This is a genomic window from Pseudomonas sp. 32_A, assembly GCF_017490905.1.
Taxonomy (GTDB): Bacteria; Pseudomonadota; Gammaproteobacteria; order Pseudomonadales; family Pseudomonadaceae; genus Aquipseudomonas; species Aquipseudomonas inefficax.
Genome location: NZ_JAFGYI010000032.1, coordinates 1 through 57,033 on the forward strand (window position 1 = coordinate 1; position 57,033 = coordinate 57,033).

Sequence of the window (57,033 nt, forward strand, 5' to 3'; positions counted from 1 at the left end):
GTCAGGGGCAATGCCTGCCTTCAGGAGCGATCGGCCTCCCCGGAAGTGCTTCTTCAGCCCGACGAGAATAACCTCTCCCGCTAGGCCAGACACAACATACAAGGAGCGGCCTTGTGTCGCGAAAGGGTCGCAACGCGGCCCCGGCAATATCTGCTCCAAGCTGAAATCGAGGGGCTGCTTCGCAGCCCTTTCGCGACACAAGGCCGCTCCTACACTGCGACCGCATCAGTGGCCAAACCAGGTGTCAGGACGCCGCAGAAGCTTCTTCAGCCGCCTGCTCACGGCTGGCATAACGCTGCGCCAGCACCGCGCAGACCATCAGCTGGATCTGGTGGAACAGCATCAGCGGCAGGATCATCGCGCCAATCCCACTGCCGACAAACAGCACCTGCGCCATTGGTACCCCGGTGGCCAGGCTCTTCTTCGAACCGGCGAACAGGATGGTAATGCGATCCTCCAGGTCAAAGCCCAGCAGCTTGCCGAGCAGGCGGGTACCGTACAGCACCACCGCCAGCAAGATCCCGCACACGGCAAACAACCCGACCAGGTGTTGCGGCGATACCGTGTGCCACAGCCCGGTGACCACTGCCTCGCTGAACGCGGTGTAGACCACCAGCAGGATCGAGCCCTGGTCCACCACCTTGAGCCAACGCGCATTGCGCTTGACCCAGGCACCGATCCAGCGCCGGGCGGCCTGCCCGGCCACGAACGGCACCAGCAGCTGCAGGGTGATCTTCAGCACTGCATCCAGGCCAGAACCGGTATCACCGCTGGCCCCCAGCAACATCATCACCAGCAACGGCGTGAGGAAAATACCGAGCAGGCTGGATGCCGCCGCGCTGCAGATGGCCGCTGGCACGTTACCACGCGCCAGCGAGGTGAAGGCGATGGCCGACTGCACGGTAGCCGGCAAGGCACACAGGTAGAGCACGCCCAGGTACAGTTCGTTGCCCACCAGCGGCACGAACAGTGGCTTGAACGCCAGGCCCAGCAGCGGGAACAATACGAAGGTGCAGGAGAACACCAGCAAGTGCAGGCGCCAGTGCCCGGCACCAGCGATTATCGCCTCGCGTGACAGCTTGGCGCCGTGCAGGAAGAACAGCAGGCCGATGGCCAGGTTGGTCAACCAACCGAAGTACACCGCGCCGTCGCCCGAGCAAGGCAGCACGGTGGCAATCAGCACCACCCCGAGCAAGGCCAGGGTGAAATTGTCGAATAACATTCGCAAATACTTCATCGCAGTTTCCATCTTGTCATTGTGCAAGGGCAGACGATAAGGTTTTCGGCTTTTCGCCGCTAACGCCGGAACCCCCACCGGTGTCGCTCAACGGACACGCTCCAGCACAGGACCCGCTCATGCCCCTCTCCCGCCTGGCTGCACTTGCAGCCGCCATCACGCTCACCCTGGGCCACAGTGCCGCCCAGGCCGACGACCAGTTGCAGGCGAAGGTCGACCAGATCATCCGCCCGCTGATGCAAGAGCAAGACATCACCGGCATGGCCGTGGCTATCTATGCTCGCAACCACGCGCACTACTTCAGCTATGGCGTGGCCAGCAAGGCTGACAATGTACCGGTCAGCCGCGACACGCTGTTCGAGATCGGTTCGCTGAGCAAGACCTACACCGCCACCCTGGCCGCACTGGCCAGTGCCGAAGGCAAGCTGGACCTCGACGCCCCGGCCAAGCGCTATCACCCGGCCCTCGCCGGGGCACCCATCGGCGACGCGAGCGTGCTGGAACTGGGCGCCTACAGTGCCGACTGCCTGCCATTGCAGTTCCCGGATGCGGTGCAGACGCCGCAGCAGGTGGTCGATTTCTTCCGTCACTGGCAACCCCGCGCCAAACCTGGCACCCAGCGCTGCTACTCGAACCCCAGCCTGGGCTTGTTCGGTGACCTGGTCGCCCGCGCGCAGCATCAGCCGTTTTCCTCGCTGATGAGCGAGGGCCTGCTGAAACAGATGGGCCTGGAAAACACCTATCTGCAGGTCCCGGCCAGCGCCCAGGGGCTGTATGCCCAAGGCTACGACAATGCCGGCAAACCGGTGCGGGTGGCCCCCGGCCCTTACGCCGACGAAGCCTACGGCATCAAGACCAGTGCCAGCGACCTGCTGCGCTATGTGCGCCTGCACATGCAGCCGGAGGGGCTGCCACCAGCGCTGGCGCAAGCCACGGCCATTACCCGGCGGGGCTACTTCCAGGTCGGCGCCATGACCCAGGGGCTGGGCTGGGAGCGCTACCCCTACCCGGTCACGCTGAGCACATTGGTCGATGGCAACGGCCCGCAGCTTGTCCGTGGACCGCAGGCAACCACGCGCTTGCAACCAGCCCTGCCACCGCTGCCGGCAGCCTGGTACAACAAGACCGGTTCGACCAATGGTTTCGGCGCCTACGCCGCGTTCGTGCCCGCCGAACAGCTGGCCGTGGTGTTGCTGGCCAACCGAAATTACCCGAACGAAGCCCGGGTGCGCGCGGCCTTCGAGATTCTGTCCGGGCTGTAGTGCGGGCAGCGATTGTCGAACAAAACGACACAATGTAGTGACCAAAAATATTCACTACAAAATGGTTGACGCCGTTCATCGCCCTTGGGCATGATGAAGCCGTCTCCCTGATCGGGAGCGGTGGCAAGGGTGTTCCAGACGGCCTGCGCGGTAACGCAGGCCGTCCGTGGAGAGGGAAACTGTCCAAAAGGCAGCGTGAGAAAGCCCCTGTTGCGATGCTGCTGTAGCAGCCTTGGTAGTGCGCTACACCGTGGTAGCGCCAACTGTGAAAAATCACCTACGAATGGGTAATGGGGGCTTTATGATGAACTTGAACAACAATCCGACTATCGACCAATTGGCCCAGCTGTTCGCCGTACGCAAGGACAGCCTTGACGACCACCTGCTGTGGGTCAGCCAGACCGGTGAAGTGCGCCTCGACCGCCTGCCACCGAACACCGTCGAAGATGAATTCGAAGAGCACCTGCCCAGCATGCGGGCGCGCTTCAAGGTCTACCGCCGTGGCCAAGGCTACGTCGGCAAGAAGGCCGCCGCCGACACCGAGTTCGTTGGCCGCGTCCTGCAGACCCTGCAACAAGAATGGCCCGCTGCCCGTGAGCAGCAGGCAGTCAAGGTGATCGAACCGCTCAACTGACGGTTCCCACCCTTACCTGAGCCCGGCCTGCATAGGCCGGGCTTTTTCATGCCTGGCGCCGCTGGCTGCGGGGTTCCGGCAGCGGCAAGGCGCCGGTTGCCATCGCCCGGGCGCGGTCAACACCCCACACCAGGGCGCGGGTCATGGTCTCGCCTGGCCGTACGGGGTAATACTCCTCCAGCAATGCTCGGCCATCGGCGGCATACAGCCCCAGGAACAGTTGGGTCGCCCCCAGGCGCGACAAGCGCACCTGCACGTCCAGCGTGGTGCCGTCACTGAGCGCTTCGTCGTGGCAGCGGCTGTGCAGCTGGGCATCGGCCCATTGCCAATAGGTCTTTTCCCTGACTCGCATGAGCATTCAATCCTCCGTTGCTGGAATGCCGCGCAAGAAAACCACAGCCTTGGCTATCCCGCGAGCGCTACCCGGCAATGCCATGAGGCGGATCAAGAAATGTAATAAAAACCCCGCCATTCGGCGGGGTTGTGCTGGAGCGGGATCACTTCTTCAGTGGAACCCGCGGCATGAAGCGGCCTTTTTTGCTGCGCTGCAGGTGTGCAGGCTGGAGCTGTTCGGAATCATCCAGCGTCATGTGGGCAAAGCCCAGGCGGAAGGCCGCCTGGCCGCAACGCACCTGGCTGTTGATCGGGAACGCGTCGTTCAGGTCTTCGAAAAAGGATTCGCTCATGCCCTGTCTCCCTCCAGTGGCGGACGCGTCGGCAACCAGAACAGTTGCTCCACTAAACGCGACCTGTGAAAGTGAGACTAGCTGGTCATTTGCGGACCGCCCGGACCGAGATCCTGGACCCGACCAGCGGCAGGCGCTCTACTTCAGGCGCACCGCCGTACCGGTAGCAAATACCACGACCATGCCGCCCTGTACCGACGGCATGCTGATCTCGAAATCCACACCCACTACCGCATCGGCTTGCAACTGGCGTGCCCGCGCCTTCAATTCTTCGGTGGCCTGCTCCCGGGCTTCACGCAGTGCGCTTTCCAGCGTTTGCGAACGGCCGCCGAAGAAGTCACGAAAACGTGCGAAAAAATCGCGCACGAAGTTGATGCCCTGCACCGATTCGGAGCTGACCACGCCCAGGTATTCGGCAATCGGGCGGCCTTCGAGCTGGCTGGTGGTGGAAATGATCATGGGGTGCGCTCCATTGGCCTGGCAAAAGAGGCCGATTCTAACAGAGCGCAGCGCTGACCCGCAGACACGCCTCCATTGTGGGAGCGGGCGTGCCCGCGAAGCAGGCACCGTGTTGTTTGGCACGGGCTTCGCCCGTGTTCGCGGGCGCGCCCGCTCCCACAGGGAACGCGCAAGCTTTCAGATTTTCAGTCAGGCTGAGCGCGTGAAGGCGTCAACTACGCGCTGACCGCGCGCAGCCGTTGCCCAATGCGGGCGCCGAACACGTTGACCAGCAATCCGGCCATGACCAGCAATGCGCCCCAGCCCTGGGTCGCGGTCAAACGCTCACCCAGCAACAACGCCGACGAACTCAGGCCAATCACTGGCACCAGCAGCGAAAACGGCGCCACCTTCCCGGCCGGGTGGCGCGACAGCAGCTTGCTCCACAGGCTGTAGCCAAGCATGGTGGCGACAAACGCCAGGTAGGCCAGGGCCAACACCGAACTCCAGCTGATATTGGCAAGGGCATGGCCAATACGCTCCGGCCCCTCCAGCCACCAGGACAATGCCAGGAACGGCAGTGGCGGAATCAACCCGCCCCAGATCACCAGCGCCACCAGGTCAACCGAGCCAAAACGCCGGGTAATGATGTTGCCCATGCCCCACATCGCACCAGCACACAGGGTCAGCACCAGCGCCAGCATCGGTACATGGCCGCCGTCTTCGCTGCCGATAAGCGCCAGGCCGCTGGCGGCCACCAACAGCCCCAGCACGCTGGCCAGGCGCAGCCGCTCGCCGAGAAACAGCGCGGCGAAGCCGAGGGTGAAGAACGCCTGCGACTGCAGGATCAGCGAGGCCAACCCCGGCGGCATGCCGCTGTACATGGCCTGGAACAGGAAAGCGAACTGGCCCAGCGAAATGGTCGCACCGTAGGCGATCAGCCAGCGCCAGGGCAGCTTGGGCCGCTTGACCAGCAGGATCGCCGGGAACGCTACCAGCAAGAAGCGCAATGCCCCCAGCAACATCGGCGGCAAGCCATCGAGGCCAACCTTGATGACCACGAAGTTGACTCCCCAGGCGACAATCACCACCAGGGCGATGAGCAGGTCCTTGAGCGGCATTGCGACATCCTTCTTCAAGCTTTCTAGACATATTTCGTTACAGCATAAGGCTATTCCTTTGACAGGGACCAGCACAGTTGCGGCATAGAGCTGCGCAACAGTGACTGTTATTGAGCAAATTTTGACGCAGCGATTGCAGGGCGGCGTCAGTTCCGATAGCCGGGTGCAACCCTTTCCAGCATCCGTAGCAATGCCTGCCAAGCCAGCTGCAACGCATCCGGGTCCGCCAGCTCGCCCTGCTTCAACCCCCACCCCGGCTCATTGAACTGCCGCTCGGTATGCGCGCACACTTCGGCCGACGGCAAAATCACTTGCCCGGCACTCTGCGCCGCCAACTGGATCTCGCAGGCCTTCTCCAGGTAATACATGCGCAGGAATGCTTCGGCCACGCTGCGCCCTGTGGTCAGCAGGCCATGGTTGCGCAGGATCATCACCGGCTTGTCGCCAAGGTCCGCCACCAGCCGTCGCTGCTCATCCATGTCCAGCGCTATCCCTTCGTAGGCGTGGTACGCCACCTTGCCGTAAAACTCCATGGACATCTGGTTGAGCGGCAGCAGCCCGCATTCCAGCGCTGCCACCGCACACCCTGCCCGGGTGTGGGTGTGCAGCACGCAATGGGCATCCTCACGGGCGGCATGGATGGCGCTGTGAATGACGAAACCGGCCGGGTTGACCGGGTGCGGTGTCGGATCGACCGGCCGGCCCTGCAGGTCGATCTTCACCAGGCTGGAGGCCGTGATCTCATCGAACAGCAGGCCGTACGGGTTGATCAGGAAGTGGTGCTGCGGCCCTGGCAGGCGCAGGGAAATATGGGTGAAGATCAGGTCGCTCATGCGAAAGTGAGCGATCAGCCGATAGCAGGCGGCCAGCTCCTGGCGCAGGCTTTGTTCCGTTGCGGTCATCATCGTTGCCCCTTTGCAGCACGCTATTTGCTGGCCCACGCATTGAAGCGCTGCTCCAGCTCTTCGCCATGGTCGACCCAGAATTCCACATTCATCGCCAACGCCCCCTGCAGGTTCTGCGGCGAAGTAGGCACCCAACTGGCCAGGGACGGGTCGAGCTTCGCTGCCGCCTGGGTATTGGTCGGCCCATAGGGAATCTGCTGCACATAACGCACCTGGGTATCCGGCTGGTTGGCGTAGGCGATCAGCCGCTTGGCCTGCTCGACATGCCGCGAGCCCTTGATGATCGCCCAGTAATCCATCCCATACAGGCTGCCAGGCCAGACCACCGCCAGCGGGCTGCCCTGCTGGGCCGCCACGGCGATGCGCCCGCTGTAGGTCGAGGTCATCACCACATCACCCGCCGCCAGCCACTGCGCCGGTTGGGCGCCAGCGTCCCACCACTGGATATGCGGCTTGAGTTCGCTGAGTTTGGCAAAGGCACGCTCGACCCCGGCCGGTGTGGCCAGCACCTGGTACACATCCTCGACCTTGACTCCGTCGGCCATCAGGGCGAACTCCAGGTTGTACACCGCACGCTTGCGCAGGCCGCGCTTGCCCGGGTACTTGCTCACGTCCCAGAAATCGGCCCACGACGCAGGCGCCTGGGCCAGCTTGCTGCGGTCATAGGCAATGGCCACGCTCCATACCAGCGCCGCCGAGCCGCAGGCCTGCGCGGCATCGGCAATCAGTTCACCCGCATGGCCCATGCGCTGCCAGTCCAGCTGCTCGTAGATGCCCTCGTCGCAGCCGCGCATCAGGTCAGGCCCTTCGATCTGCACCACGTCCCAGTCGACATTGCCGGTGTCGGCCATTACCTGGATCCGGGCCATTTCGCCGTTGTACTCGCTCTGGATCAGCTTGCTGCCATCCTGGGCACTGAACGGTTTGAAGATCGCCTCGTCCTGGGCTTTCTGCCCGGCGCCGCCATAGCCGACCACGACCATTTGCGGTGCCGCTTGCGCACTGCCCAGGCCCATGGCCAGCAACGCTGCGCAAAGGCCGCTTACACGTGGGAATACCTGCATCGTAGTTGCCTCCTGCCGGTGCCCGAGGGGCCCGTTTTCTTGTTGTTGTGAGGTCACGCCCTCGCCATGAGGGTGAGAAAAACCTAGTCGTCGAGCAGTAAAAAAACAAGTTGATTTTTTACTGACGCTACACTTTCATACAAAAACAAGAACAACACCGTACCGGAGCCGCCTGTATGCAGACCGCCTTCCCTCATCTGTTCGAAGCCTTGCAGATCCGCGGCAAACGCTTGAAGAACCGCATCATGTCCACCGGCCACGACACCTGCCTGCCTACCGACAATCTGGTCAACGACAAGCTCATCGCCTACCAGCGCGCTCGCGCCGCCGGTGGCGTCGGCCTGATCGTGCTGCAGGTGGCCGGGGTGCATGACAGCGCCCGCTACACCTCGCATGTGCTGATGGCCACCGACGACGCCTGCATCGACGGCTACCGCCAGCTTGCCGAGGCCTGCCATGAGCATGGCACCGTGGTGCTTTCGCAGCTGTTCCACCCCGGGCGAGAGATCATGGAGACGGCGGACGGTTTGCTGGCGGTGGCCTACTCGGCGTCCGCGGTGCCCAATGAACGCTTCCGGGTGATGCCGCGTGCGCTGGACCAGGCAATGATCGACGAGATCGTCCAGGGCTATGCCAGCGCTGCCCGCCGCCTGCACCAGGCCGGGCTGGACGGTGTTGAAGTGGTCGCCAGCCATGGCTACCTGCCTGCGCAATTCCTCAACCCGCGGGTAAACCAGCGTACGGATGGCTACAACGGTGAGCTGGAGCAGCGCCTGCGGTTCCTGCGCGAAGTGCTGGCCGCCGTACGCGCGGCCACCGACGAGCAGTTCATCGTCGGCCTGCGCATCAGTGCCGACGAGCGCGACAGCCAGGGGCTGAGCGAGGACGAATCGCTGGCGGCAGCGGTTGCCTTGCAGGGCCAGCTCGACTACCTGCACATCGTTGCCGGCACGTCGGCATCCCTGGGCGGCGCCGTGCATATCGTGCCGCCGATGGCCATTCAACCGGCCTACCTGGCCCGGGAGGCCGGCTCCTTCAAGCAACACCTGGGCATTCCGCTGTTCGTCACCGGCCGTATCAACCAGCCTCAGGAAGCCGAACTGATCCTGGCTCGTGGCCAGGCCGATGTCTGCGGCATGACCCGCGCGCTGATCTGCGACCCGCTGATGCCGAACAAGACCGAGCATGGCCAGGTCGAGGACGTACGTGCCTGTATCGCCTGCAACCAGGCCTGCATCGGCCATTTCCATCGCGGTCTGCCCATTTCCTGCATCCAGCGGCCGGAGACCGGCCGCGAATTGCAATACGGGCAACTGACCCCCACCGCCCACCCCAAGCGCATTCTCGTGGCCGGTGGCGGGCCCGCTGGCATGAAAGCCGCCGCCGTGGCCGCTGCGCGCGGGCACCAGGTAACACTGTACGAGGCAGGCCCGCAGCTCGGCGGCCAGGTGCTGCTGGCACAGTTGCTGCCACGGCGCAGCGAGTTCGGTGGCGCCAGCACCAACCTGCAACGGGAAATGGCCCTGGCGGGTGTTGAAGTGGTACGCAATACCCGGGTCGATCGCGCACTGGTCGAGCGAGAACGCCCCGACCTGGTGATCGCCGCCACCGGTGCAACCCCCTACTGGCCGGCCTTCGAGCGCACCGGTGAGCTACAGGTAGTGGATGCCTGGCAGATACTACGCAACGAGGCAAAGCCAGGGCGTTCGGTGCTGGTGATCGACTGGCGCTGCGACTGGATCGGCCCCGGCATCGCCGAACGCCTGGTACGCGAAGGCCACCAGGTGCAGCTGGCGGTCAATGGCACCCATTGCGGCGAAAACCTGCCGCTGTACGTGCGCGATCAACTGGCCGGCGAGCTGCATCGTCTGGGTATTCCCATCACGCCGTATGCCCGCTTGTATGGCAGCGACGACAACACGGTATACCTGCAGCACACTGCCAGCGGCGAGCCGATGATCTTCGAAGGCATCGACACACTGGTGCTGTGCCTGGGCCATCAACCAGAAGACCGCCTGGCCACGGAGCTGGCCGGCCTGGTCGAGGTGCGCCGCATTGGCGACTGCCTGGCGCCGCGTACCGCCGAAGAAGCGATTCATGATGGCCTGACGGTTGCCTGGGCGCTCTGAGGCTGTACATACTGCGGCTTTTACGATGGACCGACGTGCATGAGCCAACTCCCCCAGCCCCCCGCCAGCGAAGCCGGGGGCGCCGCGCCGCAGTTTCTCGGCAGCCGCATTCGCGGCCTGCGCAAGCGCCGTGGCATGACCCTGGCGGAGCTGGCCACGCACAGTGAACTGACCGCCGGCTACATCAGCCAGCTGGAGCGCAACCTCTCCTACCCGTCGATTCCGGCGCTGTTCAACATCGCCCGCAGCCTGGGGGTGACCATCCAGTGGTTCTTCGCCAGCGAAGCCATCACTGCGCCCGAGGACCAGGGCTATGTGGTCCGGCGCAACAGCCGCCTGAGCGTGCATTACGAAGACGGCATCGTCGATCAACTGCTCACGCCCCAGCCCAACCGCCAGCTGGAGATCCTGCATTCACGCTTCCCTCCGGGTAGCTACAGCCAGCAGAGCTACAGCCATGACGGTGAAGAGGCCGGCTACATCCTGAGTGGCAGCTTCGAGCTGTGGGTGAGCGAGCGGCATTTCCAGCTGGGCGAAGGGGACAGTTTCAGCTTCTCGAGCCAGGAACCGCACCGCTACGGCAACCCCGGCGAGGTGGATGCCGTGGTGATCTGGGTGATCACGCCGCCAACATTCTGAAGCAAGCTCGCTCCCCAATATCCGGCAACAGGGTCTACCTTGTTAACCGAACTTTCGAGGAGCACAACCATGAAGCAGATCCTTCCACATCGATGAATCGGCCCGCCGCGTCGGCTACCCGGCTATCCCGGTAGCCTGAGGTTGATTGTGGGAGCGGCCTTGTGTCGCGAAAGGGCCGCATAGCGGCCCCAGGATGTCAGCGTTTACACCGAGATCTCTGGGGCCGCTTTGCGGCCCTTTCGCGACACAAGGCCACTCCCACAGATTTCGCGCAAGCCTTTGACGCTTGTGCAAGACAGCAGGATCAAGCCGCAGCGAACAGCTCGTTGGCAATCTGCGCCTGGGCAGCATCGATCGCCTGGCTACGGTGCTCAGGGCCATAGGCCAGGCCATGGGCGCGGACGATTTCCAGGTCGGTGACACCGATGAAGCCCAGGAACACCTTGAGGAAGTCCTCATGCCCGGCGCCCGTCGGCTGGCCAGCGTGCAGGCCACCGGCGGTGGACACCAGCACCACCTTCTTGTTACCGCACAGGCCTTCCGGGCCAGCTTCGGTGTAGCGGAAGGTCTTGCCGGCGACGGCAACGCGGTCAATCCAGGCCTTGAGCTGGGTCGGCACGGTGAAATTGTACATCGGCGCACCAATCACCACGGCATCGGCGGCCAGGAACTCTTCCAGGGTTTCCGCGCTCAGCTTGGCTTCAAAGGCCTGGGCTGCGTCGCGCATATCTTCCGGGGTGCCAGCCGCTACCAGGGTAGCCGCAGAGAAGTGGGCGATGGCGTCAGCGGCCAGGTCGCGGTACACCACTTCCACGCTCGGATCGGCGGCTTTCCACGCTTCGACCACTTCGCGGCTCAGTTGGCGGGAGGCGGAATTGTCGCCCAGGATGCTCGAATCGATATGCAACAGTTTCATGGGACTCTCCTGTGAATGAAGACCGCGACGTTGGGCGATCACGATGGAGAGAATCCTACCCACATCAACAATGGCTGATAAGGCGGCAAAAATGCGTTAGTTTGTCCTACACATGGAACAGTGAGACATTCCCATGCAAGACCTCAACGACCTTTTCTACTTCGCCCGCGTGGTCGAAGCCGGCGGTTTCGCCGCAGCCGGCCGCCAGCTGGGCATCCCCAAGTCGCGCCTGTCGCGGCGCATCGCCGAGCTTGAAGAACGCCTGGGCACGCGCCTGCTGCAACGCACTACACGGCAACTGAAGCTCACCGCGGTGGGCGAGCGCTACCTGCACCACTGCCAAGCCATGCTGCTGGAGGCCGAAGCCGCCGACGAAGCCGTGGCCAGCATGAGCAGCGAGCCGCGCGGGCGCTTGCGGGTGTCCTGCCCGGTGGCACTGGCCCACGCCTTCCTGCCGGATGTGATCAGCCGCTTTCTCGCGCAGTACCCGCTGGTGCAACTGGACATGGTGTTGCTCAACCGCCGGGTCGACCTGATTTCCGAAGGGATCGACGTGGCCTTGCGTGTACGGGACCTGGGCGATGAAGACCCGGCCCTGGTCACTCGCCGCCTGCGCCAGGCGCAGATGCAACTGGTTGCAGCGCCCGGTTTCGCCGACCACATTCGCGAACCGGGCCAACTGGCGTCATTGCCGGTGCTGGGCGCTGCCGAGGCGGACCGGCTGGTACACTTCCGCCTGTTCGGCCCCCATGGCAAACAACAGGAAATTGCCCTGGAGCCACGCCTCGCCATCGATGATTTCGTAGTACGTAATGCTGCTGTACGGGCAGGCCTTGGGTTTACTGCGCTGCCCAGCATGTTCTGTGAAGAGGAACTGGAGCGAGGCGAACTGGTGCGCCTGCTGCCGGACTGGTCGCTGCCGGGCGGCTACCTGCAGGCGGTGTACCCGCATCGGCGCGGCTTGCTCCCTGCGGTACGGGTGTGGATCGACCACCTGGCGGCGTCGTTCGAGGCCTGTGGAGAAAAGTATGTCTGAGCGAAACATGAGCGAAGCGCAGGTGGCAGCGTTCTGCCTGAGCCTGCCGGGTGCGCGGGAAGACTACAAATGGGGTGGCATCCGTGTGTTCTCGGTAGCAGGCAACAAGATGTTCGCGGTGCTCGACCTGGCGGGTGCGGGGTTGTCGTTCAAGGTGGCCGACGAACTGTTTCTCGGCTACTGCGATCGCCCGGGGGTGCGGCCTGCGCCGTACCTGGCACGGGCGCGGTGGATCAGCATGGCGTCGCCCTACCCCATGGGGTGTGAGGAGCTGTGTGATCTGTTGCAGCGCTCGCACCAGCTGGTGGTGCGGCGGTTGCCGAAGCGGTTGCAGGTGGGGTTGGTATTGTGAATTCGCTGTGCCGGCCCTTTCGCGGGTAAACCCGCTCCCACAGGGTTCTCCACTGGTCTCAAGACTTGTGCTGTACGTGTGGGAGCGGGTTTACCCGCGAAGAGGCCGGCACAATCAAACATCAATTGAAGGGCAGATACCGCCCCCCAAGAAACAGCCAGTCCGCCCAAAACACCTGGTGCACCAGCACAATCCCCCAGAACACCAGCTGGTACGACACCTTGCGCGTCTTGTGCCGATACAGCTGCTGCGCCAGCAGTGCCCCCGGCCAGCCGCCCAGCAGCTCACTGGCATGCAGCACCTTCTCGGGCGTGCGCCAGGCCTGGGTACGCGCCTGCTGTTTATCCTGCCAATACAGCAACAGGCTGATCAGGCTCATTGCCGGGTACAGCGCCAGCGGCCACCAGGCCTGGTCGACCCAGGCCATGCGCGCCGCGCCCAGGCCCGGCAGCAGGCACAGCAGGCCCAACAGCAGCAGCTTCAGGCGCACGTTGCGTACGCCCTCCTTCCTTTGCCCCGGCGCTGCCTCAGCCATGTGCCGTCGCCCAGTCAACCCAGCCGAACTGCCAGGTCGCCAGGATCAGCAGGCCAAAGGCAATGCGATACCAGGCGAACGCCGCGTAGCTGTGGTTGGCAATGAACTTGAGCAAGCCGCGCACGGCGATCATGGCAAAGATGAACGAAGTGACGAAGCCAATGGCAAATACCGGCAGATCGCCGGGCTGGAACAAGTCGCGGTACTTGTAGCCTGAATACACCGCCGCACCGACCATGGTCGGCATCGCCAGAAAGAACGAGAACTCGGTCGCCGCCTTGCGCGACAGACCAAACAGCAGGCCGCCGATAATGGTCGAGCCGGAGCGCGAAGTGCCCGGGATCATCGCCAGGCACTGGATGAAGCCGATCTTCAGTGCGTGGCTCCAGCGCATGTCGTCCACGTGGTCCACCTCCACACGGTGCTCGCGGCGCTCGGCCCAGAGCATGATCACCCCGCCCACTACCAGGGCAGCCGCCACGGTGATCGGGTTGAACAGGTACTCGTGAATCAGGTCGGCGAACAGCACGCCCAGCACCACTGCCGGCAGGAACGCCAACAGCAGGTTACCGGTGAACCGTCGCGCCGTGGGCTGGCTGGTCAGGCCGAACACCACGTCGAAGATCTTGCCACGAAACTCCCACACCACCGCCAGGATCGCCGCCAGCTGAATGATGATGTTGAAAGCCATGGCCCGTTCGCCACCAAACCCGATCAGGTCGGCGACGATGATCTGGTGGCCGGTACTGGAGATCGGCAGAAATTCCGTCAGCCCTTCGACCACGCCCAAGATGATTGCCTGAAAGGCAGTCCAAAAATCCATCGTTCCCCCGATGGAGCGCTGCTCGTGGCAGGCCCCTTGTTCTTGATTTGCTTGAAATTGCCGCGCGCGGCCCGGCTGTTTTACAGCGACTGTTGGGCGCAATGCCAGTAGAAAAGTTCACGCCGCCTAAAGGTTTCATCTTGCGCGGCCGAAATCCTGTCAGAGCGCCTTTGCAATCGCCTTGTACAACCTGCTGCAGACTATCGGATGTATAGCACTTAGCCATTGGTCGAGTGGGGGGCTGGTGCAAAGCATGCTTGGATGCGCCTATATAAAAAGAACAATGCGGGAGCTGTGGTATGAAAACCCTGAGATCGATGTCTATCAGCCGCCGTTTGTGGCTGATCCTTTTGGTGGCAGTGGCAATGCTGGTGGTATTGGGCCTGCTGATGCTGCGTCAGATCCACGGGGACCTGTACCAGGCCAAAGCTGAAAAGACCCGCCACGTGGTCCAGACCGCAGCCGGTGTGCTGGCCTATTACCAAGGCCTGGAGGCAGCCGGCACGCTCAACCGCGAGGCGGCCCAGCAGCAGGCGCTGCAAGTGGTACGCGCGTTGCGCTACGACCACGACGACTACTTCTGGATCAATGATCTGGGGCCGAAGATGATCATGCATCCGGCCAACCCCAAGCTCGACGGCCAGGACCTGTCGGCCATCCGCGACCCCGACGGCTTTGCCGTGTTCAACGAGATGGTTGCCCTGGCGCGGCAGCAGGATGCCGGGCCGGTCAACTACCGCTGGCCCAAGCCTGGTGCCAGCGAGCCGGTGGCCAAGACTTCCTACATCCAGCTGTTCAAGCCCTGGGGCTGGATCATCGGCTCGGGCGTCTACGTCGACGATGTGCAGGCCGAGTTCACCCGCCAGTTGCGCGATGCCTCGCTGGTGGGCGTGGCCATCGCCCTGCTGATGGCGCTGGTGGTCATGCTGATTGCCCGCAGCATCGCCCGCCCGTTGCAGGAAGCGGTGCAGGCCATGGGCAACATCGCCAGCGGTGAAAGCGACCTGACCCGGCGCCTGGACACTCACGGCCGTGACGAAATCACCCATCTGGGCGAGCACTTCAACCGCTTCAACGGCAAGCTGCAAGGCGTGATCGGCCAGTTGCAAGGGGCGGCCCATGCCCTGGCCCGGTCCGCCGGGCATGTCGGCGACAATGCCGGCGCCGCGCAACAACACAGCGCCCAGCAGTCGCTGCAGATGGACCAGGTTGCCACCGCAGTCAACGAAGTGACCTACGCCGTGCAGGACGTGGCCAAGACCGCCGAACAGGCCGCCGGTGAAATGCGCACCGCGCAACAGCAGGTGGCACACGGCCAGGAGGCCATTCACGGCAGCCTGGCGCAGATCGACCGGCTCTCGCTGACCATCGACCAGGCCGTACAGGTGATCCGCGACCTGGCCGGGCACAGCACGCGCATCGGTGGTGTGCTGGACGTGATCCGCTCCATCGCCGAACAGACCAACCTGTTGGCCTTGAACGCAGCCATCGAGGCGGCGCGGGCCGGCGAGCAAGGCCGTGGCTTTGCTGTGGTCGCCGACGAGGTGCGCCTGCTGGCCCAACGCACGGCGCAGTCGACGGCCGAAATCCATACCATGATCGAGCACCTGCAAAGCCAGTCGGACGCTGCGGTCAAAGCCATCGATACCAGCAGCGAAGCCTCGCGCCAGACGGTCGAACAAGCCCGCGAGGCCGGTGCCAGCCTGGATGCCATCAACCAGGCGCTGAACAACCTCACGGCGTTGAATGCCTCCATCGCCAGCGCCACCTTGCAGCAGTCGCATGTGGTCGAAGAGATCAACCGCAACGTGCTGGATACTGCCGGGTTGTCGCAGCAGACCGCCGATGCGGCGCGCCAGTCCAGCGATGCCGGGATGGCGTTGGGGCAGTTGAGCGAAGAGCTGGAGCAACTGTTGCGGCAGTTCCGGGTATAAGACCAAGCCCCAGTGGGAGATGGCCAAGCCCTTTGGACTGCGCTGTCGCGTAGATAATTGAAATTGCAGGCAATGCGCGTACCCTGTGGGAGCGGCTTTAGCCGCGAAGAACCCAGCGCGGTGCTTGGCACCGGCTGCGCCGGTGTTCGCGGCTAAAGCCGCTCCCACAGGATCCCTGCTGACTCACAGCCATGTGCAGTCCTGTGGGAGCAGCCCCAAAGGCCCAACGCGCTACACCTTCCTAGGCCGACCAGCTACAATCGCGCCCCTCCCCCGTAGTCTCCAAGGATCGCCGATGTCCGGCCTTGAACTCATCGCCGCCGTCCTCGGCGTCACCGCTGTCTGGCTCACGGTCAAGCAGAACGCCTGGTGCTGGCCAATCGGCCTGGTCATGGTGCTGATCTATGGCTGGCTGTTCTACGAGGTGAAGCTGTACTCCGGCATGCTGCTGCAACTGGCCTATGCCATCCTGCAGGTCTACGGATGGTGGCAATGGAAGCGCCCGGGCCATGCAGAAGACGCCCGCCAGGTCACCCGCCTGCGGCGCCCTGCATTGCTCGTCGGCCTGGCCGGCGGGGTGCTGCTGAGCGCCGCCCTGGGCGCGGCCATGGCCACCTGGACCGACGCCGCCCTGCCTTGGCTGGACGCCACCCTGACCGGCTTCAGCCTGGTGGCACAATTGTGGATGGCGCAGAAGCGCCTGCAGTGCTGGCCGCTATGGGTGGTGGTGGATATCGTCTACGTGGGCCAGTACCTGGATCAGCAGTTGTACTTCACCGCAGGCTTCTTCGCCGTGCTCACGCTGATTGCCGTGCGCGGCTGGCTGGAATGGCGCCGTGCCCCGGCGTTGGTGCAGCCATGAGCGCGGCACAGGCCATGAAAGTGCTGGTGTTGTGCGGCCCGGAGTCCAGTGGCAAGAGCTGGCTCAGCGGTGTTATCCAGGCCCATTTCGGCGGCGTGGTGGTGGCCGAATACGTGCGCCACTTCATCGACCAGGAATGCCGCGACACCTGCTATGCCGATATCCCCGCCATCGCTCGCGGCCAGCTGGCCTGGGAAGACCACGCCCGCGAACAGGCACCGCCGCTGCTGATTCTCGACACCCACCTGCTCAGCAACATGCTCTGGAGCCACGCCCTGTTCGGCGACTGCCCGGCCTGGGTGGAGCAGGCGCTGCTGGCGCGGCATTACCATCTGCACCTGTTGCTAAGCCCGCAGGGCGTGGATTGGGTTGCCGATGGCCAGCGCAGCCAGCCCGAACTGCGTGATCGCCAGCGCTTTTTCGACGACAGCCTGCACTGGCTGCAACGGCATGGCCAGGCGTACAAAATAATTGAGGGCAATTGGCCACAACGCCAGTTGCTGGCACTGCAAACAGTGGCTAGGCTCATTGGTAGCGATGCGCCATCCTGCCCAACCGAGTGTTAATCCACTGACACACCCCCGTGCGGCGAAGCCCCCGAAAACATGGAGCCTTCCGCGGCGTCGAAGGTAGTGTCAAGCAGTTGAAACAACCCTGCAAAAACCCTTCCAATCAAGGCCAGCACTGGCTTTGCCTGCACCGCTGGCGACTACCTGTTTCAACCCTGAGACAGAATACGCCGCAGCTTGCCGTGGGGCTCACCTTAAGCGTTTGATCTGCAAACGCTTCTCAAAAGCGGCACACCTTCTGCTCCCTCGTTCGCATCGCTGAACAGGGCCAGCGCTCATTGAAGGAGTTGCCGTCGTGAGGAAAACTGACAAACGCCTTTATCACCTGTTGCTGATGGGCTGTGTGCTGGGCTCGTTGAGCCTGTCGGCCCAGGCCGACAACGGCATCATCGTGATAACCCGTGATGTGCAGACACGCAACGCCGTAGTCCCGCCGTTACGACCCGACCCCAACCCCACCACCGTCAATGCCAACCCTTCCGCCCACATCCTCAAGCAAACCAGCGAACTGAGTGATGGAGACTTTGCCAACATCAGCAGCGGTGCGGGTATCGGCACCCTGATCACCCAGCAGACCAACAACCTGGGCGGCAACCTCGGCAACCCGTCCCAACTGCCCAACCTGGCCGGTGGCCGCGGTACGGGCTCGGGCAACGGCATATCGAACATGGTCAATTCGAGTGTGCAGCGCGGCCTGGCGCCGCTGCAGATCCTGACCGGAGGCAAGTGAGATGAAGCACACGCTGCTGATCCTGGCCACGCTGTGCAGTACCTCGGCCTTCGCGCAATCCCCGGTTCCCGTGATCAACAACGCCGACATCGACGGCTCGGGCAGCCGTTACCAGGGCAACCTGTCGGTCAACCAGGCGGCCGGTGACCAGCAGCAACAGGCCAACGCGCGCGCCTTCGCTGTAGGGCCAGCAGCTAGCGCCAACACGCAGATCCGGCAACGGCTGAACACCCCCGCAGGCCCCGCAATGGACGCACGCTCGACCATACAGGGCGACGCCTTCAGCAACGGTAGCGGCGCCCTGGGGATCAACCAGAGCGCCGGCGCCAACACCCAGCAAGCGAACGCACTGAGCATCAGTATCGGTGCCCAGCCGCAAAGCATCGACGACAGCGTCCTCATGCAGCAGAACGTGGCGCTGCTCAACAACTCCGGTCCGATTGACACTTCAACTGGCCATCGCCAGGTCACCACCAGTGACCAGGCCTTCACCGGTAGCCGTGGAGTGATTCAGTTGAACCAGAGTGCCGGGGTGGGAAACCGCATGGCCAACACCCTGAGCATCCGGGTCGCGGATTGACCCTTCCAGTCAAGAACGACACTTAACCCAATAGCGTACGGAGAATCACCATGAAACCCTCGATGGCAATAAAGCCTCTGGTTTTCGCAATTGCTGCGGTCATGGCTGTTGCTGTACAAGCTGATCAGAACGACCGGCGTGGCGGGCACCACAATGGTCACCATAACAACGGGCAGCACACGCCTCCTCCCACCAGGATCCCTGTGTTTGCCACTGCCAATGCCATAGACAGCCAGCGCAGTACCGGCAACACCATCACCAACCAGGGCACCATCAACGAAGCCGAGATGAGCAGCTCGGCCGCGGGTGCCAGCGGCAACGTAGGTGTCAACGTGGCGGCCGGTAACGGCAACCAGCAGGACAACGCTGCGGCCATCGCCAACGCCTCGTCCGAATCCAGCCTGGACAACAGCTTCGTGTTCGGAACCGCCGAAGCCACCGCTGACGTTCGCCAGTTCAGCAACAACAACCGTGTCGACAACTGGTCCACCCAGAACTCGGCGGTCATGACCGGCTCGGCCGATGGTGCGGAGGGTAACGTCGGCGTCAACATTGCTGGCGGCGACCTGAACCAGCAGAAAAACACCATGGCCATCGCCAACACCGGTGCCCCACTGGGCAATGCCACTGCCACCGCCTCTGCCGACCAGAACGGTCCAGGCCTGACGGTGAACAACGGCGCCGACCGCACCTACCGGGTGGATACGCTGACCATCACCACCACCAAGAGCGGTTCCAGTTCGCGTGAGGGCACGTTCAACTCGACTGACGACCGCAGCTCGTCCTCGAGCTTCAGCGTGGCCGGCTCGCAAAGTGCGAGTTCCAGCGGCTCCAGTGGCTGGGCCTCCAGTGGTTCGAGCAGCATGAACGCCAGTGGTTCGCGCAGTTCCACTGCCAGCGGCTCCAATAGCTGGAATGCCAGTGGTTCGATGGCCAGCAACGCCAGTTCGTCCAGCAGTTCCAGCCTGAACGCCACCCTGGCCGCTGCTGCCGATGCGACGCGTACCGTGACCACCGATGACGGCCGTCGCGAGCGTACTCGCACCAACAGCTTCGATGCCTCGCTCAATGCCTCGCTCAACGTGGATGTCGACCGCTCGCAGGAAAGCTCGCACGACGCGTCGTTCGAGAAGGCGTTCGACTCGTCGTACGACAAGGCCCGCCAATCGAGCTACGAAAAGTCTCGCGACTCCTCGTATGAGAAGGCTCACGAGTCGTCCTATGCCAACGCATCGGAATCGGCGTTTGAAAAGTCTGGCGAGAAATCGTCTCAATCGTCGAACGACGTGTCGAAGAGCTACAGCGAAAGCAGTGCTTACGACTTGAGCAATACCGTGTCCTTCCAAGTGCTGACCCCGACCGGCTGGGCCAACCCTGTTACCAACACTGCAACCCTTAGCGGTTCGGTGAACGGTGGCAGCGGCAACCTGGGCGTGAACGTGGCAGCCGGTGTGGGCAACCAGCAGAGCAACTCGCTGGCCATCTCCAACACCTCGTTCTGATCGCTGTGCTTGAGGCCCCCTTCGGGGGGCCTTTCTTCAACAGAACCGGAAGGCATCCGATCATGCGCATCATTGCTCTGGCGTTTTTGCTGTGCCTGGCCAGCGTGAGCGAAGCCGCACAAATGCCGCTGTCCGTCCTGCCGGGCGGCGCCGTGGTGTTCAAGCCCATCCAGAGCCTGCGCGAGCGCAAGTTCGCCGACCTGGTGCAACAGAAGACCGACTTCAGCTGCGGCGCCGCCGCGCTGGCCACCATCCTGCGCCAGGCCTACTGGCTGGACGTGGACGAGCAACAAATCATCGAAGGCATGCTGGCCCACGCCGACCAGGACCTGGTGCGCACGCAAGGCTTCTCGATGCTGGACATGAAACGCTACGTGGAAAGCCTGGGGATGCGTGCCCGCGGCTACCGGGTGGCAGCCGAGACCCTGCACAGCGTACGTATCCCGGTCGTGGTGCTGATGGACGTGCGTGGCTACAAGCACTTCGTGGTCATGCAGAAGGTGGACAAGGGCTGGGTGTATATCGGTGACCCGGTACTGGGCCACAAGCGCTACAAGGTCGACGACTTTCTCAGGGGCTGGAACGGCATCATCTTCGCCGTGATCGGCCAAGGCTACGACAAGAACAACGTCCTGCTCGACCCGCCCCTGCCCCTGACCGCAAAGGGCCGGGTGAACGACTTCACCCCGGTGCAGGATGCAGAGCTGCTGGACTTCGGTTTCATCAAAAGCGACTTCTTCTAACGACTCTTGCAACGACAAGGAGCACGAGGCTCCGGGGAGCACCCCTATGAAGACTGCACCATGGCTCGCAGTGGTTTGCCTGGCAGCCAGCCTGCCGGCCCACGCCGAAACGTTCAAGCCCATCGAACTGAAGGACCAGGAATTGGCGAACTTGCGCGGGCGCTATGTGCTGCCGGGGCGCATCGTCAGTTTCGGCATCGTCATGACCAGCACCTGGCAGAACGCCAACGGTGAAGTGATCGGTGCGACCTCCACCCTGCAGATCCAGCAGTCGACCATCAAGCCGCAGTTTCATGTATCGATGATCGACGAGAAAGGCAGCGGTTCGACCACCAGCGGCGCCGCGCCTGCCGGCAACGGTACGGTCACCGGGGGCAGCGGGCTCAACAGCACCGAAGGGGTGACCCAGGTCGTACGCGCGGCCGGTGACAACAACACCGCCTACAACAATGTCGACATCAAGGTGACCAAGGCCAACCAGGCCCCAGCCACGCAACCGCAAGGCCAGGCACTGGCTGCGGGCCAGACCCTGGTCGGCAAAAACGGTGCCGGCTCGCTCAGCGTGTCGTCCACCGGTGCGGGCGTGCAGCTGAACATCAATGCCAGCAACAACCAGGGCAGCAGCGTACAGCGCCTGGCCCAGGGCGGGCTGATGCAGAACTCGACGCTGCTTGGCAATGGCAACCATGTCAACAACGTCACATCCCTGAATGTGGTCATGCGCGAGAGCGTGCCGACAGCCGCTTCGTTGAACGGCAGCCTCGACCAGCTGAAGGGCCTGCGCACATTCGGCTATTGATCTCCAAGTTCTAAGGCAGTCGAAAGGGACGGCAAATCCATGCACCGATCATTCACGCTCAGCGCCATTGTCTGTTTGACCACCCTGGCTCCGGCCACTTCCCTTTTCGCAGCTGCCGACCCGCAGGTCGAAGCGCTGAAGCAGGAACTGCTCGAGCTCAAGCAGCGTTACGAGGCACAGCAACAGGCGCTGATGGTGCTGGAGCAGCGCGTACGCCAGGTCGAGGAAACCCCGGCAGCAGCGCCGCCCAAACGCCTGGTCAGGTCCCCGGCCGAAGGGGTCAAAGGCGCACAGACGGTGGCATCGGGCGCACCGGGCACCACTGGCAGCTCCTATGGCCAGGCGCTGACCGACGACGCGGAGCCTGCGCAAAGCGTTTCCAACCTGTATGACGAGGCCAGCGGCTTCTTCGGCGGCGGCAAGTTCAGCTTCGAGACCGGTGTCACCTATACCCACTACGATACCCGGGCGCTGGTGCTCAACGGCTTCCTGGCACTGGACTCGATCTTCCTCGGCAGTATCAACCTTGACCGGGTGAAGGCAGATAACTGGACCCTGGACATGACCGCCCGCTACAACCTCGCCCAGCGTTGGCAATTCGACATCAACGTCCCGGTGGTGTACCGCGAATCCACCTACTCTTCCGGCGGTGCAGGGGGCGCCGGGGCGAGCACCTCGGACGAAACCGTGACCCGCGACCCGGAAATCGGCGACGTCAACGTCGGTGTCGCCTACAAGTTCCTCGACGAAGACGAGACCTGGCCTGACGCCGTCGCTACCTTGCGCATCAAGGCGCCGACCGGCAAAGACCCCTATGGCATCAAACTGCGCCAGGTCGAGGGCAACGACAACCTGTCGGTACCGGAAAGCCTGCCGACCGGCAATGGCGTCTGGTCGATCACACCGGGCATCTCGCTGGTCAAGACGTTCGACCCGGCCGTGCTGTTCGGCAGCCTGTCCTACACCTACAACATGCAAGACTCGTTCAGCGACATCAGCCCACAGGTCAACAGCAAGGTGCCGGGCGACGTGAAGCTGGGCGACTCCTGGCAGATCGGTGGCGGTATCGCCTTTGCCCTGAACGAGAAGATGAGCATGTCGTTCTCGGTGTCCGACCAGTTCGCCCGCAAGAGCAAGATAAAACCGGATGGCGGCGACTGGCAGTCGATCTCCAACAGCGACTACAACGCAGCCAACTTCAACATCGGCATGACCTTCGCCGCCACCGACAACCTGACCATCGTGCCCAACCTGGCCATTGGTCTGACCGATGACGCGCCGGACTTTTCCTTCAGCCTGAAATTCCCCTACTACTTCTGATACTTGCCATCGGCCGGGCCTGCGCGAAAGGGCCCGGCTCATGGTTACCAACCTTGTCCCGGACCGCCTTCCATGTCGCGGCCTGTTATCATCAAGCACAGTTGCATGACGATTTAATGGCAAAAGGGATGTTTTCGTGAAGAACCTGTCAGACCACCCACGTACCCGGCTTGTCGCCCTGGCGGCCCTGGTACTGGTGATCCCACTGGGTACGCGCGCCATGCTGGGTTGGTCCAACCCGCTCGGTTACCTGTCCGACCTTGCACTCGGCAGCTTGCTGGTCTTGCTGCTGCACCGTCGGCCATGGTGGCTGGCGCTCCCCGTATTGCTGGCCTGGGCGGCCCTCTGGGTGGCTTCGGCCGAACTGGTGAGCGCGGTGGGCCGTTTGCCCACCAGCGCCGACCTGACGTACCTGCTCGACCCGCAGTTCATGGAGAATTCGACCGGTGGCGGCCTGGCCCATGCCTGGCTGCCGTGGACCATGGGCGCCGGCCTGCTGACCTGGCTGGCCATCGCCTGGCGCAGCCGCACACAACCCGACCAGCCGCTGCCACGCAAGGCCTGGGCCATTCCGTTGCTGCTGTTTGGCGTCCATTGGGGCAGCCAGCAACTGGTACCTTCCGACGCCGACCAATGGCGGCAATACAACCTCACCCACCAGTTGCTGTCGGCCGGGGCCGGCAACCTGCAGCGCCAGGTCGAAGGCTGGATGGGCCAGACAAAAACCTTCACCCCGCTGGCCAGCACTGGCCTGACCCAGTCCGACCTGCATGGCCAGCGCCTGCTCGCCGGGCCAGGCAATGCCCGCAACCTGCTGGTCATCACCGTGGAAGGCATCCCTGGGGCCTATTTGCGGCCCAACCGCCAGGCCCTGCAGAGCCGCTTCGACGAAGAACTGATGCCCAAGCTCAGCCAGTGGGCCGAGCGCGGCATGAACACCCCGGACTACGTGCTGCATACCCATCAGACCATCCGTGGCCTGTACGCGATGCTGTGCGGTGACTACGACAAGCTGGCCAACGGTACGCCCAAGGGCGTGGAGCTGCTGACCCAGAACGAACGCAACCAGGCCTGCCTGCCGGCGCAGTTGCGCCAGGCCGGCTTCACCACCCACTTCCTGCAGGGCGCCGGCCTGCGCTTCATGGCCAAGGACCGCATCATGCCGCACATCGGCTTTGATGCGGTGCACGGCCTGGAATGGTTCCGCAACAAGAACTACCTGGACTTCCCCTGGGGCAAGGATGACCGCGCCTTCTTCGAGGGTGCGCTGGACTACGTCGGCCAGTTGCAAAAGCAGGACAAGCCCTGGATGCTGACCCTGCTCACCGTAGGCACCCACCAGCCGTACTCGGCGCCGGCCGAGTACCTGGAACGCTACGACACGCCGAAACAGGCGGCAGTCGCCTACCTGGACGACGCACTCGGTGCATTCCTCGACAACCTCGAGCGTCAGGGCGTACTCAAGGACACCCTGGTGGTGGTGACTTCCGACGAGTCCCACGGCATCGACGGTGTGCGCCTGGCCTCTTCCTGGGGCTTCAACCTCACCCTGGCGCCGGAGCAGGCGCAGTTGCCACGGATCAAGCACGGTACCTACGGCCATATCGACCTGGCCACCTCCCTGCTCGACTACTTTGCCCTGCCCATCCCCGTGGCGCTCGGCGGTCGCTCGCTTTACCGCGACTACGATAGCGGTCGCGAAATGATCTCCTACACCAACGGCATGCTGCGTTATCACGATGGCCAGGGGGTGTTCACCGAATGCGACTTCCAGCAGCGTTGTCGGCGTTACGCCAGCGTGGGCTTCATCGCCGACCAGGCGCGTTACCTGGGCCCGGGCGACAACCTGCTCGGCCAGCAGATCGGCGCCCTCGCCGGGGTGCTCGACCAGTCCCTGCTGCAAACACCGCTCAACCTGCGCTACCAGTTCGGTGGCCCGTCGCCGATCCAGCTGCGCAAGCGCATCAAAGATGACTGGGCCGACAACCTGATCGGCGCCCAGTATCTGGAGATGCCCGAGGGTTCGCATACCCGCGTACGGGTCAAGGTACGCTCGCTGGACCCCAAGCGCGCAGCCTATATCCAGCTCAAGGCCAAGCAGCTGGAGCAGGACGTACCGCTGGGCTTGCCTGACGAAGTGAAAGTCACCGCCGACGAGCCGCTGGAGATGGAGTTCAGCTTCGACAACCCGACCGCGCGCAAGGCGTTTTCCTTCCATTTGCTTGGGCATGGCGGTGGCCAGGTGGAGGTCAGCGACTTCAGCGTGATCACCGCGCTGCCTGGGGAAGATGAAGCAGCGGATGAACTGGCCGATGGGCATATCGCCCATTCGGGCTGAGCAGTACCACTCATCGCCCGGCCGCCGCGGCCTGTCGATTCAACCCGCCCGTGCTCGACTAGTGTGTGAATCCCCCAATGTGGAGACAGCACCATGAGCACGAGCGAAAGCAGGCACCCGGTGGTTTCCCGCAGCCAGTGGCTGGCGGCCCGCCGCCAGCTGTGGCTGCACGAAAAAGCCTTTACCCACCACCGCGACGCGCTGGCCGCAGCCCGTCGCGCCCTGCCCTGGGTCAAGGTGGAACACGACTATCGCTTCCAGGGGCCGCACGGCGAACTGAGCCTGGCCGACCTGTTCGCTGGCCGCAGCCAATTGCTGGTTTACCACTTCATGTTCGCCGAGGGCTGGAGCGAAGGTTGCCACGGCTGCTCGTTCCTGGCCGACCATTTCGACGGCGCCAACCTGCACCTGGCGCATCATGACGTGTCGCTGGTAGCGGTGTCGCGGGCGCCGTATGCCGAGTTCCAGGCGTTCCGCCAGCGCATGGGCTGGCAGTTCCCCTGGTATTCGTCGAATGGCAGCGGGTTCAACGAGGACTTTGGCGTCAGCGTCGGCAGCGAGGGCCAGCGGCAGTACAACTATGAGCCATATGAGGGCGATGAAAGCGAGCTTCCCGGGCTGAGTGCGTTCTACCGCGAGCCGGATGGCAGCGTTTACCATACCTACTCAACCTATGCTCGCGGGCTGGATATCCTGGTCAACACCTACAACTTCCTCGACATTGCGCCACTGGGGCGCAACGAAGGTGGGACCATGGACTGGGTGCGGCACCATGATCGCTATGAAGGGCAGCCAGACAAACCCCACTGCTGCCATACATAACGTGAGGCAACATTTATCCCTGTGGGAGCGGCTTTAGCCGCGAAGAAGCCAACGCGGTGGATGGCACCGGCTGCGCCGGTGTTCGCGGGTAAACCCGCTCCCACAGGAATTGCGCCATGGTGCAGACTGCGTTCAACCCGTTACATCAGCCGCGCACACCCAGCATCCCGCGCTCGACGATGAAGTCGATCACCGCCTGCAGCCCCTCACCCTTCTTCAGGTTACTGAAGGTCCATGGCCGCTGCGGGCGCATGCGCTGGGTATCGCGCTCCATCACGTCCAGCGAAGCCCCCACATAGGGCGCCAGGTCGGTCTTGTTGATCACCAGGAAATCCGACTTGGTAATCCCCGGCCCACCCTTGCGCGGGATCTTCTCGCCTTCGGCCACATCGATCACGTAGATGGTCAGGTCGGCCAGCTCCGGGCTGAAGGTAGCACTCAGGTTGTCACCGCCGCTTTCGACGAAGATCACCTCGAGGTTGCCAAACTTGCGCGCCAGTGCTTCGACCGCCGCCAGGTTCATCGAGGCGTCTTCACGTATCGCCGTGTGCGGACAGCCGCCGGTTTCCACGCCGACGATGCGCTCCGGCTCGAGGGCCCCTGCTTCGGTGAGGATGCGCTGGTCTTCCTTGGTGTAGATATCGTTGGTGACCACGGCGATCTGGTAGTGGTCGCGCATGGCCTTGCACAAGGCTTCGAGCAGCGCCGTCTTGCCGGAGCCGACCGGGCCGCCGACACCGACGCGCAGGGGTTGTTGATAGCTTTGCATGCAGGCAGTCCTCAGGAACGGAACAAACGGGTGTATTGGGTTTCGTGACGCGATGAGGCAATGGCCAGCAGCGGCAGGCCGCCGCCTAGCTGGTCGTCGCCCAGGCCCAGTGCCTGGTCGAGGGCCGCGGGCAGCCCTGCCCCCAGGTCATGCAGCAAGGTCTGGGCAGCCTGCTGGCCGAACGGCACCAGCTTGACCCCGGCCATTACCGCGCCCTCCAGCCAGGCAAAACCATGGCCCAGGGCCAACTGGCGCAACGGGATGTTCCAGTGCGCAGCCAGCCAGGCCATACCGCCCAGCTGGGAGAGTTCGAGGCTGGCCCGCCAGGCCGGCGCCTGGCCCAGTTGCCAGCCGTCCAGCAGCCGTGCCAGCGCCGCACCGCGCTGCTGTTCTTCCAGACGCAGCTCGGCGGTTTCGCGGTTGGCCAGCAGAAAGCGGCTCCAATGGCCGAAGGCCTCGGCGTCCTCGGCCTGGCAGGCGTGGTACAGGCGCGCCAGCACCGGCCAGTCGAGGCAGGCCAGGGTGTCGTCGATCTGCTCCCGCTGCCAGGCAGCGAAACCATCCACATCCCGTACCCAGCCCGCCTCGACCGCCCACTCCAGGCCTTGCGAGTAGGTAAAGCCGCCCACCGGCAAGCCAGGGCTGGCCAGTTGCAGCAGGCGCAACAGCGCCAGGTCGCTGGCCATCAACCGGCCAGAACCAGCGCGGCTCCGGCCAGCAGGCCACCGCCAAAGGCCTTCTGCAGGCCGCTGTGCCTGCGCAACAGGCAACCAACCGCAAAGCCGACCGCCAGCAACAGGCCGCTGACCGTGACGAAGCCGGCGCTGAACTGCCAGAACGCACTTGGCGTGGCTTCCACGCCATGGGCCCAGCCATGGAACAGGGCGAACACCGGCATGGCCATGGCCAGCAGCAGCTGGCGGCTGGGCAGCAGCACTGCACCAGCAGCCACCAGCAGCGACACGGCGATCAGGGTTTCCATGCCCAGTACATCGCCGAACAGGTGGCCGCACACCGCACCGCCGAACATCGCCGCCAGGGTTGCCAAGGGTAGTGTCAGGCTACGCCGGGTCAACGCGGCGAGCACACCGGTGCCCAACAGCATCAGCAGGTGATCAAGGCCGGTCAGCGGGTGCAACAGGCCGTCCTGCAGCGGGTTGGCGTCGTGGCCGGGGTGGGCGAAGGCAGGCAGAGCCAGCATCAGCAGAAACAGGGCGAAAGTCTTTTTCATCGGTTGCTCCAGGCAGTTCAGGAATGGGCAGGCAGGCGCACGAACGGGTGATCGTGCCCGTGGGCATGGCTATGGCTGTGCGGCGCGCTTTGGTAGGCACCCGCTTCAGGCTCGAACGGCGCCAGTTCGGCGTCTACCGTCAGGCCCAGGCCACGCAACATGTCGTCCAGCACGTGGTCGTGCTGGAAGCGCAACAGGCCGGGCTCGATCTGCAGCGGCACATGGCGGTTGCCCAGGTGATAGGCCGCACGGGCCAGCAGGTGCGGGTCGGCGCAGCGCACCGTGGACACTGCCTCCGGCGCCGCCAGCACACGGATCAGCTGGGTGCCCTCGGCATCGGCCAGCAGTTCCCCTCCGCGCAGCAGGTGGCCGCGTTCGAGCATCAGCCCTGCCTCGCGGCCATCATCCAGGGTCACCCGCAGGCGGCTCTTGATGCGGCTGTCCACGTCCAGGGTAACGGTGCCGGTTTCGCTCAGCTTGCCGGGCTCGGTGATACGGCGGGTCAAGACAATCATCGGGGCTCCTTCAGAACAGGAAGTAACGCTGGGCCAGCGGCAGTTCGCGGGCCGGCTCGCAGACCAGCAGTTCACCATCGGCACGCACCTGGTAGGTCTGTGCATCGACCTCGATCAGCGGCTGCAGGGTGTTGTGGACCATGTCGGGCTTGCGCACCCGGCGGCAGCCGTGGGCCACGCCGATCAGGCTGCGCAGGTTCAGCTCCTCGGCCAGGCCGCGGTCCATCGCCGCCTGGGGCAGGAAGGTCATGCGCGTGGCATGCCGTGCCGCGCCCAAGGCACCGAACATCGGGCGGTAATGCACCGGTTGCGGTGTGGGGATGGAACCATTGATATCACCCATGGGCGCGGTGACGATCATCCCGCCCTTGATCACCAGGGCCGGCTTGACCGCAAAGAACGCCGGGGCCCACAGCACCAGGTCGGCCAGCTTGCCGACTTCCACCGAGCCCACTTCGTGGCCGATGCCGTGGGTCAGTGCCGGGTTGATGGTGTACTTGGCGATGTAGCGCTTGACCCGGAAGTTGTCGCTGTAGCTGGTGTCCGGCGCCAGTGGCCCACGGCGCAACTTCATCTGGTGGGCCACCTGCCAAGTGCGCAGTACCACCTCGCCAACCCGGCCCATGGCCTGCGAGTCAGACGAGGTCATGGCAAAGGCGCCCATGTCGTGGAGGATGTCCTCGGCGGCAATGGTTTCGCGACGGATGCGCGACTCGGCAAAGGCCACGTCTTCGGCGATGCTCGGGTCCAGGTGGTGGCAGACCATGAGCATGTCCAGGTGCTCGTCCACGGTGTTGATCGTGTACGGCAAGGTCGGGTTGGTCGAGGATGGCAACACGTTGGCCTGCCCCGCCGCGCGAATGATGTCCGGGGCGTGACCACCACCGGCACCCTCGGTGTGGAAGGTGTGGATGGTACGGTCGCCAATGGCCGCCAGGGTGTCTTCGATGCAGCCGGACTCGTTGAGGGTGTCGGTGTGGATCGCCACCTGGATGTCCATTTCCTCGGCCACGCCCAGGCAGCAGTCGATGGCTGCTGGAGTCGAACCCCAGTCTTCGTGCAGCTTGAGGCCCACGGCGCCGGCCGCGATCTGCTCGCGCAGTGCTTCCGGCCGCGAGGCGTTGCCCTTGCCCAGCAAGCCGATGTTGATCGGCAGGCTGTCGGCGGCCTGGAGCATGCGCGCCAGGTACCAGGGGCCGGGCGTGCAGGTAGTGGCGTTGGTGCCGGTGGCTGGCCCGGTGCCGCCGCCGATGAACGTTGTGACACCACTGTTCAGCGCCTCGTCCACCTGCTGCGGGCAGATGAAATGGATGTGCGAGTCGACGCCGCCGGCGGTGACGATCTTGCCCTCGGCGGCGATTACCTCGGTGCCGGGGCCCACCGGCACGTTCACGCCCGGCTGCACATCGGGGTTGCCCGCCTTGCCGATCACCGCGATACGCCCATGCTTGATGCCGATATCGGCCTTGACGATGCCCCAGTGGTCGATGATCAGAGCATTGGTCAGTACCAGGTCCATGGCTTCGGCGGCCAGCATCTGGCCCTGCCCCATGCCATCGCGGATGACCTTGCCGCCACCGAACTTGACCTCTTCGCCATAGATGGTGAAGTCGTGCTCCACCTCGACCCACAGCGCGGTGTCGGCCAGGCGTACGCGGTCGCCCACGGTGGGGCCGAACATGTCAGCATAGGCCTGGCGGGAAATGCGGCTCATGCCCTGCCCTCCAGCGCGCCCATCACCTTGCCCTGGAAGCCATAAACCTCACGTTTGCCGGCGTAAGCCACCAGTTGCACGGTACGCGCCTGGCCGGGCTCGAAACGCACGGCTGTACCAGCAGGGATGTCCAAACGAAAGCCCAGGGTCGGAGCGCGCTCGAACACCAGCGCCTCGTTGACTTCGTAGAAGTGGTAGTGCGAGCCGACCTGCACTGGCCGGTCGCCATGGTTGGCCACGCTGACGCTGACCGTCGCGCGGCCGCTGTTCAGCTCGATGTCGCCAGCGGCGACCTGGATTTCACCTGGGATCATGCGGGGCTCCTGGGCAATGTCAGACGATGGGGTCATGCACGGTCACCAGCTTGGTGCCATCCGGGAAGGTCGCTTCGACCTGCACGTCGTGGAGCATTTCGGCAATGCCAGGCATTACCTGCTCGCGGCTCAGTACTTCGCGCCCCAGGCTCATCAGTTCGGCGACGGTGCGGCCATCACGGGCGCCTTCGAGGACGGCGGCACTGATCAGCGCCACCGCTTCCGGGTAGTTGAGCTTCAGGCCGCGGGCCAGGCGCCGCTCCGCCAGCAGCGCGGCGGTGAACAGCAGCAGTTTGTCTTTCTCTCTCGGGGTCAGCTCCATGGCGCTCTCTCAGGTGGCCCAGATTCGCGGCGGGCAGGCCGGCAGGCCGAGGACGGCCGGGCGCAGCACATGCCACAGGCGTTGCAGGGTGCGTTGCAGGTGTTGGTTGTCATGGTCGAGCACGCGGATCACCAGCAACGACCCGAGCAGGGTCGCGCCGGCCGGGTTGGCCATCTCGTCGAACAGCGGGCGCACCCGCTCCAGCACGGCCTGGTCGGCTGGTGCGGCGCAGAAAGTGGCCAGCAGCGGGTGCCCGCCAAGCTTGTCCAGGCGCCCGCCTTCGATGCGCAGGCGCTCGTGCAGGCCCACTTCGTCGGGCAGTTCGATATGCAGGCGGCTATCGACGGCACCGTGGTCGAAACGTTCGCCCATCACCGGACGCCCCAGGCAAAGGGTTTCCCAGGCCAGCAGGCGCGCGCCCGGTTCGAGGGTGAAACGGCTGTCGAGGCTGGCGCGGGCGCCGGAGAAGAAGATGCTGTCCTGCGGCAGCCACTCCAGGGTGCTGTCGGCGCCCAGATGAAAGCGCTGGGCCAGCCGCGCGGTCGGGCCAATGCTGCGGTAGAACTTGCTGGCGCCGGGCATGGTCAGCAGCGCGTGGCTGCCCGGTTCCAGCTGAATGTCCAGCTCCAGGCGGTCGCCGGCGACGATGCCGCCGGGTGGGTGCAGCACGTAGACATGGCACGGGGCACCTTCCGGATAGAACGGCCGCTGCACCAAAAGAGGTCCGAAATGCCGCCACGCACCAAGGCGGGTCACCTCGTCGCGCCTGACGAAGCGCAACTGCAGGTGAGCGCTCCAGCCTGCATCATCGTGTTGTTGTTCGATCTGCTCCGCGAGCGACATCCTGCGGCCCCTGAAATCCGTGGCCTGCTGGCCGTTTAGAGGGTCAGGCAGGCACGGCTACGGCGCGTGCGGCCTGACCACTCGATCAAATTCGCAGGCTGGATATAGCAGGTTGCGGGCCAACTCCGCAGGTGAACGAAGATGAAACTTTTGCCCAAGCCGCTCTGGCATCGGGCATACAGGGGGATGGCGCACAAAGCGGGGGCGTGCTTTGGCCCTGTTTCGGTGCCGGGCCATCTCAAGGAAAAAATTACCCGGTGCTGCGAGACGGCCTCTGTGGGAGCGGGTTTACCCGCGAAGAATCCAACTCAGTGCATGGCACGGGCTTCGCCCGTGTTCGCGGGTGAACCCGCTCCCACAGGGATGGAGCAAGTTTTCCATACAGCGGCAGAGCCTCAGTAATCGAAGCGGTCCACCGCACGCCGACGCTCGTTGTCATCGCGCCGGTCATAAATGGCCGTGGTCTGGATGTTCGCGTGATGCGCCAGCTTCTGTGCAATGGACAGGTCGTGCTCTTCGATAACCCGGGTGATGAACGCCCGACGGAAGTCGTGCGGCATGATCTTCACGCCCACCTGCGCGCCACGCTGGCGGGCGATGTAGTAAATGGCATGCTTGGTGATACGCGCCCGGGTGATATGGCTGCCACGGCGGATGCGGTTGAACAGGAACGGGTCGTCCTCGGCCCCTGCCGGCAAGTCCTGGCGGCGCAGGTCCAGCCAGGCCTGCAACTTCTCGAACGCCCATGGCGGGGCGTACTTGATCAGCTGACGGTTGCCCTTGCCCAGCACCTGCAGGCTGCGCGCCTCGAAGTCGACCTGGTCCAGGTCGATGTCCACCGATTCCGACTTGCGCATGCCGGTACCGTAAAGCAAGGCGATGATCGCCGCGTCACGCACACCCTGCGGCCGTGGATCGGCCGCACACACATCCATCAGCTCGCGAATCAGGCTGCGACGCAGGTTGCGCCCCGGCGGAAGCCGGCTGCCAGTGTCCGGCTTGACCTCGCGAATGCGCAGCAACTGCTCGTGATCGATCAGGCCCTGGCGCCAGGCTTCGTTCATCACACCGCGGATGGCGTTGACGTACAGCGACGAGCTGTTGGGGGCATAACCGTCAGCACGCAGCGCCGCCACCAGGGCGATCACATGGCCGGGCTCCAGCCGATGCCAGGGCACATCGACGATATTGCAGTCGACAAAACCCAGCCGGTCGGCAGCGTCCTGAAGGATGTAGCGCATGGTTTGCTGGCTGGATGGGGCCAGGCGGGCCATGTACTGCAGCAGCGGATTTTTCGAGAGGTCGGACAAAACGTGAATCCTGTAGCGAAGCGTTGGCCAGCGGTGAACGGGCCAAACCCTGAAGCAAGTCAATACGACAAACAAGCAGGTCAAAACAACAGCAGGATACGCATGTCATTCTGACCCGAAGAGGTGCCATCACCTTGATATGCAAGGGGTTTGAAGTTGGCACGGATCGTGATCTTACCCCAATTGAGCCTACTGAACGAACGAAGGTCCGCCCATGCTTGTGCAGCCGGTCGATTCACGCCCACGCCATGCCGTCTGGGGCCTGGGTTTCCGCCCATTCTTCCTGGGTGGCAGTTTGTTCGCGCTACTTGCCTTGCTGTTGTGGGCCGGCGTGCTGGCCGGAGCACTGCAGTCCACGCCCCCCGGCGGCATGCTTGCCTGGCACCGCCATGAGATGCTCTATGGCTTCGCTGTCGCCATCATCGCGGGTTTCCTGCTCACTGCAGTGCAGAACTGGAGCGGTATTCCAGGTTTGAGCGGGCGCGCGCTGCAGGGCTTGTTCCTGCTTTGGCTGCTGGGCCGGGCGAGTTGGTTCCTGCCGTTACCGGGCAGCTTGCTGGTAGTTGTCGAGGGCAGCTTCCTGCCACTGGTGGCACTGGCCCTGGCACGGCCGATCGTGCAGCGGCGCTTGCGTAACAACTACCCGATCGTCGGCCTGGTGCTGCTGATCGCCGCCTGCCAGTGGCTGACCTTGGTCGGTTGGCTGCGCCAGGACGAACTGTGGCAGCGCCGAGGGGTGTTTGCCGGGTTGTGGCTGGTGGTCGCGATGATGACCGTGCTTGGCGGGCGGGTGATCCCGTTCTTCACCCGGCGCGGCCTGGGCAACATGGCCCCGGCCCCTGCCCGCCCCTGGCTGGACCGGGCATGCCTGCTGCTGAGCGTGGCGGTACCGCTGGCCTTTGCCTCGGGCGCGGCCGATACGCCACGTATCGCCCTGGCCGTGCTGTTCGGCGCCTTGTTCGCCCTGCATACGGCCCGCCTGGCCTTGTGGCATGAACGTGGTTTGTGGCGGGTGCCCCTGCTGTGGTCGCTGCACCTGGCCTATGCCTGGATTGCCATTGCCTGCCTGGGCATGGCGTTGTGGCATGCCGGGGTGGCAGTAAGCCCGAGCCTGGTGACCCACGCCCTGACCGTGGGCGCCATGAGCGGCTTGATCCTGGCGATGATGGCACGGGTCAGCCTGGGCCACACCGGCAGGCCGCTGCACGTGCCGACCAGCATTGCCTGGGCCTTTGCCTTGATACAACTGGCGGCGCTGGCAAGGGTGGTGCTGCCGCTGTTCACGCCGCTGGGGGTGAGCCTTTCGGTCGTGTGCTGGAGCCTGGCGCTATTGCTGTTCCTGCGCCACTACCTGCCCATTTTGCTGCGGCCACGAGTTGACGGTATGCCGGGCTAGCCTCCCGGCGTCGGCCACCACCCAGGGAACATCTGCTGCACCCGGGGTTCGGCGAAGCGCTCGTCGATCAGAACCAGTACGCCACGGTCCTGGTCGCCCCGGATGACCCGGCCTGCCGCCTGGATGACCTTGCGCACGCCCGGGTAGAGATAGGCGTAATCGAACCCCGCACCAAACTGCCGCCCCAGGCGCTGCTTGAACTGCTCGTTGACCGGGTTGACCTGGGGTAGCCCGAGGGTGGCGACAAACGCGCCGATCAGCCGCGTGCCCGGCAAGTCCACCCCCTCCCCGAATGCACCGCCCAGCACCGCAAAGCCCACCCCGCGGCCATCCGCCACAAAACGGTCGAGAAAGCCCTGACGAGCTGCTTCGTCCATGCCCGGCTCCTGGGCCCACATGGGTATCTGTGCATGCCGTTCGGCCAGCAGCGCGGCCACCTGTTGCAGGTACTCGAAACTGCTGAAGAACGCCAGGTAGTTGCCCGGCATGCGCTCGTACTGCCGGGCAATCAGCTCGACGATCGGCGCCAGCGAAGCCTGGCGTTGCTGGTAACGGGTGGATACCTGGCTGGCGATGCGCACTTCCAGCTGTTCGGCGCGGAACGGCGCAGCCACTTCCAGCCAGGCGGTATCGGCCGGCATGCCCAGCAGGTCGCTGTAGAAATGCCGTGGGCTCAGGGTAGCGGAAAACAGCGTCACGCTGCGCGCCGCCTGCATGCGCGGGCCCAACAGCCGCGCCGGGGTGACATTGCGCAGGCACAGCGTGGCCAGCCGCCGCTTGCGCGGGCCCTGGCGCTGGCTGATGTCGAACAGGAAGTGCTCGTCGAACAGCTCGGCAACCCGGCTGAACTGCAACGCCTGGTAGAAGAACTGCAGCACCTGCGGGTCCACTTGCGCAGGCGCCTGGTTCATCTGCTCCTGAATCAGCCCGATGCATTGCTGCAAGGCACGCAGCAAAGCGTCTGGCAGCGACTCGCTGGCCTGGTACGGCGCACGCTGCTCCTTGTAGAGGGCGTTCCACTGCCGGTTCAGCCGGTCCAGCGCACCGGTCAGCCCGTGCGGTTTGCTCTGGCGCAGGGCCAGCAGCTGGCCCTGGTCGAGGCTGGCGCTGTACATGCCGCGGCCGCGCTCGACCAGGTTGTGCGCCTCGTCCACCAGCACCGCGACCCGCCACTGGTTGGCCTGGGTCAGGCCGAACAACAAGGCATGGGCATCGAAGTAGTAGTTGTAGTCCGCCACCAGCACATCTACCCAGCGCGCCATTTCCTGGCCCAGGTAATACGGGCACACCTGGTGCGCCAGGGCCACTTCGCGCAGCTGGGCGCGGTCGAGCAGCGGCAACGCTGCCGCCGCCGCGCGCGCGGCCGGCAGGCGATCGTAGAAGCCTGCGGCCAAGGGGCAGGACTCGCCATGGCAGGCCTTGTCGGGGTGCTCGCAGGCTTTGTCGCGGGCGATCAGTTCCAGCGTGCGCAAGGCCGGCTGCGGCGTGGCGCCGGTGATCTGGCGCATGGCATCCAGGGCCAAGGCCCGGCCCGGGGTCTTGGCCGTGAGAAAGAACAGCTTGTCCAGCTGCTGCGGCACCATGGCCTTGAGCAGGGGGAACAACGTACCGAGGGTCTTGCCAATTCCGGTACTGGCCTGCGCCATCAGGCAACGGCCGGTGCTCGCCGCCTTGTACAGGGTTTCTGCCAGTTGTCGCTGGCCTTGGCGGAACACCGGATAAGGGAAGCCCAGGGCTTGCAGGCCCTGGTTACGCTCGGCCAGGCGCTGCTCCTGCCCCTGTGCCCAAGCCAGAAAGCGTTGGCACTGGGTTTCGAAGAAGGCTTGCAGTTCGGCAGCCGTGCAGTGTTCACTGATCAGCGTCTGGCCATCGCTGTCGACGTCAAGATAAACCAGCGCCACCTCGATGGCCGGCAGTTGCCTTGCCTGGCACATCAACCAGCCATAGACCTTGGCCTGCGCCCAGTGCAGCTGGCGATGGTTGGCCGGCTGGCGCGACAGGTCGCCACGGTGGGTCTTGATCTCTTCCAGGCGGTTGCAGGCGGGGTCGTAACCGTCGGCGCGGCCACGCACCTTCAGGGTTTGGAACTGGCCTTCGAGGGCAATTTCCGACTCATAGCCCGCACCGCGTCGCGCCACCACCCGCCGATGCCCTTCGATCCCCTCCTGGGCGGTGGGTGATGGGGTGAAGCGCAGGTCCAGGTCACCGACCTTGGCGCTGAATTCGCACAAGGCGCGTACCGCCACGCTGTAGCTCACGGCGTTTCGCTCCAGCGCACATGGCACACCGCGACAGGCAAGCCGTGGGCGCGGCAAAACTCCAGCCAGCGCAACTGGTTGTCCTGCAGGCGGTCGCCTGGGCCCTTGACCTCGACCATGCGGTAGCGCCCCTGCTCGGGCCAGAACTGGATCAGGTCGGGCATGCCGGCGCGGTTGTTGCGAATGTCCTGCAGCAGGCGCAGGAAGCACTGTTTCAAATGGGCCGCCGGCAGGCAGGCCAGGGCTTGCTCAAGCAATTGCTCACTGAGCGTGGACCAGAACACGAACGGCGACTGCAGGCCTTGCTTGGCGGCGTAGCAGTCGAGAATCGCCCGGTGATGGCTGCCATCTTCGAGCCGCCCCAGGCAAAGCTCGAACAGAGCACTGCGGCGTTGCTGGAAGTCGCCGTCGTGCAGGTCCTGTGGGGCGGCCTGGAACGGGTTGAAGAACGCGCCAGGCACCGGGGCGAAGATCGCCTCCCAGCACAGCAGGCCGAACAGGCTGTTGAACAGCGTGTTCTCCACGTAATGCACATGTCCACCGGCTTCGGCCAGGTGCTGGCATACCGCCTCCTCCACACCCAGCGCTGCCAGTTCCCGGGGCAGCTCCAGCTCGATCAGTTCCAGGGGCGCGACACGCTGGCGCCGCTGTGGCGGGCCACCGAGTTTGCGGGCCAGGCGCGGCAACATACGTTCCAGCGCCTGCACTTCCAGGGCATTGGCCGGTGCCGCCGCCAGTTGCAGCGCCAGCGCATGGGCCTGGGGCCACTGCTCGCTGCGCTCCAGCACCCGCACCTGGCGGATGCGCGCCTGGGCATGGCTGCACTGCCTGTATACCGCCATGGCCTGCGCCCAGTCGCCCAGGCGTTCGCATTGCTGGCCCAGGGCGAATTGCAGGCGCGCATGGCGCCGGGCCAGCCACGGGTTGTCGCTGTGCAGGCCCTGCATGGCTGCCAGGATCGACAGCGGGTCGTCACCCTGCTCCAGGCGCTCGGCGCACTGGTGCAAGGCCATGGCCAGGTCGACTTCGGCACGTTGCTGCAAGGCACGCGAGTCGGTGCTGAACGGCACCTGTTCGTAGCGCAACAGGCCGAGGTCGGCGAGAACGAAGTCCGACCAGGATTGATACAGGTTGCCGAAGAACAGTAGGCGCATGCGGTCGCACAAGGGTTGCAGGCACCACTGGAGGATGCGCATGCCGCTGTCCGGGAACCACTCGGCCAATGACCGGGCTTGCAGGCCCAGGGGTTGCAGTTGTGCAAGCAGGTCATGCTTGGCGGCGCGGGGCCGGCTCAGCTGTAGGGCAAAACAGCGGGCAAGTTCGTCCTTGCGCAGCAGGGCAAACAATTGTTCCAGCGCCAGTTGCGCGGGTTCCCGCACCCAGCCGAGGGCCAGCAGCGGCTGCAGGGCCTGCCCGGTATCGCCGATTTCGGCATAATCGAGGCGGTCGCTGCGAAACAGCTCGCCCTTGCGCATGACCATGCGCACCATCAGGGCCTGTGCCGGGGCGTCCAGTTGGCCGAAGGTGCGGATGAAAGCGAGTTCCTGCTCGTCGAGCAGTTCTTCGTAGCGCTGTTCGACCCACAGCAGCACCTGGCGGAAATTGTGCAGGTAGTAGAACGGGTCGTCGACGGAATGGGCGATCACTGTGTGGGGTCAGGCGGCTGGAATGAATACTGGTTATACATACAGACCAGCATGCCTGGCAAGTGCCGTGGGTCAGCTCAACGATCGGCTATCGGCTTGGGGGCTGCTTTGCAGCCCAATCGCGACGCAAGGCCGCTCCCACAAGGTATTGCAGTGCTGCTGAAACCCGCGCGAGACCTGTGGGAGCGGCCTTGCGTCGCGATTGGGGCGCAAACGCCCCCCAGAATTCACACCTGTTCCGTCGCGGCAACCATCTCCGCCGCCTTGACCTTGGCACTGCCAATCGGCGCCTGCAACAGCAGGAAGTAGGCCACCGCCGAACACAGCGCCACCACCGCGCTGATCATGAACGCCGTGGTGAAGGATCCCGAATACTGGATGCTGAAGCCGGTGACGATCGGCGCCACCGAGCCGGCGATGTAGCCGCCGAAGTTCTGGATCGAGCCAAACGAGGCCACGCGCTGGCTGTCGACGATGGTGTTGACGATCATCCAGGCAGTGGCACTGGCCATGTTGATGCTGAACAGCGCCAGGCACAGCAGGATGACGCAACCGGTCAGGCCGGTGACGAACGACAGCGGCAGGGTGAACAGCGCCGCCAGCACCAGGCCGGTGATGACGCTGAACTTGCGGCTGGCCAGCACGCTCATGCCGCGCTTGACCAGCAAATCGCAGAAGCGCCCGGCGACGATCGTGCCCGCGGCACCAAAGCCATAGGCCAGCGACACCACCCAGGCGGTCTTGTACAGGTCCAGGCCATGCTCGCGCTCGAAGTACCCAGGCAGCCAGGTCAGGTGCAGCCAGAGCATGTAGATCACGCCCATGAAGCCCAGCACCGCCCCCCAGGTACTACGGTGCTTGAACAGGTCAAGCCAGCCGGCGAAGTACGAGGCCTTCGGCGCTTGTGCAGCGGCTGCCGGCGCCTGCTGCCCGCTCGGCAACGGCTTGCCTTCGGCAGCCAGCTCCGCCAGGTAGCGTGCCTTGCTTTTGTAGAAGGTCAGCCAGCACAGCGCCAGCACCACACCGATCACACCGGTGATGATGAACATGCCGCGCCAGCCAAAGTTGACCATGAACAGCGTCAGCAAGGGTGGCGCCAGGCACGGGCCGAGGCAGGTCGAGGACCAGACCACGCCGGTCGGGGTGCCGCGTTCGTTGGCATCGAACCACTCCGACAGGGCCTTGGCCGCCGACGGAAACATCGGCGCCTCGCCAATCCCCAGCAGCACCCGCAGGCCCATGAAGCCGGCAAAGCTGTTGACCATGCCGAACGCTGCCTGGGCTACCGACCAGCCCAGCAGCGAGGCACCGAGGGCGATCTTGCTGCCCAGGCGGTCGATGATCATGCCCATCGGCAGCTGGGCGAAGGCATAGGCAATGGAAAACGCCGACAACAGGATGCCCATCTGCGACGGGCTGATCATCATGTCTTTCTGGATCGAGGTGTTGGCGATCGACAGTGCACTACGGTCCAGGTAGTTGACGATGCCGATCAGTAGCAGGAACACGACGGTGATGCGTTGGTACTTCTTCATAGGGTTCATGTGATGACCTTTATTATTATTGTTGCCGCGCTGTCAGCGCCGTGGCGATCCTTCGTTCAAGCTGCGCCCTCCCTGACGCAGCGCGCCGCTCAGGGCAGGCGCGCGGTGGTTGCAACGTCCAGCAGGCCGCGCCGGCCGAGGCTGTCGATCAGTGCACGCAGGCCAAAGTGCCACTGCGGCGCCAGGTCGCTGGTGGTCACGCGGTTGCACAGGGTACCCAGTTGAGGGTTGCTGATGCTCACTACATCGCCCGGCTTGTGGGTGAAGCCGTTGCCCGGTTGGTCGCGGTCCTGTTTGGGGGCGAACAAGGTACCGAGGAACAGCACCAGGCCGTCGGGGTACTGATGGTTCTCGTTGAGGGTTTGCTGCACCAGGTCCTGCGGGTCGCGGCTGATCTGGCGCATGGAACTGCTGCCGGCGAGGATGAAGCCGTCTTCACCCACCACCTGCAACTCCACCTCGGCGGCGCGCACATCGTCCAGGCCGAAGCTTTCGTCGAACAGGCGCAGCAACGGGCCGAGCGCGGTGGAGGCATTGTTGTCCTTGGCTTTGGACAGCAGCAAGGCGCTACGGCCTTCGAAGTCGCGCAGGTTGACATCGTTGCCGAGCATCGCGCCCTTGATGCAACCATCGCTCGACACCGCCAGCACCACTTCAGGCTCGGGGTTGTTCCAGCTCGACTTGGGGTGGATGCCGATTTCGGCGCCGTGGCCGACCGCCGACAGCGGCTGGGCCTTGGTGAACACCTCGGCGTCCGGGCCAATCCCCACTTCCAGGTACTGCGACCAAAGGCCCTGCTCCACCAGCACCTTGCGCAGCGCTTCGGCCTGGGCCGAGCCCGGCACGATCTGTGACAGGTCGGCACCGATGCGGCTGGCCAGGGTGTCACGGATGGCATCGGCCTTGGCCGGGTCGCCCTTGGCCTGCTCTTCCACCACGCGCTCCAGCAGGCTGGTGGCGAAGGTCACCCCAGCGGCCTTCACCGCCTGCAGGTCGATGGGAGCCAGCAGCCATGGCTGGTGCGGGTCGCGCCGGGCCGGGTCGCTGTTGCCCAGCAAGGCTGGCAGCCCGATCAGCGGCTCGGCCAGCGGCAGGCTGCGCAGGTAGGCCACCGGGTCGGCCACTTCCAGCAGGGCCGAGACGGTGGCTACATGGGCGCTGATATCGTGCACGGCGCCAGATCTCACCAGCACTACCGCAGGGCCCTGCTCCGGCAGCCACACCCGCCCTACCCAACTGCCGCTGTCGAACGCGCTGGCATCGTGTTTCAGAGGCAGCGGTCGCTTGCCGTTCGCTCGATCAGTCATCTGTGTACCCTTACTGTCATTCATTGGGAAAGTGCCGGCAGTTGCAGCTGCCCGGCCAGGCGGTCAAGGTCGGCCACCAGCTGTGACGAAAGGCTTGCGCCCTGCTCCAGGGCTTGGCGGCGCAAGGCAAGGCCAGCCTGCCCAGGCAGGCGCACTGGGCGCTCGGGGTCCAGCGGCCGGCTGGCCAGTATCAGTCGGCCGAGGAAGCTGGTTTCGTCGGTGAACGCTTGCAGGCCGCCGAAGAATTGCGGGTCGATAACCACGGCGGTGGCCGAGGCCCCCCACTGGTCTGGCGCATCCTTGCGGCCATGGCCGGCCAGCCCCGAGGTCAAGGCTTCGACCAGCAGCGCCAGGGCGAAACCTTTGTGGCCAAAGGCCTGGCCACCCAAAGGCAGGATGCTGCCTTGCGGGCTGGTGAAGAAGTCGCGCGGGTCGTCGCTCAGTTGCCCGTCATTGCTTACCAGCACCGAATGCGGCAGACGGCTACCGGCGTCGCGACACTGGCCGACCAGGCCGAGGGTGACGGTGGACATGCTGACGTCCAGCAGAATCGGCTCGCCTTGGGTCGGGATACCCGCGGCGATCGGGTTGGGGGTATACACCGGATCGACGCCGCCATGGGCGCAGACCAGCCCTACCGACGGGTCCGAGGAATACAGCATGGCCACCAGGCCCTGGTCGGTGTAAGGCTTGAGGTAGGCTGCCAGGCAGCCGATATGCGCGGCGCGGCGTACCACGGCGATGCCGATACCCTGCGAAGTGGCGCCCTTTGCCGCGCAGTCCAGGGCACGGCTGACGCAGTACGGCCCCAACACGTAGTGGCCATCGAACAGGCTGGAAATGCCACTGTCCGACACCTGCTCCAGTACCTGCGCACGGGCCTTGACCTGCCCGCCGAGCATGCCGTCGATGTAGCGGCTGACCAAATTCAGGCCATGGGTGCGATGGCCCAGCAACTCGCCTTCGAGGAGCACCCGGGTCACTACCTGGGCGACTTCGGTATCGGCACCGGCCTTTTCGAACAGCCGCTCGACGAAGGTATTGAGCGCTTGCACGTTGTAATGTGTGGCTTGAGTCATTGCGGTTGCCTCGGAAATGGCACAGGGCTGGCGATCAGGTCACGGCGCCGATCTGCCAGGGCACGAATTCGTTCTGCCCGTAGCCGTGCAGTTCGCTCTTGCTGCGCTCACCGGAAGCGATGCGCAGCATCTGTTCGAAGATGAACGCGCCGCGCTCCTCGATGCTGGTGGAACCATCGGCGATGCCGCCGCAATTGACGTCCATGTCTTCTTCCTGGTGCTCGAACACCCGGTTGTTGGTGGCCAGCTTGATCGATGGCGCCGGGGCACAGCCGTAGGCCGAGCCACGGCCGGTGGTGAAGGCGATCAGGTTGGCCCCGCCCGCCACCTGGCCGGTGGCCGAAACCGGGTCGTAGCCGGGGGTATCCATGAACACCAGGCCCTGGGCGCGCACCGCTTCTGCGTACTGGTACACATCGACCAGGTTGCTGGAGCCGGCCTTGGCCACAGCGCCGAGGGACTTTTCCAGGATGGTGGTCAGGCCCCCGGCCTTGTTGCCGGCCGAGGGGTTGTTGTTCAGCTCGGCGTTCATGCGCTGGCAGTAGTCTTCCCACCAGCGGATGCGGGCCACCAGTTTTTCGCCGACCTCGCGGCTGACCGCACGGCGGGTCAGCAAATGCTCGGCACCGTAGATTTCCGGGGTCTCGGAGAGAATCGCGGTGCCACCGGCGGCCACCAGGCGGTCGACGGCATTGCCCAACGCCGGGTTGGCGGTTATGCCGGAATAACCATCGGAACCGCCACATTGCAGGCCTACCACCAGGTGCCGCGCGCTGACCGGCTGGCGCTGCACCTGGTTGGCCTCGGCCAGCAGTGCCTTGACCTGCTCGATGCCGGCGGCGATGGTTTTGCAGGTGCCGCCGATACCCTGGATGGTAAAGGTGCGCAGCTGGGCGCTGGCCTGCAGGCCCTGGGTTTCCAGCAGGCTTTCGATCTGGTTGGTTTCGCAACCCAGGCCGATGATCAGCACGGCAGCGAAATTGGGGTGTACGGCGTACCCGGCAAGGGTACGACGCAACAGGCCCAGGGCTTCACCGCTGGGGTCCACCGCACAGCCGGCGCCGTGGGTCAGCGCCACCACGCCGTCGATGTTCGGGTAGTCGGCCAGCACTTCAGGGTGGATATCGCGACGAAAATGGTCGGCCACGGCCCGGGCCACGGTCGCCGAGCAGTTCACCGAGGTCAGGATGCCGATGTAATTGCGGGTGGCGACCCGGCCATCGGCGCGCACTATGCCCTGGAACTGCGCCTCGCTGCCGGGCTGGTTGCGGGTGTCGACACCGAAGGCGTAGTCACGGGCGAAATCGCCCATCTGCACGTTATGCACATGTACATGCTCGCCGGCGTCGATGGCCTGCGAGGCAAACCCGATGATCTGCCCGTAGCGACGCAGAGGCTGGCCCTGCTCGACACGTTCGGTAGCGAGCTTGTGGCCTGAGGGGATCGGCTGGCGCACAATAATCGCCTCGGCGTCCAGGCGCAGGCCTTGCGGCAGGGCCTGGCGAGCGATCAGCACGTTGTCCAGCGGGTTGAGGCGGATGACGGCAAGGTCACCGGACTTGGCAATCAGTTGCATGGGACCTCTCAGGGCGGTGCGGCTGGCTTCTTGTTATGGCTGCAACCACTGTAAGAAGCCTTGGGCAACATTCCCAATGAGATGATCCGATCGAACGATAACCCTGAGTTATCAGAAGATGGTCTCAGAGCGTGTTTATCAATCACGTTGAAGACAATCTTGGACCGCTGCACGATCCTTGTAGGAGCGGCCTTGTGTCGCGAAAGGGCTGCGAAGCAGCCCCGGCAATTCGTGCTTCTGCGCTGAAACCCTGGGGCTGCTTCGCAGCCCTTTCGCGACACAAGGCCGCTCCTACAGTTGACCGCGTATCGGCTTTATCTATGCTCCTCCTGGCGACGGCGAGCGCCCTCCAGCAAAATCTCGACAAACGCCCGGGCCGAAGCGCTCAGCGGCTCGTCCTTGCGGGTAACCACGCCGTATTCCAGCGCCGCCAGGTGCAAGGGGCTGCGCAGTTCTTTCAGTTGGCCACTGGCCAGCTGCGCGGCAACCATCGAGCGCGGCAACATGGCGATCATCGGTGCCGCCTGCAGCAATTGCAGGAACATCGGCATGGAAATGGTTTCGACGCTGTCGGCAGGCGTGGCGATGCCGGCAACCCGGAAGGCCTGCTCCAGGCGGTTGCGGATCGGCGTGCCCACCGGGTACAGCACCCACGGCCAGTCGCCCAGCGCCGTCAGCGGCGTGCTTTCCAGCTGGTTGAGCGGGTGTTCGCTGTTGACCACAAGGCTGAACGGTTCTGGCTCCAGTGGCTGGAAATCGAACAGCTGGCTGAAACGCTCTTCAGTGAAGCGGCCAATCATGATGTCGAGCTTGTTCTGCTCCAGCATGGTCAACAAGTGATCGCTGGAATGCTCCACCACTTCGATCGACAGCAACGGGCTGCGTGCCTTGATCGCGGCGATGGCCTGCGGCAGCACCAGCGCGGTGGCGGCAAAGATCCCACCGACGCGGATAAAGCCGTGCCCGCCATTGCGCAAGCGGTTTACCTGGTCAACAAACTGTTGCGACTCGGCCAGCGCGCCTTGGGCATAGCGCACCACATATTCGCCCAGCTCGGTGGGTGGCATGCTCCGCGGCAGGCGCTCGAACAGGGCGAAGCCGAACTGCTCCTCAAGATCACGCAACATTTTGCTCAGAGCCGGCTGGCTCAGGTTCATGCGCGTGGCGGTGGCGTGCATGTTGCGGGTGCGCGCCAAGGTGTCGATCAACACCAGGTGCTTGTAGCGGATCCAGTTGCAAAAGCTGGAATGGGTCATGTCCGGCGGCATTGACGCAGGCCTCAGGCAAATGAAAAGGCGGGGCTATTGCGCCCGCAGGTAGTGCAGCAAGGTGTCCAGGGCAACCGAGTTGGGCCGCGAGCGCAGGGTCAGCACGCCCAGGTTGGCCATGGCCAGCGGCAGCTCCACCGGCAGGATGGCGACCATGCCATAGCGGGCATAATGCTTGGCCACGTCATCGGGCACCACCGCAATCATCTCGGAGGCTTCGAGCATGGCAGTGGTAGCCAGGATCGAGGCGGTTTCGACGATATCCAGCGACTGCACCATGCCGCCGGCTTGCAAGGCGCTTTCGACGCGGCGGCGCATCGGGCTGCCGATGGGGTGCAGGATCCAGGTCAACGCCACCAGGTCGGCCAGTTGCAGGCCGGCGGCATTGGCCAGCGGATGGCCGGCGCGGGCGATAACACGCATCTGCTCACCGCCTTCGAACAGTTCGATGTTCAGGTCCTGGCTGTCGCTCTGGTCTGGCAGCCGACCAACCACCATGTCGAAGTCGCCACGCAGCAAGGCCGGCAGCAAGGTGTCGCTGGTGCCGACCTCCAGGGAAATGCGCACCTTGGGGTGGTCGCGCTTGTAGGCCAGTACCGCCTTGGTCAGCACGCCCGGCACCGGGCCCATGACGCTGCCCACCCGTACCAGGCCCCGTGCCCCGCGCGCCAGCTCGGTAATCTGCGCCTGGGCGTGCTCGAACTCGTGAAGCGCATTCTGCGCATAGCGGATCATCACTTCGCCATACAGCGTCGCTTGCATGCCCCGGGGCAAACGCTCGAACAAGCGTACGCCCAGGCGTTCCTCGAGCTGTTGCAGCAACAGGCTGGCTGCCGGTTGCGTGGTGTGCATCGCCGCGGCAGCACGGCGCAGGTTAGCGAACTCGCCCAAGGCGTTGAGCAGCGTGATCTGCCGGCTGGAGATCTTCAATGCGCCGAGGCTGGCAGGCACCTGGGCGCTGTCGGGTGGCAAGCGAGACATATCGAATCCGGTATCGCTGGTTAAGATTTGGCGATTATGCCTGTATCGCTCGACAACCTACAGTCAGGTCTCCCAGTGCTTGAACAGAACAAGAGCCGACCATGAGCATACGTATTACCCACCTGAGCGTTCGCGACATTCGTTTCCCCACTTCGCTGTCGCTGGACGGCTCCGACGCCATGAACAGCGCCCCCGATTATTCGGCAGCCTACGTGGTGCTGCACACCGACGCCGAGGCCCTCGAAGGCCACGGCCTGACCTTCACCATCGGCCGTGGCAATGAGATTTGCGCAGCGGCGGTGCAATCGCTTGCGCCGCTGATCGTCGGCCTCAGCCTGGAGGAAATCACGGCGGACATGGGTGGTTTCTGGCACCGTTTCACCGTCAGCGACAGCCAGTTGCGTTGGCTGGGCCCGGAAAAGGGCGTGATCCACCTGGCCACCGCCGCGATCATCAATGCCGTGTGGGACCTGTGGGCCAAGCACGAGGGCAAGCCGGTGTGGAAGCTGCTGGCCGACATGACACCCGAGCAGTTGGTGCGCTGCCTGGATTTCAGCTACGTCACCGATGTGCTCACCCCCGAAGAAGCCATCGCCCTGCTGCGCCGCAAGGCCCCGGGCAAGGCCGAGCGCGAAGCGCAGATGCTGCGCGAAGGCTACCCCGGTTACACCACCGCGCCGGGCTGGCTGGGCTACAGCGAAGTAAAGATGCGCAAGCTTGCCCGCCAGGCCGTGGAAGATGGCTGGACCCACATCAAGCAGAAGATCGGTGCGGACCTGGAAGAAGACATTCGCCGCGCCAGCATCCTGCGCGACGAAATTGGCTGGGAGCGCACCCTGATGATGGATGCCAACCAGGTATGGGGCGTCGAGGAATCCGTCGCCAACATGCGCCGCCTGGCCGCCTTCGAACCACTGTGGATCGAGGAGCCGACCAACCCGGACGACATCCTCGGTCACGCCACTATCCGCCAGCGCATTGCGCCGATTGGCGTGGCTACCGGTGAACATTGCCACAACCGGGTGATGTTCAAGCAGATGTTTCAGGCCGGCGCGCTGGACTTCTGCCAACTGGACGCGGCCCGCCTGGGTGGCCTGAACGAAGTGCTGATCGTGCTGCTGATGGCGGCCAAGTACGACGTACCGGTGTGCCCGCACGGCGGCGGTGTCGGCCTGTGTGAGTACGTGCAGAACATTGCCCTGTTCGACTACATCGCGGTATCGGCCTCGCTGCACAACCGGGTGCTGGAGTACGTCGACCACCTGCACGAGCACTTCATCGACCCGGTGGTAATCCGCCGCGGGCGCTACATGCCGCCGCAACGCCCGGGCTACAGCATCGAAATGCATGCCGAGACCCTGGAACGCTACCAGTACCCCAACGGCGCGGTGTGGCTAGACATCAACCGTTCCTGACCCACCTACCTGGGTGTGCCGCCTTTGCGCGGCACGCCACCAGCACTTTCAACGGGGAAACAACAATGACAATCCTCACCGGTACTACAGCGGCGCGCGCCCCTGCCGCCACCACCGAACAGCGCCTGAACGGCCTGCTGCTGCGCAAATTGATGCCACTGCTCATCGTTGTCTACGTGATGAGCTTCCTTGACCGGACCAACATTGCCCTGGCCAAGGCCAGCATGGGCATCGACCTCGGCCTGTCGGCAGCGGCCTACGGCCTGGGCGCCGGCCTGTTCTTCCTCACCTACGCCCTGGCCGAAGTACCCAGTAACCTGATCATGCATCGGGTGGGCGCACGCTTCTGGATCACCCGCATCATGATCACCTGGGGCCTGCTCTCGGCGGGTATGGCCTTCGTTCAGGGCGAAACCTCGTTCTATGTCATGCGCCTGTTGCTCGGGGTCGCCGAAGCAGGCCTGTTCCCCGGCGTGATGCTGTACCTGACCTACTGGTTCGACCGTGAACAACGTGCCCGCGCCACGGGTTACTTCCTGCTGGGCGTGTGCCTGGCCAATATTCTCAGCGGCCCGCTGGGCGGTGCCCTGCTGGAAATGGACGGTGTGCTGGGCTGGCACGGCTGGCAATGGCTGTTCGTGCTCGAAGGCCTACCGGCAGTGGCCCTGGCCTATGTGGTATGGAAAAAACTGCCCGATGGCCCGGCCTCGGCGCCCTGGCTGTCGGCCGCCGAAGCCGCGGACATCGAGCGCCGCCTGGCTGCCGAGCGGGCCGCCGCACCGCAGCAGAGCAAGTTGCGGCAGATGTTCCGCGACCGGCAGATCTGGCTGGCGATCGTGGTGTACTTCGTGCACCAGATCACCATTTACACGGTGATTTTCTTCCTGCCAGGCATCATCGGCACCTACGGCGCGCTGTCGCCCTTCCAGGTCGGCCTGCTGACCGCCGTACCGTGGATTGCCGCCGCCATCGGCGCTGCTAGCTTCCCGCGCCTGGCCACCTCACCGCGCCGTTGCCGCACCTTGCTGTTCGGCGGCCTGCTGACCATGGCGGCCGGGCTGCTGCTGGCGTCGCTCGCCAATTCGTTCATCGGCCTGATCGGGTTTTCGCTGACTGCCTTGATGCTGTTCGTGGTGCAGTCGATCATCTTCGTCTTCCCCTCCAGCCGCCTGAGTGGCAGCGCCTTGGCAGCAGGGCTGGCCTTTGTCACCACCTGCGGCCTGTTTGGCGGTTTCGTCGGCCCGTCGGTGATGGGCCTGATCGAGCAGACCACCGGCAGTACCCGCAATGGCTTGTGGATCATCGCCGCGTTGCTGGTGGTTGCAGCGCTGGTCAGTACCCGCTTGCGGCAAGGACAGGAGCAAGCGAATCGCTGACTAGCCAGCGATGGAACAACACACGAATCATTGGTTCGGCGAGGTTCTGTAGGAGCAGCCTTGTGCTGCGAAGAGGCCGGTACTGACAAAGCCTGTCTATTGTCTGTACCGGCCTCTTCGCAGCACAAGGCTGCTCCTACAAACGACGCTCCAAACGAGCGATATTGGTTCTCTGCGCGACCACGCAGCCCGAGCAACCCGGGCAGCTCAAGGTGTAACCCCGGCAGGCCTGCCGCAGCGCAGCTCAAGCACCTGGGCCAGGCGCTCTACCGCCTGTTGCAACTCCCCCGGGTGATCACCCAGCCACGCCATCGCCAGGCACTGCTGGTAGCGGCCCTGCAGGCTGAACTGCTCGCCCGGCAGGGCATGCAGTGCTGAGCCAGCCAGTGCTGCAGCAATACCCTCCCACGGCAGCGGCTGGCGAAAGCGCACCCATAGTGTCCGGCCACCCTCCGGCGTTTCCAATGCTACCCGCTGGCCGAACTGCAGTTGCAACTCACGCGCCAGGCATTGCATGCGCTTTTGCAGGTCCGTGCGCAGTCGTACCAGTTGCGCCTCGATCTCGCCTTTGCCCAGCATGTGCGCCAGCGCTTGCAGGCGAAGCGGTGCAAGCCGAAACGCGCGCTCCGCGAAAGCCCTGGCCAGCCCGGCGTCATGGCCCAGCAGGTAGGCATAGGGCGCCTCGCTCCCCACTGCAGCATCGAACGCCCCCATCACCAATAGCCAGCGGGGGTCGACCCAATCACGCAGGCGCGCATTCGGCGGGCCGCTGTAACAGTGTTCACTGTCCAGGTCGTTTTCCAGCAACCATACAGGGTGCTGGCCAAGCAGTTGACCAAGCTGCTGCTGGTAGTGCGGTGAAACCAGCCGCCCCTGCGGCATGCCAAGGCACGACGGCATGACCAGCATGCACACCGGCTCGCTGGCCAGCAGCCGGGCCAGGGTGCGCAGGTCCGGATTGCCGCGGGCATCCAGTGGTACCTCCAACACACGCATGTCGGCACGTGCCAACGCGCGCAGCACCTGCCAGCAGCAGGGCGACTGCACCACCACGGTCCCGCCTTGCAGGGCCAGCGCCGCCAGCAAGGTCCCCAGCAACGCCTGCACATCCGGGGCCAGCTGCACATCCTCGGCACGCCAGTACTGGTTGGAGGAACGGGTATAGCGTTCGGCAACGACATTGCGCAGGCGGGCGCTGCCGTGCGAATCCCACGGGGCAACACTGTGCGTGCGCTGACGTGCCAGGCGCCGCTCGTGGGTGAACAGGGTACGCTCCAGCATCGGCTGTGCTGGCAAGGGCATCTGCCGAGGCATGGCTGCAGCATCCCTCTTGGCAACGCCTTGTACGTAATAGCCCGACCTGGGCAGACACTGCACACGGCCCTCTTCTTCCAACAGACTGTAGGCACACTGCACGGTGGCCAATGACACCCGCAACCGCCGGGCCAACACGCGCAGCGACGGTAAACGGCACGGGCCACTGCGTGGAGCCTGGTCGATCAGGGCTTCCAGGTAGCGATATACCTTGCGATAGGCGAACTCGCCGGCGCCCGATTGCCCCATCAAGGCGGCCCCGCATGACCACGCCGCCGCCCCACCGCCCGCCGTGGCAGCAACCTCAGCTGTATATCGCGACGGGCCAGGTGGCTCATCAGGCGCCACGAGGCCAGCGGCAGGCCCCCGCCGTAGATCAGCCTGAGTTGCCCCAGCGGCAGGCCGCTGGTGTTCACCAGCCAGTTTTTCACCGCATCAGGGCAGGGTTTACCCTGCAAGGCCCGATGCAGGTATGGCAGCGCCACCAGCATATCGACATGCCAGCACTGCAGAAAACGCTCCAGGTTCTTCCCCTGCCTGGCAAACGGGCTGAACAGCAGGCACACCTGCTGGATCTGGTTGATGCCGTATGTCTTGCCGAACTGCAACTGATGCACATCGCGCCGCTTGTTGGCACCCGGCTGGCCGGCCAGCCGCAATGCCGGGCGACTTGCCTGCGGCTCGAGACTGCGTGCGTGCAGTTCCTGCAACTGCGCCGGGGCCAACGGCTCGACGAACGCGGCCAATGGCCAGGCCTCCTGGGCGGCCTCGAAGCGACAACCGAGCATGAGGTCGAGCTGCTGCTCTTCGAGCAACGGTGGCAGCAGGTCGTCAATGGCAATTACTCGCACTGGCGTAATCTGCGGCGTGGCCCCGGAAGTCTGTTCGGCCTGGACGCCCGATGAGCCCCCGATGTTGCCGAGCAGGCGACTCAGCCCCTGCGCCAGCGTCGCCAGGCACTGATGCACCACATGCGGACCATGCTCCCCTGCCAGGCGCAGGCTGCGCCGTGCCCAGGCCAGGTACCGGCGGCGCTGGCGCGCGGGGATGGCGGTGATCAATACATCCGCAGGTGAATGGGCCTGCAGCGCAAAGCCCACAGCGGCCGCCAGCTCCAGGTGCAGGCGACTCCCCAACAGTGCTTCGGGCCTGGGGTCGACCAGGTGACCGAACATCAGCATGGCGTCCTTGGCCAACAGCCAGCTCTCGGGCGCGGCAAGGGCATGCCGGCTGAACGGCACCACTTCGCGCCCCTTGATCATCTGCAGTTGCACCCGCGGGTCATCCTGCAAGAACAGCGCATTGAAACTGCGCTCATGGCATTCGAGCGTGGCACTGTCAGCCACGGGCAGGCTCACTACGAGCACCCGAAGCTGGAAAGTAACCGGCGCGCGCAGGGCGATACTCAGTTGTGCGGCACGCAGCATGGCCAACAGCCGGGCGCTGCGGCGATCGTTGCCCTGCAGCACCAGCAAGCGGTAGGTACCGATGTATTCGGGCCCGCCAGCAGCAACCAGTAGCCGTTGTATCAACAACTGCAAGGAAGCACGCTGCGCTTGTGACATATGACTGAGCAAGCGCTCGAGTACCTGCTGGTAGATATAGTGCATTGCCTGGTCGTGAATAGCAGTCACAAAATCACCTCATCAACTTCATGCAGCCAGCGCACGTTGTTCAGAGGACCTGAACATCAACATGCCCTGAACTTTTCCCGAAGAAATTTCCTACAACTAATTGGAAGTAATGACGTAACCAGTCACTGTCGCCATGACATCGAGAAAAACGCATCGTCGCGACGCCCCGCCGCTGCCATACACTGCCCTGGCCTGGGCACAGCCATGCTCATTCCACGCTCCTTGCGCTAAACATCATTGAGCCATTATCAAGGGATGCAAGGCGAATAGAAGATACAGATCAGGGTAAAAAAACCATTCAGCGGAAGTGAGAAAACACATTGACTGCCGGGCAATAACAGTTCAAGACAAAAAGCTTGGCGGAATATTTCGACGAGAAACTGAGAGACTGTTTTAAATATAGTCTGCGTCGTTTTTTATTGTAGGAACATTCTTTTTTTAAACGTCAACCAGTCTGTACCGGGCACAAAAAACCCGGGACTCTGCCCGGGCTTCTGATAATGCAGACCGCTTTCAGTGCTGCGCCATGTCCAGTACCACACGCCCGCCGCACGGGCACTGGTCCATGTAGCGATGCGCCTCGACCACCTGCTCGAACGGGTACACCTTGATGATCTGTGGTGTCAGCAACTGGTCGGCAGTGAACTGGTTGATATCGCGCAGGGCGCGCTGCAACGCCACCTGATCCTGGCTGATGCCCAGCTCCGGCTTGCCGGTGAAGTTACCGATGCAATGCACATAGAACTGGATGTTCTTCTGAAACGCCGCACAGGCCGGGAACGGCGTCTGGTTGCCACCTTGCAGGCCATACAGCACCAGGCTGCCACGCGGTGCCAGCACATCGCCCAACAACGACATCTGCGGCCCGCCCATGCCATCGAGGACCATGTCCACGCCACGGCCATCGGTGTACTTGCCGACCTGCAGCAACAAGTCCTGCTCTTCGGTGACGATCACCTTGTCGGCGCCCAGGCCCAGCAGGTACTCACGCTGTTCCGCCTCCTTGGTGGCAGCGAACACCTTCAGCCCCAGGGCCTTGCCCAACTGCACGAAGGCAGGGCCCGCGCAGTGGCTGGCATCGGTGACCAACGCGGTTTGCCCGGCTTTCGCCCGGGCCAGGTCGACGTAGGCGAAATAGGCGATCAGCAGCGGCGTGTAGTGCACGCTGGCCTCGATCGGGGTGAGCACATCCGGATAGCGGGTAATGGCCGAACGCGGCAGCACGATGACATCGCCATACACCGGGTGGTCGTTGGCACTGGTGGCCGGGAAGCTGGCAACCCGGTCGCCCACCGCAATATCCTCGACCCCTTCACCGACCGCGGTCACCACCCCCGCCATCTCGTGGCCGATCCCCGCCGGCAGGCGTGCCTGGGACGGTGCCAGGTTCTGGCGCCAGAGCACGTCATACCAGCTGACGCCAACCGCCTCGACGCGGATCTGTACCTCGTCGGCAGCAGGTGACGGTTCGGCCTGCTCCTCGCAACGGAGCACATCGGCAGCGCCGAACTTGTGGAAACGGATCATGCGGGACATCGCATACCTCGCCTTTGTGAACCTCTAATTACCACGGACTTTATCCGGGCTTTGCCGGTTAGGCCATCAGTGGTCATTAATAGTCGACATGCCTGTCATCGATTGGGCACCTGACTTTCCCTGCGATTGGTCCCCCTAAACCCGTGCAGGGTACCAGCCTTTGGCCTTAAGATTCACCTCTGCCCCACTTTAGGCGAAGCGCAACGATGAATCGAAACGACCTGCGTCGTGTAGACCTCAACCTGCTGATCGTGTTCGAAACGCTGATGCATGAGCGCAGCGTGACCCGTGCCGCGGAGAAACTGTTCCTCGGCCAGCCCGCCATCAGTGCCGCCCTTTCGCGCCTGCGCAACCTGTTCGACGACCCGTTGTTCGTGCGCACCGGCCGCAGCATGGAGCCCTCGGCCCGGGCCCACGAAATCTTCGCCCTGCTGTCCCCGGCGCTGGACTCGATTTCCACCGCGGTCAGCCGCGCCGCCGAATTCGACCCGGCCACCAGCAATGCGGTGTTCCGCATCGGCCTGTCGGACGACGCCGAGTTCGCCCTGCTACCGCAGTTGCTCAAACGCATTCGCGCCGAAGCGCCAGGTATCGTGCTGGTGGTGCGCCGGGTCAATTACCTGCTGATGCCGACGCTGCTGGCCTCGGGCGAAATCTCGGTGGGGGTCAGCTATACCAGCGAACTGCCAGCCAACGCCAAGCGCAAGGTGCTGCGCCGCAGCATGCCGAAACTGCTGCGCGCCGACAGTGTGCCCGGCGCCATCACCCTGGACGACTTCTGCGCCCGCCCGCATGCGCTGGTGTCGTTTGCCGGGGACCTGTCGGGGTTCATCGACGAGGCCCTGGAGGAAATTGGCCGCCAGCGCCACGTGGTGCTGGCGGTGCCGCAGTTCAACGGGCTGGGGAGCTTGCTGGCGGGCACCGATATTGTCGCTACGGTGCCGGACTACACGGCGGACGCGCTGACCGCGGCGGGTGGGCTGCGGGCCGAGGACCTGCCGCTGGAGGTGCGCAGTTTCGAGCTGCACATGGCCTGGCGCGGGGCGCAGGACAATGACCCGGCGGAGCGTTGGTTGCGGTCGCGGATACAGATGTTTTTTGGCGATCCGGACAGTCTTTGATCAGAACGCCATGAAGGCAACAGTCCGGCCGGACAACTGCCATGGCACTCGCCGACGCGATAAGCCGAGACAGCGAACACAGCGAACGGCCGTGACACAGCACCACGCCCTACCACAGCGCATTGAGTGGGACCTTCTTGGTTGGACTGATGTCCATCTCTGCCCATGCTTTCGCCACAACCCTCCCCCCATATCGTCAGCCAGTGCCCTGACGGTGTCACGGGACACAGTACAAATCATGCCCAGCGACATGCCCGGACAACATTGCGGCGTAGGTGGCCGCTCCAGATTGAAGTTGGAAAGTCAATAACGGCAACCGCAAGACTTGTCATCTCCGACTATGGTGCACGCCAATGACACCTATTACTGCGCTATACGCAGAGGCTGACGGAAGTTGTTTTCATGGCTACTCGGAACAATGAGTCCTCTACTTTTGACATCTTGAAGATGTGCGATACAAGGGTGCGGTACAAAAGGATACTCGAGGAACATTTTGTAACGAAACCCAATGCACTCCGACGATTTTTCCTACAACTCAGTCGCCACCTTTAAACAGATCGATCACCGCCTCCAATGAGCGAAACTATGAATCGGATTTCGGTTCGAGGCGAGACGCTTAGGCGCTGAAGCCGCCAGCACCGCCCCAGGATTAGATAATTCAAGGATAGTTGCCTTTGACGCGACTATTGACAGCTCGATTTACTTGTCAGAAATAAATGCTTGACATCAAAATTGGGTTTTGGCCATATTTAATCGCACTGAGCACCGGCTACTGTCCTACTACAATTGTGGTCAACGACTGAAACTCAGGTCAGTTTCTTCACTGCGCCCCCATACGGATACCCGAAGCAGCGCTCGACGTATTCGCAAAGACAACTTTTATCGAGCTTGAACCAAGCAAATGGAAGGTTTATGTCTAATTTGAAGAACCAATACATCAATACTGCCAGGACGGCGGGCGCCGAGGCGAGCAGAACCGTGGAGTGTGCGACCGCATTCGCGAGGTCGGCGGGGTGGCCCATGGCTATGCTGTCGACCTGCGTGATGCTCGCGAGCTGACCGAATGCTTTCGGGCCATTTCACTCAATCATCCGCCGGTGACGTGCCTGGTCAACAGCATCGGTATCGAAGGCACGCCTTTCACGCGTACCGAGGAGTACGACGACACCGTGTTTGACGATGTCCTGGCCACCAATGTCAAGGCGCCCTGGCAGTGTATGAAAGCAGTCTTGCCGACGATGAGGCTGGCGCGCGCCGGCAGCATCGTCAACGTCGCTTCCCTGGCCGGGATACGCGCAAGTGCCACGGGCGGTTCGGTCTACTCCGCGAGCAAGCATGCCCTCGTGGGTATGACCCGGGCCGCGGCGCGTGAGTATGCTCCGTTCGGGATTCGCATCAATGCAGTATGCCCGTCCTTTGTCCGCACGCCCCTGTCGGAGGACATCCTTGGAGGCGATCTGGAATCGGTAGGCGGCACCCACCCACTGAACCGGGTCTGTGAAGCCCAGGAAGTGGCCAGCGCGGTTTATTGGCTGTGCTCTCAGGACGCGTCATTTGTGACCGGCATCGCGATGCCTGTGGACGGAGGAACTCAGGCCTGAATACCGCTGGCGCGAGAATCAATTGCCCGCATCTTCACAAATGGATCAATAGAACAAGGAAAAAGCATGCTGCTGCTCAATCGCCAGGACATCGAACGCAGTGTCGAGCTGCCAAGGCTTGTCCGTGTGCTGGAAGACGCGCATCGAGGGTTTGCGTCAATCCCCCCGGTGGTTCCAAAACGGCTAATGATCACTCAGGAACGCAATAGCGCATTTTCCTTGTTCATGCCGGCGTTGCTGCCCGAGCAGCAAACCCTGGGCATCAAGGTATCGTCGTTCCATCCCGATAACAGTGCACGGGGGTTATCGGCGATCAACGGTGCAGTATTACTGATCGAAGCGCAAACCGGTAGGCTGCTGGCGATGCTGGACAGCGCGGCCCTGACAGCTATTCGCACCAGTGCCATGAGCGCACTGGCAACCGACAAGCTATGTCCGCGTGGGCGGCTCAATCTGGCGGTTATCGGGGCGGGCGCCCAGGCTGCGGCGCATGTGAGGGCCATGGCTGCCATCCGGGATCTGGGGCAGGTGCGGATTGTTTCGCGGCGCCTGGCACAGAGCGTCGCGTTGGCCGAGCGGTTAGCCATCGAGCTTAGCCTGCCGATCGAAGCGGTCGACACTGTGCCGATGGCGCTGGCCGATGCGGACATCATCTGTACGACCACCTCTCACGCCAGCCCTACCCCACTGGTCGTCCCGCAGATGCTCAAACCGTTCGCGCATATCAACGCAGTGGGGGGTAGCTCGCTTGCCGCGTGCGAGATCGACCCCGGGTTGCTGGCCGACGCCCAGGTCCATGTCGATCATCTGGACTCGGCCCGCCATGAGTCGGGAGAGATAGCTCAGGCGCTGGCATTGTCGGTGATCAGCGAGCGTGACATTCGCCAGATCAGCGCGCTGGTCATCGACCAGCCTGAGCCTCCCCTCAAGAAGTCCCGGTGGAGCTACTTCCGCAGCGTAGGGCATGCCAGTCAGGACATGGTGGTA

53 protein-coding genes (1 of these 53 only partly in view) are annotated in these 57,033 nt (G+C 63.9%); 23 read left to right on the forward strand and 30 right to left on the reverse strand.

Annotated elements, in window-relative coordinates; translation table 11 throughout:
- Positions 1-244: 244 nt before the first annotated feature.
- Positions 245-1,249, reverse strand: a complete 1,005-nt coding sequence (locus J5M58_RS18625; RefSeq protein WP_112253929.1) for a bile acid:sodium symporter family protein — start codon at positions 1,247-1,249, stop codon at positions 245-247.
- A 107-nt stretch (positions 1,250-1,356) separates the two neighbouring features.
- On the opposite strand from J5M58_RS18625, the gene ampC reads away from it, so the two are divergent.
- Together ampC and J5M58_RS18635 are read left to right on the forward strand one after the other, a co-directional pair.
- Positions 1,357-2,499 carry a class C beta-lactamase gene (gene ampC / locus J5M58_RS18630; protein ID WP_112253928.1) on the forward strand — a complete coding sequence of 381 codons (1,143 nt, stop codon included), beginning with the start codon at positions 1,357-1,359 and terminating at the stop codon, positions 2,497-2,499.
- Between the two features lie 301 nt (positions 2,500-2,800).
- Positions 2,801-3,133 (forward strand): hypothetical protein, encoded by a 333-nt coding sequence (locus J5M58_RS18635; RefSeq protein ID WP_003253895.1) that lies wholly within the window; start codon positions 2,801-2,803, stop codon positions 3,131-3,133.
- Positions 3,134-3,179: 46 nt separating this feature from the next.
- Here the strand turns inward: J5M58_RS18635 and J5M58_RS18640 are convergent, their stop codons facing one another.
- The 6 genes from J5M58_RS18640 to J5M58_RS18665 form a co-directional block, all read right to left on the reverse strand.
- A complete protein-coding gene (locus tag J5M58_RS18640) occupies positions 3,180-3,491 on the reverse strand; it encodes a hypothetical protein (RefSeq protein ID WP_207879059.1) in 312 nt (103 codons plus the stop codon).
- Positions 3,492-3,630: 139 nt separating this feature from the next.
- Positions 3,631-3,819, reverse strand: a complete 189-nt coding sequence (locus J5M58_RS18645) for a hypothetical protein (RefSeq protein ID WP_003253897.1) — start codon at positions 3,817-3,819, stop codon at positions 3,631-3,633.
- Positions 3,820-3,957: 138 nt separating this feature from the next.
- On the reverse strand, positions 3,958-4,278 hold the full coding sequence (locus tag J5M58_RS18650; protein ID WP_003258990.1) for a YbjQ family protein: 321 nt from the start codon (positions 4,276-4,278) through the stop codon (positions 3,958-3,960).
- Positions 4,279-4,493: 215 nt separating this feature from the next.
- A complete protein-coding gene (locus J5M58_RS18655; protein WP_025339399.1) occupies positions 4,494-5,378 on the reverse strand; it encodes an EamA family transporter in 885 nt (294 codons plus the stop codon).
- Positions 5,379-5,524: 146 nt separating this feature from the next.
- Positions 5,525-6,280 (reverse strand): class II aldolase/adducin family protein, encoded by a 756-nt coding sequence (locus J5M58_RS18660; RefSeq protein WP_207879098.1) that lies wholly within the window; start codon positions 6,278-6,280, stop codon positions 5,525-5,527.
- 23 nt (positions 6,281-6,303) lie between these two features.
- On the reverse strand, positions 6,304-7,347 hold the full coding sequence (locus J5M58_RS18665; protein ID WP_112253925.1) for an ABC transporter substrate-binding protein: 1,044 nt from the start codon (positions 7,345-7,347) through the stop codon (positions 6,304-6,306).
- A 176-nt stretch (positions 7,348-7,523) separates the two neighbouring features.
- On the opposite strand from J5M58_RS18665, the gene J5M58_RS18670 reads away from it, so the two are divergent.
- Together J5M58_RS18670 and J5M58_RS18675 are read left to right on the forward strand one after the other, a co-directional pair.
- Positions 7,524-9,476 (forward strand): FAD-dependent oxidoreductase, encoded by a 1,953-nt coding sequence (locus tag J5M58_RS18670; protein ID WP_112253924.1) that lies wholly within the window; start codon positions 7,524-7,526, stop codon positions 9,474-9,476.
- 39 nt (positions 9,477-9,515) lie between these two features.
- Complete coding sequence (locus tag J5M58_RS18675; RefSeq protein WP_112253923.1) at positions 9,516-10,115, forward strand: helix-turn-helix domain-containing protein; 600 nt, start codon at positions 9,516-9,518, stop codon at positions 10,113-10,115.
- A gap of 304 nt (positions 10,116-10,419) precedes the next feature.
- On the opposite strand, the gene J5M58_RS18680 is transcribed toward J5M58_RS18675, so the two are convergent.
- Positions 10,420-11,031: an FMN-dependent NADH-azoreductase gene (locus tag J5M58_RS18680; protein ID WP_049277030.1), complete on the reverse strand. Its 612-nt coding sequence runs from the start codon at positions 11,029-11,031 to the stop codon at positions 10,420-10,422.
- 133 nt (positions 11,032-11,164) lie between these two features.
- Here J5M58_RS18680 and J5M58_RS18685 point away from each other — a divergent pair, with 133 nt between their 5' ends.
- Complete coding sequence (locus J5M58_RS18685; protein WP_015270172.1) at positions 11,165-12,067, forward strand: LysR substrate-binding domain-containing protein; 903 nt, start codon at positions 11,165-11,167, stop codon at positions 12,065-12,067.
- On the forward strand, positions 12,060-12,419 hold the full coding sequence (locus tag J5M58_RS18690) for an MmcQ/YjbR family DNA-binding protein (RefSeq protein ID WP_207879061.1): 360 nt from the start codon (positions 12,060-12,062) through the stop codon (positions 12,417-12,419). Before J5M58_RS18685 ends, J5M58_RS18690 begins: the two co-directional genes overlap by 8 nt.
- A 121-nt stretch (positions 12,420-12,540) precedes the next feature.
- Here J5M58_RS18690 and J5M58_RS18695 read toward each other — a convergent pair whose 3' ends face one another.
- Entirely contained in the window at positions 12,541-12,954 is a 414-nt protein-coding gene (locus J5M58_RS18695; RefSeq protein ID WP_207879063.1) for a DUF1294 domain-containing protein, read from the reverse strand.
- The gene (locus J5M58_RS18700; RefSeq protein WP_003258998.1) at positions 12,947-13,777 is read right to left on the reverse strand and encodes an undecaprenyl-diphosphate phosphatase; all 831 of its coding nucleotides are present in this window, start codon (positions 13,775-13,777) and stop codon (positions 12,947-12,949) included. The genes J5M58_RS18695 and J5M58_RS18700 overlap by 8 nt, the downstream gene beginning before the upstream one ends.
- 299 nt (positions 13,778-14,076) lie before the next feature.
- On the opposite strand from J5M58_RS18700, the gene mcpP reads away from it, so the two are divergent.
- From mcpP to J5M58_RS18755, 11 genes are all read left to right on the forward strand, one after another.
- Positions 14,077-15,711, forward strand: a complete 1,635-nt coding sequence (mcpP, locus tag J5M58_RS18705) for a methyl-accepting chemotaxis protein McpP (protein ID WP_112253920.1) — start codon at positions 14,077-14,079, stop codon at positions 15,709-15,711.
- Positions 15,712-16,006: 295 nt separating this feature from the next.
- Entirely contained in the window at positions 16,007-16,573 is a 567-nt protein-coding gene (gene pnuC, locus J5M58_RS18710) for a nicotinamide riboside transporter PnuC (protein WP_112253919.1), read from the forward strand.
- Positions 16,570-17,139, forward strand: coding sequence for an AAA family ATPase (locus J5M58_RS18715; protein ID WP_112253918.1), 570 nt, complete (start codon positions 16,570-16,572; stop codon positions 17,137-17,139). The genes pnuC and J5M58_RS18715 overlap by 4 nt, the downstream gene beginning before the upstream one ends.
- A gap of 298 nt (positions 17,140-17,437) precedes the next feature.
- Positions 17,438-17,872: a hypothetical protein gene (locus J5M58_RS18720; protein WP_112253917.1), complete on the forward strand. Its 435-nt coding sequence runs from the start codon at positions 17,438-17,440 to the stop codon at positions 17,870-17,872.
- Between the two features lies 1 nt (position 17,873).
- The gene (locus J5M58_RS18725; protein WP_112253916.1) at positions 17,874-18,452 is read left to right on the forward strand and encodes an adhesin; all 579 of its coding nucleotides are present in this window, start codon (positions 17,874-17,876) and stop codon (positions 18,450-18,452) included.
- A 50-nt stretch (positions 18,453-18,502) separates the two neighbouring features.
- A complete protein-coding gene (locus tag J5M58_RS18730) occupies positions 18,503-19,954 on the forward strand; it encodes a heme utilization protein (RefSeq protein WP_112253915.1) in 1,452 nt (483 codons plus the stop codon).
- Positions 19,955-20,016: 62 nt separating this feature from the next.
- Complete coding sequence (locus J5M58_RS18735; RefSeq protein ID WP_112253914.1) at positions 20,017-20,697, forward strand: C39 family peptidase; 681 nt, start codon at positions 20,017-20,019, stop codon at positions 20,695-20,697.
- A 46-nt stretch (positions 20,698-20,743) separates the two neighbouring features.
- Complete coding sequence (locus J5M58_RS18740; RefSeq protein ID WP_112253913.1) at positions 20,744-21,496, forward strand: hypothetical protein; 753 nt, start codon at positions 20,744-20,746, stop codon at positions 21,494-21,496.
- A gap of 39 nt (positions 21,497-21,535) precedes the next feature.
- Positions 21,536-22,816 (forward strand): hypothetical protein, encoded by a 1,281-nt coding sequence (locus J5M58_RS18745; RefSeq protein WP_112253912.1) that lies wholly within the window; start codon positions 21,536-21,538, stop codon positions 22,814-22,816.
- 136 nt (positions 22,817-22,952) lie between these two features.
- Positions 22,953-25,154: an LTA synthase family protein gene (locus J5M58_RS18750; RefSeq protein WP_207879065.1), complete on the forward strand. Its 2,202-nt coding sequence runs from the start codon at positions 22,953-22,955 to the stop codon at positions 25,152-25,154.
- Between the two features lie 93 nt (positions 25,155-25,247).
- Positions 25,248-25,976, forward strand: a complete 729-nt coding sequence (locus J5M58_RS18755; protein WP_112253910.1) for a thioredoxin family protein — start codon at positions 25,248-25,250, stop codon at positions 25,974-25,976.
- A 145-nt stretch (positions 25,977-26,121) separates the two neighbouring features.
- Here J5M58_RS18755 and ureG read toward each other — a convergent pair whose 3' ends face one another.
- The 9 genes from ureG to xerC all read right to left on the reverse strand — a co-directional run bounded on the left by ureG (position 26,122) and on the right by xerC (position 32,994).
- Positions 26,122-26,745 carry an urease accessory protein UreG gene (ureG, locus tag J5M58_RS18760; protein WP_207879067.1) on the reverse strand — a complete coding sequence of 208 codons (624 nt, stop codon included), beginning with the start codon at positions 26,743-26,745 and terminating at the stop codon, positions 26,122-26,124.
- An 11-nt stretch (positions 26,746-26,756) separates the two neighbouring features.
- Complete coding sequence (locus J5M58_RS18765) at positions 26,757-27,431, reverse strand: urease accessory protein UreF (RefSeq protein ID WP_112253908.1); 675 nt, start codon at positions 27,429-27,431, stop codon at positions 26,757-26,759.
- Positions 27,431-27,976, reverse strand: coding sequence for a HupE/UreJ family protein (locus J5M58_RS18770; RefSeq protein ID WP_112253907.1), 546 nt, complete (start codon positions 27,974-27,976; stop codon positions 27,431-27,433). The genes J5M58_RS18765 and J5M58_RS18770 overlap by 1 nt, the downstream gene beginning before the upstream one ends.
- 17 nt (positions 27,977-27,993) lie before the next feature.
- Positions 27,994-28,491, reverse strand: a complete 498-nt coding sequence (gene ureE / locus J5M58_RS18775; RefSeq protein WP_112253906.1) for an urease accessory protein UreE — start codon at positions 28,489-28,491, stop codon at positions 27,994-27,996.
- A 10-nt stretch (positions 28,492-28,501) separates the two neighbouring features.
- Entirely contained in the window at positions 28,502-30,205 is a 1,704-nt protein-coding gene (ureC, locus tag J5M58_RS18780; protein ID WP_112253905.1) for an urease subunit alpha, read from the reverse strand.
- On the reverse strand, positions 30,202-30,519 hold the full coding sequence (locus J5M58_RS18785; RefSeq protein WP_015270155.1) for an urease subunit beta: 318 nt from the start codon (positions 30,517-30,519) through the stop codon (positions 30,202-30,204). Before J5M58_RS18785 ends, ureC begins: the two co-directional genes overlap by 4 nt.
- 19 nt (positions 30,520-30,538) lie before the next feature.
- Positions 30,539-30,841, reverse strand: coding sequence for an urease subunit gamma (locus J5M58_RS18790; RefSeq protein WP_003256923.1), 303 nt, complete (start codon positions 30,839-30,841; stop codon positions 30,539-30,541).
- Positions 30,842-30,850: 9 nt separating this feature from the next.
- Positions 30,851-31,684, reverse strand: coding sequence for an urease accessory protein UreD (locus J5M58_RS18795; protein WP_207879069.1), 834 nt, complete (start codon positions 31,682-31,684; stop codon positions 30,851-30,853).
- A 395-nt stretch (positions 31,685-32,079) separates the two neighbouring features.
- Positions 32,080-32,994: a tyrosine recombinase XerC gene (gene xerC, locus J5M58_RS18800; protein WP_087500663.1), complete on the reverse strand. Its 915-nt coding sequence runs from the start codon at positions 32,992-32,994 to the stop codon at positions 32,080-32,082.
- A gap of 214 nt (positions 32,995-33,208) precedes the next feature.
- Here xerC and J5M58_RS18805 point away from each other — a divergent pair, with 214 nt between their 5' ends.
- Positions 33,209-34,390, forward strand: a complete 1,182-nt coding sequence (locus tag J5M58_RS18805) for an NnrS family protein (protein WP_207879071.1) — start codon at positions 33,209-33,211, stop codon at positions 34,388-34,390.
- Here J5M58_RS18805 and J5M58_RS18810 read toward each other — a convergent pair.
- The 8 genes from J5M58_RS18810 to J5M58_RS18845 form a co-directional block, all read right to left on the reverse strand.
- Complete coding sequence (locus J5M58_RS18810; protein ID WP_112253901.1) at positions 34,387-36,648, reverse strand: ATP-dependent DNA helicase; 2,262 nt, start codon at positions 36,646-36,648, stop codon at positions 34,387-34,389. The two genes, J5M58_RS18805 and J5M58_RS18810, sit on opposite strands and share 4 nt — an antisense overlap.
- A complete protein-coding gene (locus J5M58_RS18815; protein ID WP_207879072.1) occupies positions 36,645-38,294 on the reverse strand; it encodes a VRR-NUC domain-containing protein in 1,650 nt (549 codons plus the stop codon). The genes J5M58_RS18810 and J5M58_RS18815 overlap by 4 nt, the downstream gene beginning before the upstream one ends.
- A 227-nt stretch (positions 38,295-38,521) precedes the next feature.
- A complete protein-coding gene (locus J5M58_RS18820; RefSeq protein ID WP_181457406.1) occupies positions 38,522-39,829 on the reverse strand; it encodes an MFS transporter in 1,308 nt (435 codons plus the stop codon).
- Between the two features lie 98 nt (positions 39,830-39,927).
- Positions 39,928-41,145 (reverse strand): fumarylacetoacetate hydrolase family protein, encoded by a 1,218-nt coding sequence (locus J5M58_RS18825; RefSeq protein WP_207879073.1) that lies wholly within the window; start codon positions 41,143-41,145, stop codon positions 39,928-39,930.
- Positions 41,146-41,165: 20 nt separating this feature from the next.
- Positions 41,166-42,224 carry an Ldh family oxidoreductase gene (locus J5M58_RS18830; RefSeq protein ID WP_207879075.1) on the reverse strand — a complete coding sequence of 353 codons (1,059 nt, stop codon included), beginning with the start codon at positions 42,222-42,224 and terminating at the stop codon, positions 41,166-41,168.
- Positions 42,225-42,258: 34 nt separating this feature from the next.
- On the reverse strand, positions 42,259-43,800 hold the full coding sequence (locus tag J5M58_RS18835; protein ID WP_112253896.1) for a UxaA family hydrolase: 1,542 nt from the start codon (positions 43,798-43,800) through the stop codon (positions 42,259-42,261).
- A gap of 314 nt (positions 43,801-44,114) precedes the next feature.
- The gene (locus J5M58_RS18840) at positions 44,115-45,068 is read right to left on the reverse strand and encodes a LysR family transcriptional regulator (protein ID WP_112249294.1); all 954 of its coding nucleotides are present in this window, start codon (positions 45,066-45,068) and stop codon (positions 44,115-44,117) included.
- Positions 45,069-45,101: 33 nt separating this feature from the next.
- Positions 45,102-46,049 (reverse strand): LysR family transcriptional regulator, encoded by a 948-nt coding sequence (locus J5M58_RS18845; protein ID WP_112249295.1) that lies wholly within the window; start codon positions 46,047-46,049, stop codon positions 45,102-45,104.
- 101 nt (positions 46,050-46,150) lie between these two features.
- On the opposite strand from J5M58_RS18845, the gene J5M58_RS18850 reads away from it, so the two are divergent.
- Positions 46,151-47,464, forward strand: coding sequence for an L-fuconate dehydratase (locus tag J5M58_RS18850; protein ID WP_207879077.1), 1,314 nt, complete (start codon positions 46,151-46,153; stop codon positions 47,462-47,464).
- A 65-nt stretch (positions 47,465-47,529) separates the two neighbouring features.
- On the forward strand, positions 47,530-48,840 hold the full coding sequence (locus tag J5M58_RS18855; RefSeq protein ID WP_207879079.1) for an MFS transporter: 1,311 nt from the start codon (positions 47,530-47,532) through the stop codon (positions 48,838-48,840).
- A 207-nt stretch (positions 48,841-49,047) separates the two neighbouring features.
- On the opposite strand, the gene J5M58_RS18860 is transcribed toward J5M58_RS18855, so the two are convergent.
- From J5M58_RS18860 to J5M58_RS18870, 3 genes are all read right to left on the reverse strand, one after another.
- The gene (locus J5M58_RS18860; RefSeq protein ID WP_207879081.1) at positions 49,048-50,403 is read right to left on the reverse strand and encodes a GntR family transcriptional regulator; all 1,356 of its coding nucleotides are present in this window, start codon (positions 50,401-50,403) and stop codon (positions 49,048-49,050) included.
- A complete protein-coding gene (locus J5M58_RS18865; protein ID WP_112249299.1) occupies positions 50,403-51,788 on the reverse strand; it encodes a hypothetical protein in 1,386 nt (461 codons plus the stop codon). The genes J5M58_RS18860 and J5M58_RS18865 overlap by 1 nt, the downstream gene beginning before the upstream one ends.
- A 513-nt stretch (positions 51,789-52,301) precedes the next feature.
- Positions 52,302-53,324: a zinc-dependent alcohol dehydrogenase family protein gene (locus J5M58_RS18870; protein ID WP_112249301.1), complete on the reverse strand. Its 1,023-nt coding sequence runs from the start codon at positions 53,322-53,324 to the stop codon at positions 52,302-52,304.
- A gap of 206 nt (positions 53,325-53,530) precedes the next feature.
- Here J5M58_RS18870 and J5M58_RS18875 point away from each other — a divergent pair, with 206 nt between their 5' ends.
- From J5M58_RS18875 to J5M58_RS18885, 3 genes are all read left to right on the forward strand, one after another.
- The gene (locus J5M58_RS18875) at positions 53,531-54,445 is read left to right on the forward strand and encodes a LysR family transcriptional regulator (protein ID WP_243432407.1); all 915 of its coding nucleotides are present in this window, start codon (positions 53,531-53,533) and stop codon (positions 54,443-54,445) included.
- Between the two features lie 932 nt (positions 54,446-55,377).
- Positions 55,378-56,046 (forward strand): SDR family NAD(P)-dependent oxidoreductase, encoded by a 669-nt coding sequence (locus tag J5M58_RS18880; RefSeq protein ID WP_368857203.1) that lies wholly within the window; start codon positions 55,378-55,380, stop codon positions 56,044-56,046.
- Positions 56,047-56,112: 66 nt separating this feature from the next.
- A protein-coding gene (locus J5M58_RS18885) for an ornithine cyclodeaminase family protein (RefSeq protein WP_207879084.1) crosses the window boundary here: on the forward strand, positions 56,113-57,033 show its 5' portion. It continues 120 nt past the right edge of the window; the window shows 921 of its 1,041 coding nt (coding positions 1-921); the start codon lies at positions 56,113-56,115; its stop codon lies beyond the right edge, outside the window.

Coding starts and splice junctions, on each gene's coding strand:
- J5M58_RS18870 (WP_112249301.1), bottom strand. CDS start 53,324: ATGTCCCGCATGATCCGTTTCCACAAGTTCGGCGCTGCCGATGTGCTC.
- ureE (WP_112253906.1), bottom strand. CDS start 28,491: ATGATTGTCTTGACCCGCCGTATCACCGAGCCCGGCAAGCTGAGCGAA.
- J5M58_RS18755 (WP_112253910.1), top strand. CDS start 25,248: ATGAGCACGAGCGAAAGCAGGCACCCGGTGGTTTCCCGCAGCCAGTGG.
- J5M58_RS18765 (WP_112253908.1), bottom strand. CDS start 27,431: ATGGCCAGCGACCTGGCGCTGTTGCGCCTGCTGCAACTGGCCAGCCCT.
- ureC (WP_112253905.1), bottom strand. CDS start 30,205: ATGAGCCGCATTTCCCGCCAGGCCTATGCTGACATGTTCGGCCCCACC.
- J5M58_RS18740 (WP_112253913.1), top strand. CDS start 20,744: ATGAAGACTGCACCATGGCTCGCAGTGGTTTGCCTGGCAGCCAGCCTG.
- J5M58_RS18700 (WP_003258998.1), bottom strand. CDS start 13,777: ATGGATTTTTGGACTGCCTTTCAGGCAATCATCTTGGGCGTGGTCGAA.
- J5M58_RS18735 (WP_112253914.1), top strand. CDS start 20,017: ATGCGCATCATTGCTCTGGCGTTTTTGCTGTGCCTGGCCAGCGTGAGC.
- J5M58_RS18715 (WP_112253918.1), top strand. CDS start 16,570: ATGAGCGCGGCACAGGCCATGAAAGTGCTGGTGTTGTGCGGCCCGGAG.
- J5M58_RS18730 (WP_112253915.1), top strand. CDS start 18,503: ATGAAACCCTCGATGGCAATAAAGCCTCTGGTTTTCGCAATTGCTGCG.
- pnuC (WP_112253919.1), top strand. CDS start 16,007: ATGTCCGGCCTTGAACTCATCGCCGCCGTCCTCGGCGTCACCGCTGTC.
- J5M58_RS18640 (WP_207879059.1), bottom strand. CDS start 3,491: ATGCTCATGCGAGTCAGGGAAAAGACCTATTGGCAATGGGCCGATGCC.
- J5M58_RS18665 (WP_112253925.1), bottom strand. CDS start 7,347: ATGCAGGTATTCCCACGTGTAAGCGGCCTTTGCGCAGCGTTGCTGGCC.
- J5M58_RS18845 (WP_112249295.1), bottom strand. CDS start 46,049: ATGTCTCGCTTGCCACCCGACAGCGCCCAGGTGCCTGCCAGCCTCGGC.
- J5M58_RS18655 (WP_025339399.1), bottom strand. CDS start 5,378: ATGCCGCTCAAGGACCTGCTCATCGCCCTGGTGGTGATTGTCGCCTGG.
- J5M58_RS18830 (WP_207879075.1), bottom strand. CDS start 42,224: ATGACTCAAGCCACACATTACAACGTGCAAGCGCTCAATACCTTCGTC.
- J5M58_RS18635 (WP_003253895.1), top strand. CDS start 2,801: ATGATGAACTTGAACAACAATCCGACTATCGACCAATTGGCCCAGCTG.
- J5M58_RS18820 (WP_181457406.1), bottom strand. CDS start 39,829: ATGAAGAAGTACCAACGCATCACCGTCGTGTTCCTGCTACTGATCGGC.
- J5M58_RS18795 (WP_207879069.1), bottom strand. CDS start 31,684: ATGTCGCTCGCGGAGCAGATCGAACAACAACACGATGATGCAGGCTGG.
- J5M58_RS18855 (WP_207879079.1), top strand. CDS start 47,530: ATGACAATCCTCACCGGTACTACAGCGGCGCGCGCCCCTGCCGCCACC.
- J5M58_RS18785 (WP_015270155.1), bottom strand. CDS start 30,519: ATGATCCCAGGTGAAATCCAGGTCGCCGCTGGCGACATCGAGCTGAAC.
- J5M58_RS18790 (WP_003256923.1), bottom strand. CDS start 30,841: ATGGAGCTGACCCCGAGAGAGAAAGACAAACTGCTGCTGTTCACCGCC.
- mcpP (WP_112253920.1), top strand. CDS start 14,077: ATGAAAACCCTGAGATCGATGTCTATCAGCCGCCGTTTGTGGCTGATC.
- J5M58_RS18745 (WP_112253912.1), top strand. CDS start 21,536: ATGCACCGATCATTCACGCTCAGCGCCATTGTCTGTTTGACCACCCTG.
- J5M58_RS18645 (WP_003253897.1), bottom strand. CDS start 3,819: ATGAGCGAATCCTTTTTCGAAGACCTGAACGACGCGTTCCCGATCAAC.
- J5M58_RS18805 (WP_207879071.1), top strand. CDS start 33,209: ATGCTTGTGCAGCCGGTCGATTCACGCCCACGCCATGCCGTCTGGGGC.
- J5M58_RS18670 (WP_112253924.1), top strand. CDS start 7,524: ATGCAGACCGCCTTCCCTCATCTGTTCGAAGCCTTGCAGATCCGCGGC.
- ampC (WP_112253928.1), top strand. CDS start 1,357: ATGCCCCTCTCCCGCCTGGCTGCACTTGCAGCCGCCATCACGCTCACC.
- J5M58_RS18625 (WP_112253929.1), bottom strand. CDS start 1,249: ATGGAAACTGCGATGAAGTATTTGCGAATGTTATTCGACAATTTCACC.
- J5M58_RS18690 (WP_207879061.1), top strand. CDS start 12,060: ATGTCTGAGCGAAACATGAGCGAAGCGCAGGTGGCAGCGTTCTGCCTG.
- J5M58_RS18685 (WP_015270172.1), top strand. CDS start 11,165: ATGCAAGACCTCAACGACCTTTTCTACTTCGCCCGCGTGGTCGAAGCC.
- J5M58_RS18770 (WP_112253907.1), bottom strand. CDS start 27,976: ATGAAAAAGACTTTCGCCCTGTTTCTGCTGATGCTGGCTCTGCCTGCC.
- J5M58_RS18680 (WP_049277030.1), bottom strand. CDS start 11,031: ATGAAACTGTTGCATATCGATTCGAGCATCCTGGGCGACAATTCCGCC.
- J5M58_RS18835 (WP_112253896.1), bottom strand. CDS start 43,800: ATGCAACTGATTGCCAAGTCCGGTGACCTTGCCGTCATCCGCCTCAAC.
- ureG (WP_207879067.1), bottom strand. CDS start 26,745: ATGCAAAGCTATCAACAACCCCTGCGCGTCGGTGTCGGCGGCCCGGTC.
- J5M58_RS18840 (WP_112249294.1), bottom strand. CDS start 45,068: ATGCCGCCGGACATGACCCATTCCAGCTTTTGCAACTGGATCCGCTAC.
- J5M58_RS18850 (WP_207879077.1), top strand. CDS start 46,151: ATGAGCATACGTATTACCCACCTGAGCGTTCGCGACATTCGTTTCCCC.
- J5M58_RS18725 (WP_112253916.1), top strand. CDS start 17,874: ATGAAGCACACGCTGCTGATCCTGGCCACGCTGTGCAGTACCTCGGCC.
- J5M58_RS18660 (WP_207879098.1), bottom strand. CDS start 6,280: ATGACCGCAACGGAACAAAGCCTGCGCCAGGAGCTGGCCGCCTGCTAT.
- J5M58_RS18650 (WP_003258990.1), bottom strand. CDS start 4,278: ATGATCATTTCCACCACCAGCCAGCTCGAAGGCCGCCCGATTGCCGAA.
- J5M58_RS18860 (WP_207879081.1), bottom strand. CDS start 50,403: ATGGGGCAATCGGGCGCCGGCGAGTTCGCCTATCGCAAGGTATATCGC.
- J5M58_RS18695 (WP_207879063.1), bottom strand. CDS start 12,954: ATGGCTGAGGCAGCGCCGGGGCAAAGGAAGGAGGGCGTACGCAACGTG.
- J5M58_RS18675 (WP_112253923.1), top strand. CDS start 9,516: ATGAGCCAACTCCCCCAGCCCCCCGCCAGCGAAGCCGGGGGCGCCGCG.
- J5M58_RS18825 (WP_207879073.1), bottom strand. CDS start 41,145: ATGACTGATCGAGCGAACGGCAAGCGACCGCTGCCTCTGAAACACGAT.
- J5M58_RS18875 (WP_243432407.1), top strand. CDS start 53,531: ATGAATCGAAACGACCTGCGTCGTGTAGACCTCAACCTGCTGATCGTG.